Origin of the sequence: Psychrosphaera saromensis (genome assembly GCF_002954545.1) — a bacterium.
Classification (GTDB): Bacteria; Pseudomonadota; Gammaproteobacteria; order Enterobacterales; family Alteromonadaceae; genus Psychrosphaera; species Psychrosphaera saromensis.
Map to the genome: position 1 here is coordinate 1,768,553 of NZ_MSCH01000003.1, position 57,671 is coordinate 1,826,223.

General features: G+C 38.0%; 54 protein-coding genes and 1 tRNA gene (1 of these 55 cut by a window edge). 45 read left to right on the forward strand and 10 right to left on the reverse strand.

What is annotated here, in order from left to right; genetic code table 11:
• Positions 1-47: 47 nt before the first annotated feature.
• Positions 48-686, forward strand: a complete 639-nt coding sequence (locus BTO11_RS08030) for a FecR family protein (RefSeq protein WP_105052118.1) — start codon at positions 48-50, stop codon at positions 684-686.
• 114 nt (positions 687-800) lie between these two features.
• Here BTO11_RS08030 and BTO11_RS08035 read toward each other — a convergent pair whose 3' ends face one another.
• A complete protein-coding gene (locus BTO11_RS08035) occupies positions 801-1,886 on the reverse strand; it encodes a cysteine synthase A (protein ID WP_105052119.1) in 1,086 nt (361 codons plus the stop codon).
• 330 nt (positions 1,887-2,216) lie between these two features.
• On the opposite strand from BTO11_RS08035, the gene BTO11_RS08040 reads away from it, so the two are divergent.
• From BTO11_RS08040 to BTO11_RS08080, 9 genes are all read left to right on the forward strand, one after another.
• A tRNA-Met gene (locus BTO11_RS08040) sits at positions 2,217-2,293 on the forward strand.
• A 215-nt stretch (positions 2,294-2,508) separates the two neighbouring features.
• Positions 2,509-2,967 (forward strand): ribosome maturation factor RimP, encoded by a 459-nt coding sequence (gene rimP, locus BTO11_RS08045; RefSeq protein ID WP_105052120.1) that lies wholly within the window; start codon positions 2,509-2,511, stop codon positions 2,965-2,967.
• A gap of 22 nt (positions 2,968-2,989) precedes the next feature.
• Positions 2,990-4,486 carry a transcription termination factor NusA gene (gene nusA / locus BTO11_RS08050; protein WP_105052121.1) on the forward strand — a complete coding sequence of 499 codons (1,497 nt, stop codon included), beginning with the start codon at positions 2,990-2,992 and terminating at the stop codon, positions 4,484-4,486.
• Between the two features lie 26 nt (positions 4,487-4,512).
• Positions 4,513-7,149, forward strand: a complete 2,637-nt coding sequence (infB, locus tag BTO11_RS08055; protein ID WP_105052122.1) for a translation initiation factor IF-2 — start codon at positions 4,513-4,515, stop codon at positions 7,147-7,149.
• A 128-nt stretch (positions 7,150-7,277) separates the two neighbouring features.
• Positions 7,278-7,706, forward strand: coding sequence for a 30S ribosome-binding factor RbfA (gene rbfA / locus BTO11_RS08060; protein ID WP_105052123.1), 429 nt, complete (start codon positions 7,278-7,280; stop codon positions 7,704-7,706).
• A gap of 2 nt (positions 7,707-7,708) precedes the next feature.
• Positions 7,709-8,659: a tRNA pseudouridine(55) synthase TruB gene (truB, locus tag BTO11_RS08065; RefSeq protein ID WP_105052124.1), complete on the forward strand. Its 951-nt coding sequence runs from the start codon at positions 7,709-7,711 to the stop codon at positions 8,657-8,659.
• A gap of 166 nt (positions 8,660-8,825) precedes the next feature.
• A complete protein-coding gene (gene rpsO / locus BTO11_RS08070; RefSeq protein WP_105052125.1) occupies positions 8,826-9,095 on the forward strand; it encodes a 30S ribosomal protein S15 in 270 nt (89 codons plus the stop codon).
• Positions 9,096-9,392: 297 nt separating this feature from the next.
• The gene (pnp, locus tag BTO11_RS08075; protein WP_105052126.1) at positions 9,393-11,501 is read left to right on the forward strand and encodes a polyribonucleotide nucleotidyltransferase; all 2,109 of its coding nucleotides are present in this window, start codon (positions 9,393-9,395) and stop codon (positions 11,499-11,501) included.
• Positions 11,502-11,818: 317 nt separating this feature from the next.
• Positions 11,819-12,094 carry a DUF4282 domain-containing protein gene (locus tag BTO11_RS08080; protein ID WP_105052127.1) on the forward strand — a complete coding sequence of 92 codons (276 nt, stop codon included), beginning with the start codon at positions 11,819-11,821 and terminating at the stop codon, positions 12,092-12,094.
• A gap of 108 nt (positions 12,095-12,202) precedes the next feature.
• Here BTO11_RS08080 and bfr (BTO11_RS08085) read toward each other — a convergent pair whose 3' ends face one another.
• The 3 genes from bfr (BTO11_RS08085) to BTO11_RS08095 all read right to left on the reverse strand — a co-directional run bounded on the left by bfr (BTO11_RS08085) (position 12,203) and on the right by BTO11_RS08095 (position 13,522).
• Positions 12,203-12,670, reverse strand: coding sequence for a bacterioferritin (gene bfr, locus BTO11_RS08085; RefSeq protein ID WP_105052128.1), 468 nt, complete (start codon positions 12,668-12,670; stop codon positions 12,203-12,205).
• A gap of 21 nt (positions 12,671-12,691) precedes the next feature.
• Positions 12,692-13,156 (reverse strand): bacterioferritin, encoded by a 465-nt coding sequence (gene bfr, locus BTO11_RS08090; RefSeq protein WP_105052129.1) that lies wholly within the window; start codon positions 13,154-13,156, stop codon positions 12,692-12,694.
• Positions 13,157-13,327: 171 nt separating this feature from the next.
• Positions 13,328-13,522 carry a (2Fe-2S)-binding protein gene (locus tag BTO11_RS08095; protein WP_105052130.1) on the reverse strand — a complete coding sequence of 65 codons (195 nt, stop codon included), beginning with the start codon at positions 13,520-13,522 and terminating at the stop codon, positions 13,328-13,330.
• A 243-nt stretch (positions 13,523-13,765) separates the two neighbouring features.
• Here BTO11_RS08095 and BTO11_RS08100 point away from each other — a divergent pair, with 243 nt between their 5' ends.
• From BTO11_RS08100 to BTO11_RS08190, 19 genes are all read left to right on the forward strand, one after another.
• Positions 13,766-14,371 (forward strand): peroxiredoxin, encoded by a 606-nt coding sequence (locus BTO11_RS08100; protein ID WP_105052131.1) that lies wholly within the window; start codon positions 13,766-13,768, stop codon positions 14,369-14,371.
• Positions 14,372-14,560: 189 nt separating this feature from the next.
• Entirely contained in the window at positions 14,561-15,787 is a 1,227-nt protein-coding gene (locus BTO11_RS08105; protein ID WP_105052132.1) for an NADH:flavin oxidoreductase/NADH oxidase family protein, read from the forward strand.
• A 48-nt stretch (positions 15,788-15,835) separates the two neighbouring features.
• Complete coding sequence (locus BTO11_RS08110) at positions 15,836-16,432, forward strand: DNA-3-methyladenine glycosylase I (RefSeq protein WP_105052133.1); 597 nt, start codon at positions 15,836-15,838, stop codon at positions 16,430-16,432.
• 11 nt (positions 16,433-16,443) lie between these two features.
• Entirely contained in the window at positions 16,444-18,369 is a 1,926-nt protein-coding gene (gene yoaA / locus BTO11_RS08115; RefSeq protein ID WP_229793318.1) for a DNA repair helicase YoaA, read from the forward strand.
• Between the two features lies 1 nt (position 18,370).
• Entirely contained in the window at positions 18,371-19,054 is a 684-nt protein-coding gene (tsaB, locus tag BTO11_RS08120) for a tRNA (adenosine(37)-N6)-threonylcarbamoyltransferase complex dimerization subunit type 1 TsaB (protein ID WP_105052134.1), read from the forward strand.
• A 137-nt stretch (positions 19,055-19,191) separates the two neighbouring features.
• On the forward strand, positions 19,192-19,791 hold the full coding sequence (locus BTO11_RS08125; protein ID WP_105052135.1) for a TetR/AcrR family transcriptional regulator: 600 nt from the start codon (positions 19,192-19,194) through the stop codon (positions 19,789-19,791).
• A gap of 45 nt (positions 19,792-19,836) precedes the next feature.
• Positions 19,837-20,421: a Slp family lipoprotein gene (locus BTO11_RS08130; RefSeq protein WP_105052136.1), complete on the forward strand. Its 585-nt coding sequence runs from the start codon at positions 19,837-19,839 to the stop codon at positions 20,419-20,421.
• A gap of 60 nt (positions 20,422-20,481) precedes the next feature.
• Complete coding sequence (locus BTO11_RS08135) at positions 20,482-21,300, forward strand: class I SAM-dependent methyltransferase (protein ID WP_105052137.1); 819 nt, start codon at positions 20,482-20,484, stop codon at positions 21,298-21,300.
• Between the two features lies 1 nt (position 21,301).
• Positions 21,302-22,144, forward strand: coding sequence for an alpha/beta fold hydrolase (locus BTO11_RS08140; protein ID WP_181135870.1), 843 nt, complete (start codon positions 21,302-21,304; stop codon positions 22,142-22,144).
• A gap of 87 nt (positions 22,145-22,231) precedes the next feature.
• Entirely contained in the window at positions 22,232-23,884 is a 1,653-nt protein-coding gene (gene fadD, locus BTO11_RS08145; RefSeq protein WP_105052139.1) for a long-chain-fatty-acid--CoA ligase FadD, read from the forward strand.
• A 77-nt stretch (positions 23,885-23,961) separates the two neighbouring features.
• A complete protein-coding gene (gene rnd, locus BTO11_RS08150) occupies positions 23,962-25,113 on the forward strand; it encodes a ribonuclease D (protein WP_181135871.1) in 1,152 nt (383 codons plus the stop codon).
• A gap of 22 nt (positions 25,114-25,135) precedes the next feature.
• The gene (locus BTO11_RS08155) at positions 25,136-25,417 is read left to right on the forward strand and encodes a YcgL domain-containing protein (RefSeq protein ID WP_105052141.1); all 282 of its coding nucleotides are present in this window, start codon (positions 25,136-25,138) and stop codon (positions 25,415-25,417) included.
• 45 nt (positions 25,418-25,462) lie between these two features.
• Positions 25,463-26,491: a lytic murein transglycosylase gene (locus BTO11_RS08160; protein WP_105052142.1), complete on the forward strand. Its 1,029-nt coding sequence runs from the start codon at positions 25,463-25,465 to the stop codon at positions 26,489-26,491.
• Positions 26,492-26,515: 24 nt separating this feature from the next.
• A complete protein-coding gene (locus BTO11_RS08165; RefSeq protein WP_219846462.1) occupies positions 26,516-27,193 on the forward strand; it encodes a fumarylacetoacetate hydrolase family protein in 678 nt (225 codons plus the stop codon).
• Between the two features lie 28 nt (positions 27,194-27,221).
• Positions 27,222-27,713 carry a YcgN family cysteine cluster protein gene (locus BTO11_RS08170; protein WP_105052143.1) on the forward strand — a complete coding sequence of 164 codons (492 nt, stop codon included), beginning with the start codon at positions 27,222-27,224 and terminating at the stop codon, positions 27,711-27,713.
• A gap of 55 nt (positions 27,714-27,768) precedes the next feature.
• On the forward strand, positions 27,769-28,134 hold the full coding sequence (locus BTO11_RS08175) for a Fis family transcriptional regulator (RefSeq protein ID WP_105052144.1): 366 nt from the start codon (positions 27,769-27,771) through the stop codon (positions 28,132-28,134).
• A gap of 43 nt (positions 28,135-28,177) precedes the next feature.
• Complete coding sequence (locus tag BTO11_RS08180; RefSeq protein ID WP_105052145.1) at positions 28,178-28,708, forward strand: DUF3750 domain-containing protein; 531 nt, start codon at positions 28,178-28,180, stop codon at positions 28,706-28,708.
• Positions 28,709-28,844: 136 nt separating this feature from the next.
• Positions 28,845-29,762: a lipoprotein NlpI gene (gene nlpI / locus BTO11_RS08185; RefSeq protein WP_105052146.1), complete on the forward strand. Its 918-nt coding sequence runs from the start codon at positions 28,845-28,847 to the stop codon at positions 29,760-29,762.
• Positions 29,763-30,049: 287 nt separating this feature from the next.
• On the forward strand, positions 30,050-31,744 hold the full coding sequence (locus BTO11_RS08190) for a tetratricopeptide repeat protein (RefSeq protein WP_105052147.1): 1,695 nt from the start codon (positions 30,050-30,052) through the stop codon (positions 31,742-31,744).
• 18 nt (positions 31,745-31,762) lie between these two features.
• On the opposite strand, the gene BTO11_RS08195 is transcribed toward BTO11_RS08190, so the two are convergent.
• The 6 genes from BTO11_RS08195 to map form a co-directional block, all read right to left on the reverse strand.
• Positions 31,763-31,981: a DUF3820 family protein gene (locus tag BTO11_RS08195; protein ID WP_105052148.1), complete on the reverse strand. Its 219-nt coding sequence runs from the start codon at positions 31,979-31,981 to the stop codon at positions 31,763-31,765.
• Between the two features lie 371 nt (positions 31,982-32,352).
• On the reverse strand, positions 32,353-32,862 hold the full coding sequence (locus BTO11_RS08200) for a tetratricopeptide repeat protein (RefSeq protein ID WP_105052149.1): 510 nt from the start codon (positions 32,860-32,862) through the stop codon (positions 32,353-32,355).
• A 210-nt stretch (positions 32,863-33,072) separates the two neighbouring features.
• Entirely contained in the window at positions 33,073-33,951 is an 879-nt protein-coding gene (locus BTO11_RS08205) for a LysR substrate-binding domain-containing protein (RefSeq protein WP_105052150.1), read from the reverse strand.
• 1,306 nt (positions 33,952-35,257) lie between these two features.
• The gene (gene dapD, locus BTO11_RS08210) at positions 35,258-36,103 is read right to left on the reverse strand and encodes a 2,3,4,5-tetrahydropyridine-2,6-dicarboxylate N-succinyltransferase (protein ID WP_105052151.1); all 846 of its coding nucleotides are present in this window, start codon (positions 36,101-36,103) and stop codon (positions 35,258-35,260) included.
• A 26-nt stretch (positions 36,104-36,129) separates the two neighbouring features.
• On the reverse strand, positions 36,130-38,748 hold the full coding sequence (gene glnD / locus BTO11_RS08215; protein ID WP_105052152.1) for a [protein-PII] uridylyltransferase: 2,619 nt from the start codon (positions 38,746-38,748) through the stop codon (positions 36,130-36,132).
• 84 nt (positions 38,749-38,832) lie between these two features.
• Positions 38,833-39,624, reverse strand: coding sequence for a type I methionyl aminopeptidase (gene map, locus BTO11_RS08220; protein WP_105052153.1), 792 nt, complete (start codon positions 39,622-39,624; stop codon positions 38,833-38,835).
• A 327-nt stretch (positions 39,625-39,951) separates the two neighbouring features.
• Between map and rpsB the strand changes: the two genes are divergently transcribed.
• The 16 genes from rpsB to dnaE all read left to right on the forward strand — a co-directional run.
• Positions 39,952-40,671: a 30S ribosomal protein S2 gene (gene rpsB, locus BTO11_RS08225; protein WP_105052154.1), complete on the forward strand. Its 720-nt coding sequence runs from the start codon at positions 39,952-39,954 to the stop codon at positions 40,669-40,671.
• A gap of 126 nt (positions 40,672-40,797) precedes the next feature.
• The gene (gene tsf / locus BTO11_RS08230) at positions 40,798-41,649 is read left to right on the forward strand and encodes a translation elongation factor Ts (RefSeq protein ID WP_105052155.1); all 852 of its coding nucleotides are present in this window, start codon (positions 40,798-40,800) and stop codon (positions 41,647-41,649) included.
• Between the two features lie 160 nt (positions 41,650-41,809).
• Complete coding sequence (gene pyrH, locus BTO11_RS08235) at positions 41,810-42,544, forward strand: UMP kinase (protein WP_105052156.1); 735 nt, start codon at positions 41,810-41,812, stop codon at positions 42,542-42,544.
• A 21-nt stretch (positions 42,545-42,565) separates the two neighbouring features.
• Entirely contained in the window at positions 42,566-43,123 is a 558-nt protein-coding gene (gene frr, locus BTO11_RS08240) for a ribosome recycling factor (protein WP_105052157.1), read from the forward strand.
• Positions 43,124-43,208: 85 nt separating this feature from the next.
• Positions 43,209-43,970: a polyprenyl diphosphate synthase gene (uppS, locus tag BTO11_RS08245; protein ID WP_105052158.1), complete on the forward strand. Its 762-nt coding sequence runs from the start codon at positions 43,209-43,211 to the stop codon at positions 43,968-43,970.
• 26 nt (positions 43,971-43,996) lie between these two features.
• Positions 43,997-44,863, forward strand: a complete 867-nt coding sequence (locus BTO11_RS08250; protein ID WP_105052159.1) for a phosphatidate cytidylyltransferase — start codon at positions 43,997-43,999, stop codon at positions 44,861-44,863.
• 13 nt (positions 44,864-44,876) lie between these two features.
• Positions 44,877-46,058, forward strand: a complete 1,182-nt coding sequence (gene ispC / locus BTO11_RS08255; RefSeq protein ID WP_105052160.1) for a 1-deoxy-D-xylulose-5-phosphate reductoisomerase — start codon at positions 44,877-44,879, stop codon at positions 46,056-46,058.
• Positions 46,059-46,067: 9 nt separating this feature from the next.
• Positions 46,068-47,411 (forward strand): sigma E protease regulator RseP, encoded by a 1,344-nt coding sequence (gene rseP, locus BTO11_RS08260; RefSeq protein WP_105052161.1) that lies wholly within the window; start codon positions 46,068-46,070, stop codon positions 47,409-47,411.
• 51 nt (positions 47,412-47,462) lie between these two features.
• Positions 47,463-49,931: an outer membrane protein assembly factor BamA gene (bamA, locus tag BTO11_RS08265; RefSeq protein WP_105052162.1), complete on the forward strand. Its 2,469-nt coding sequence runs from the start codon at positions 47,463-47,465 to the stop codon at positions 49,929-49,931.
• 32 nt (positions 49,932-49,963) lie between these two features.
• Positions 49,964-50,470 carry an OmpH/Skp family outer membrane protein gene (locus BTO11_RS08270; protein ID WP_181135872.1) on the forward strand — a complete coding sequence of 169 codons (507 nt, stop codon included), beginning with the start codon at positions 49,964-49,966 and terminating at the stop codon, positions 50,468-50,470.
• A 126-nt stretch (positions 50,471-50,596) separates the two neighbouring features.
• A complete protein-coding gene (lpxD, locus tag BTO11_RS08275; protein ID WP_105052164.1) occupies positions 50,597-51,634 on the forward strand; it encodes a UDP-3-O-(3-hydroxymyristoyl)glucosamine N-acyltransferase in 1,038 nt (345 codons plus the stop codon).
• 40 nt (positions 51,635-51,674) lie between these two features.
• On the forward strand, positions 51,675-52,139 hold the full coding sequence (fabZ, locus tag BTO11_RS08280; protein ID WP_105052165.1) for a 3-hydroxyacyl-ACP dehydratase FabZ: 465 nt from the start codon (positions 51,675-51,677) through the stop codon (positions 52,137-52,139).
• A gap of 146 nt (positions 52,140-52,285) precedes the next feature.
• Positions 52,286-53,047 (forward strand): acyl-ACP--UDP-N-acetylglucosamine O-acyltransferase, encoded by a 762-nt coding sequence (lpxA, locus tag BTO11_RS08285; RefSeq protein WP_105052166.1) that lies wholly within the window; start codon positions 52,286-52,288, stop codon positions 53,045-53,047.
• 42 nt (positions 53,048-53,089) lie between these two features.
• Positions 53,090-54,271, forward strand: a complete 1,182-nt coding sequence (gene lpxB / locus BTO11_RS08290; RefSeq protein ID WP_105052167.1) for a lipid-A-disaccharide synthase — start codon at positions 53,090-53,092, stop codon at positions 54,269-54,271.
• Positions 54,272-54,296: 25 nt separating this feature from the next.
• Complete coding sequence (gene rnhB, locus BTO11_RS08295) at positions 54,297-54,950, forward strand: ribonuclease HII (RefSeq protein WP_229793330.1); 654 nt, start codon at positions 54,297-54,299, stop codon at positions 54,948-54,950.
• A 168-nt stretch (positions 54,951-55,118) separates the two neighbouring features.
• Positions 55,119-57,671, forward strand: partial view of a DNA polymerase III subunit alpha gene (gene dnaE / locus BTO11_RS08300; protein ID WP_105052169.1) — the 5' portion only. The gene runs 969 nt beyond the window's last position; only the first 2,553 of its 3,522 coding nucleotides appear in the window; it begins with the start codon at positions 55,119-55,121; the stop codon falls past the right edge of the window.

Here is a 57,671-nt window from a genome sequence, read left to right on the forward strand (position 1 = left end):
ATCAAACAGATCACAAGACAAAAAAATAACAATAAAAGGTCAAAATTATGAAGCGTAAAATAAGCCAGGTAGTCGTGTTATTCACGTTGGGTATGTTTATATCAGGTCAAGTGTATTCACAAAACATAGATACCGTAGCGACTGTGTTAGCTAAAAAGGGCGATGTAAATATCATTAGTGCTACCGGGACAGTTGCCGCTAAAAGAAAATCGCTATTAATAGAAAAAGATATTGTAGTTACAGGTCTGGACGCTAGAACATCACTTAAGTTTAATGATGGCACTATTACAACGCTTGGTAGCGATAGTGAAATGTTGATCAAACAATATAAGTGGAGTGCAGATGACAAAGCGCCAGCGGCAGAATTTGAATTAGTTAAAGGCGTATTTCGTACCGTAACTGGGCTGATCACTAAAGTAAAAACACCTAGCTATACAGTAAAAACACTAATGGGCAGTATAGGTATTCGCGGTACTGATTTTTGGGGCGGATATTTAGATAAAGACGCTATCGATGTTTTGTTTGTTGAAGGTGAACATGAGATTGTGATCACTAATGAGTTTGGTACAACGGTACTGACAAAGCCAGGTCAAGGTACAACCATTAAAGCGGGTAAAGCGCCAACCGCTGCCAAGTTTTGGCCACAAAAGAAAGTAGACCGAGCGGTTAATTCAACTCGCTTTTAAAGTCGTTCTTAATAGCCGGTAAAATATGGCATTAAAAAAGCGAAGTATGAATGAGGTTCATACTTCGCTTTTTTGTTTAAGGGGTTTTAATTCCCAATTCTATTACCAGATGAGTTAAGCAGAGAAATCGACTTTTTTAAGTGACTCAGTATTGGCTAAATACTTCTGTTTTAACTGTTCGATGTTTTGCTCAGCCACATTTATGTTCTTAGTCGCTAAAAATTCATCATTATAAAGTTTCGATATGGAGCGTTCACCAAGGTCACAGGCTATCGTCACAATAGTGTGCTTTTGTCCACTGTGCTTCTCATTACTGCCTAAAGGACCAAACTTCAATGCGCTAAAGAAAGCCGCTGTTACGTTCAATGCACTAGAGCTGCCTAAAACTAACGCGTCATGTTTTCTAACGTAATTCGCGACAGTGACAATATCTTTGTCTGGTAAATTAACCGCATAATCAATTTTTGCTTGTTTGAAGTTTTCAACCAAACGCATAATGCCAATGCCTTCAGTGAATGAACCACCTTCCGTTGCGATATGTTTACCTTGTGCAAGGTAATTTAAAATACCTGAGCCGTCTGGGTCGACAGCCACAGTTTTAATCTCTGGGTTTTGTGATTTTAAGTAATCGGAAATACCACCTAAGGTGCCACCAGTGCCAGCGACTGAAACAAAGACATCAATTTCTTTATCCGTTTGTTGATAAATCTCAGGGCCTGTTTGTTCAAAATGAGCTTTAGCGTTACTGAGGTTCTCAAATTGATTTGCCCACCAATACTTAGGATTGTTCTCAGCCATTGTTCTGGCGGTATGATAAAAGTGCGCTGGATTTGAAAATGGTACGGCATCAACAAGATGTAATTTAGCGCCGTGCAGCTCAATCATTTGTTCTTTTTCTTTGGTCTGTCCTTTTGGCATTACTACCTCAAGATCATAACCTAACGATTTAGCAACGATAGCCAGTCCAATACCGGTATTCCCTGCAGTACCTTCGACTATAGACATTCCTGGTTTAAGTTCACCACTTGCTATTGCATCAGTTACCATTTGCAAAGCCGCTCTGTCTTTCACTGAGCCGCCTGGGTTCAAAAACTCACATTTAACATAGATATCACAGCCTGTTAGTTGGCTTAAGCTAGCTACTTTAACTAATGGCGTATCGCCGATTAGTTCAGCTAAGTTATTTGCAGTTTTGTTCATTGTGGCAATACCTTTCGTTTATTGTGTTTTAATTCAGATCATAAGGGCGTTAGTTATGTGGCTTATGGAAATTGACCTTAATTCACTAATCACGCTTTGGATGCAAAGTGTAAGTTAAAATTTACTTTTGTTGAAATAAAAACAAGGACATTCAACTATATTTTGCAAATAGACAGCTATTAACTTGAATCTACTGAGATAGCAAGTATAATGCCCCGCAATAACGCTAGGTAAAGCTCTTTGTTGTATTCAATAAATACTACGAAGTTAAGTGACCTAGCTCGAGTCCTTGGAATTAGACTATAAACAATTAGCCAAGTAATTTACGGACGCGGGATGGAGCAGTCTGGTAGCTCGTCGGGCTCATAACCCGAAGGTCGTTGGTTCAAATCCAGCTCCCGCAACCAATTAGTTTGAATTGGTTATTTTAATTAGGAAGTTATGAGCTTAATTAATGCGTAAATTATAAAGGTAGATACACGCCTCGTAACGTCGGGGCGTTTTGGTTTTTTAAGCCTGCTACTTTAACAGTTTGTATTGTGGGTTCAATATAAGTTGAGCTCATGGAACTGGGGCTTTAGGCCCTTTTTTTGTACTTATTTTTAGCAATAGGAGTGGTAATTTGACCAATCTAGAACTGCGTTTAACTGAAATGTTGAGCCCTGCAGTAGATGCTTTAGGTTTTGACTTATTAGGCATTGAATATTTACGCGCGGGTAGTCATTCTACTTTACGTTTATTTATCGACCATGAAGATGGAATTACTGTAGACAACTGCGCAGACGTTAGTCGTCAGGCTAGTGCGATCTTGGATGTAGAAGATCCTATTGCAAATGAGTACAGCTTAGAAGTTTCATCTCCGGGTGTAGACCGCCCACTGTTCACCCTTGCGCATTTTGCAGCAGTGGTATCAGAAGAGGTGAGTGTTAAATTAAACGTACCACAAGATGGACGTAGAAATTTCAAAGGCACATTGGTTTCGATTGACGAAGACATGATAAATGTTGAAGTTGATAACCAGGTGTTCTCTTTATTAATAGATAATGTCTCGAAAGCAAATTTAATTGCTAAATTTGGCTGATCATACTTAAAGGAGCGAGATAATGGCAAAAGAACTATTACTAGTGGCAGAAGCGGTATCGAATGAAAAAGCCGTTCCACGTGAAAAAATATTTGAAGCGCTAGAGTTTGCTCTAGCAGCGGCAACAAAAAAGAAAAGTGCAATTGATATCGAAGTAAGAGTTAAAATTGACCAAGAAACTGGTGAATATGACACTTTCCGTCGTTGGTTAGTTGTACCTGATGATCATCAAATGGAAAACCCTGTAGCTGAAATGAGTATTTCTGCAGCTCAGTATGATGAACCAGAACTTCAACTAGGCGACTACGTTGAAGAACAAATTGATTCAATTAAATTTGACCGTATTACTACACAAATGGCTAAACAAGTTATTGTGCAAAAAGTACGTGAAGCGGAACGTGGCCAGATTGCTGACGCTTACCGTGGACAAATTGGTGAACTAATCACAGGTATCGTTAAAAAAGTTAATCGTGACAATGTTACGTTAGACCTTGGTAACAATGCTGAAGCGGTTTTATATCGTGAAGATATGATCCAACGTGAAACGTTCCGTCCAGGCGACAGAGTTCGTGCATATTTATATGCTGTTAGACCAGAAGTTCGTGGTCCTCAATTGTTTGTGAGCCGTACTAAATCAGAAATGCTGATTGAATTATTCCGCATTGAAGTGCCAGAGATTGGCGAAGAAATGTTAGATATCGTTGCTGCCGCTCGTGATCCAGGCTCTCGTGCCAAAATCGCAGTAAAATCAAACGACCGTCGTATTGACCCAGTTGGTGCGTGTGTTGGTATGCGTGGTGCTCGAGTTCAAGCTGTTTCTGGTGAACTTAATGGCGAACGTGTCGATATCGTATTGTTTGATGGTAACGATGCACAGTTTGTTATCAATGCTATGGCTCCTGCGGAAGTTGCATCAATTATTGTTGATGAAGACCGCAAATCAATGGACATAGCAGTTGCTGCCGATAACTTGGCAATGGCAATTGGCCGTAGTGGTCAAAATGTACGTTTAGCAAGTCAGTTAACTGGCTGGGACTTAAACGTGATGACTGAAGCTGATATGGCTGAAAAACATCAAGCAGAAAACAGCAAAACAATTGAAGTGTTCATGAAAGGCCTAGAGCTTGATGAAGACTTTGCCACTATGTTAGTGGACGAAGGATTCTCTTCATTAGAAGAAATTGCTTATGTACCAGTAGCTGAACTATTAGAAATTGATGGTTTAGACGAAGACATAATTGAAGAATTACGAACTCGTGCAAAAGCAGTGTTAACGACTCAAGCGTTAGCAAATGAAGAATCATTAGAAAAATCAGAACCTACTGAAGAGCTATTAAATCTAGAAGGCGTTGACCGTCATTTAGCGTTTGTATTAGCTAGCAGGGGTGTAACAAATTTAGAAGAATTAGCTGAGCAAGGCACTGACGATTTAGCAGATATTGAAGAACTAGGCGAGAAGAAAGCCGGTGAATTAATTATGGCAGCTCGTAATATTGTTTGGTTTAGTGACGAAGCTTAAAGCTCAATGTGGAGGTAGTAAAGAATATGACAGAAGTGAGTTTAGATAAACTAGCACAAGATGTAGGTACTCCAATCGAGAAATTGGTTTCTCAGTTCGCAGACGCAGGTATTACTAAAAATATCGGTGACATGGTTAATGAAAGCGAAAAGAAACAGCTTTTGGAACATCTGAGCAAAGCCCATGGCGGCGAGAGCTCTGAACCAAAGAAAATGACCTTGCAACGTAAAACAAAATCGACGTTAAGTGTTAACAGTGGTTCAGGTAAATCAAAAGACGTTCAAGTTGAAGTTCGTAAGAAACGTACATTTGTTAAACGCAGTGATGCTGAAATAGCAGAAATGGCGGCAGCAGAAGAAAAAGCGAAACTTGAAGCAGAAGCTGAAGCTAAAAAAGCAGCAGAAGAACGTGCTAAACGTGAAGCTGAAGCGAAAGCTAAAAAAGAAGAAGCAGCAGCAGCTAAGAAAGCGGTTGATGCTAAGCGTAAAGCGGATAATGCAACTAAAGCTTCACCTAAAAAGGCGAAAAAGCCTGGTGAAACAGACGAAGAGCAAAAACTTCGTTTAGCGGTAGAACAAGAAGCGCTTAAGAAAGCTGAAGAAGAAGCTGAACGTCTAGGCGAAGAAGCGAAAGCGATGGCATTAGCCAACGAAAAAGCTTGGGCTGAAGAAGAAGAGAAACGTAAATACAAATTAGAGCATGAAAATGAAGATGACCTTCATGTTCACTCTTCTGTTTACGCTCAGTTAGCTGAAGATGACCAAGATAAACGCGAAGAGAAAAATCGTCGTAAAGGTAAGAAATCCGGTAAAGCTACCGCTGATGAACTTGCTCAATTAACGGGTCGTCGTCGTAAGAATAAACCACAAAACCAACATGCATTCCAAAAACCAACTGCTCCAGTAGAGCAAGTAGTTAGCATAGGTGAAACTATATCTGTATCTGAATTGGCATCTCGTATGTCTATCAAAGGTACTGAAGTAGTAAGAACTATGATGAAAATGGGTGAAATGGTTACGATTAATCAAGTTCTAGACCAAGAAACTGCTGTTTTAGTTGTTGAAGAATTAGGTCATAAATTTATATTAACTAAATCAAATGAACTTGAAGTAAAAGTATTAGCAGAGCGTGACTCAGGTCAAGGCGATGCAGTTCCACGTGCTCCAGTTGTTACTGTAATGGGTCATGTTGACCATGGTAAAACATCGCTTCTAGATTATATCCGTAAAGCAAATATTGCTGACGGCGAAGCAGGTGGTATTACTCAGCACATAGGTGCTTACCATGTAGAAACTGAAAACGGTATGATCACTTTCCTAGATACTCCTGGTCACGCGGCGTTTACGTCAATGCGTGCTCGTGGTGCTAAATCTACGGATATCGTTGTTCTTGCTGTTGCTGCAGATGATGGCGTTATGCCACAAACTAAAGAAGCGGTACAACATGCTAAAGCAGCAGGTGTACCTCTAATAGTTGCAGTTAACAAAATGGATAAAGAGGGTGCTGATCCGGATCGTGTTAAAAACGAATTAGCTCAACTAGACGTTATCCCTGAAGATTGGGGCGGCGAAACTCAGTTTGTTCATGTATCAGCTAAAACTGGCGAAGGCATTCCAGAATTATTGGAAGCAATTAACCTAACAGCAGAAGTACTAGAATTAACAGCGGTAGATCACGGTGCAGCACATGGTGTTGTAATCGAATCTCGTCTAGATAAAGGTCGTGGTCCAGTAGCGACTGTCCTTGTTCAAGAAGGTGAGTTGAAGAAAGGCGATATCGTATTATGTGGCTTTGAATATGGCCGTGTAAAAGCAATGAAAGATGAAAATGGTAAAGAAATATTATCAGCTGGACCTTCAATTCCAGTAGAAATCTTAGGTCTTTCTGGTGTTCCTGCGGCAGGTGATGAAGCGACAGTTGTACGTGATGAACGTAAAGCGCGTGAAGTTGCTAACTCTCGCCAAGGTAAATTCCGTGAAGTTAAACTTGCTCGTCAACAAAAAGCGAAACTTGAAAACATGTTTGCTAACATGGAAGACGGTGACGTTTCTGAACTTAACATCGTTCTTAAAACAGATGTACAAGGTTCATTAGAAGCTATTACTGATGCGCTAGTTGGTCTTTCGACTGACGAAGTTAAAGTTATTATTGTTGGTAGCGGTGTTGGTGGATTAACAGAAACTGACGCTTCATTAGCTCAAGCATCAAATGCAATTGTTGTTGGTTTTAACGTTCGTGCCGATGCATCAGCACGTCGTTTAATAGAACAAGAAGATATTGACTTACGTTACTACAGTGTAATCTATTCGGTTATCGATGAAGTTAAACAAGCAATGTCTGGTCTATTAGCTCCAGAATTTAGACAAGAAATTATTGGTCTTGCTGAAGTTCGTGATGTATTCAAATCGCCTAAGATTGGTGCAATTGCTGGTTGTATGGTTACCGAAGGTACCATTAAACGTAGCGCTCCAATCCGTGTATTACGTGATAACGTTGTTATCTACGAAGGTGAACTTGAGTCGTTACGTCGCTTTAAAGACGATGTTCAAGACGTTAGAAACGGTATGGAATGTGGTATCGGCGTTAAGAACTATAATGACGTTAAAGTTGGTGACCAAATTGAAGTATTTGAAGTAGTAGAAGTTAAACGTACTATTTCTTAAACAGCAATTAGCTAGTGAAAAAGGGGAGCGATTGCTCCCTTTTTTAGCTTTATAACTCGTGTTTGACTAAGCCAGCAAAACGAATGCCGTTGGCCTTAGTGAAACCACAAATTGATTAGGAGAGAAAAGTGCAAACAAACTTTTCTAGAACAGATAGAGTTGCTCAACAAGTACAGCAAGAAATTGCTATGTTGTTACAACGTGACTTTAAAGATCCTCGTGTTGGTTGGGTTACCGTTTCTTCAGTAGAAGTAACCCGAGATCTTGCTTACGTAACTGTGTTTGTAACATTGTTAGGTCAAGAAGAAGACGAAGATAAAATTAAACAAACTATTGAGATTTTAAACAACGCTCAAGGTTTCTTCCGTTCAGCAATTGGCAAACGTATGCGTTTAAGAATTGTTCCTGAGATTAAGTTTAGTTACGACGACAGCTTAGTAACAGGTATTACAATGGCTCGTAAAGTTGATGAAGCAATTGCTAAAGATAACAACTTACGTGCAGAAAGCGGCGAAAACCCTGCTGATATAGATACAGATAGCGCGGAAAAAGAGTAAAGATGGCACGACGTAAAAAAGGCCGGGCTATTTCCGGTATCGTTTTGGTTGATAAGTCGCAAGGCTCTTCTTCAAACCATATATTACAAAGAGTTCGAGCTATTTACGGTGCTGAAAAAGCTGGGCATACAGGGGCATTAGACCCTTTGGCAACGGGTATGTTGCCAGTATGTTTAGGTGAGGCAACTAAGTTTAGTCAGTATTTATTAAATTCTGATAAAACCTATGTGGTAACGGCTAAGTTTGGCCAGCGTACTGACACCAGTGATGCAGATGGTGAGGTTGTTGAAACTCATGATGTAAACATCACAGAGCAACAAATTCTTGAGTTTAAGAAAACCTTAACCGGTCCAATTAAACAAATCCCAACCATGTTTTCTGCTTTAAAACATAATGGCCAGCCGTTATACAAATTAGCAAGACAAGGCATCACAGTTGAACGTGAAGCTCGTCCAATTACCGTTTACAGCTTTGAGTTGTTGCGCTTTGAAGGCGATGAAGCTGACTTTGAAATACATTGTTCAAAAGGGACTTATATAAGAACCTTAGTGGATGATTTAGGCCAAATGTTAGGTTGTGGCGCTCATGTTCAAGCATTACGCCGCACTAAAGTCGCAGATTACCCAATTGAGAAAATGTTAACGGTTGATCAAATTCAACAGCTTAAAGACGACAACTTTATTGACGGTGACGAAAGTAATGGTGTTGACTGTACGGCGCTTGATAGCCATTTATTACCAATGGATACCGCATTGGAAGGGCTAACTCGAATAGAAGTAACCGCAGATGAAGTTAAAACCTTACGTCATGGTCAATTTCCAGCTAGGCAAATGCCAGATGAAGAAGATTTAAAAGCCTATCAAATAGAAACCGGTGAGTTTATCGGCGTTGTTTCTATTAGAGGCGGAGAGATCAGGACTAAGCGATTGGTGGTAACCGAAAACTTTATTTAAATAAAGTTAGGTTTAAGAAAAAGGTCATTTATATTTTCCATATATATGACTTGCAAAATAGCGTTAAACGCGTAGTATGCGCGTTCCTCTTTTGTATAGAGGGTTCCTTTGTTGGCTGAGTTAGTGATCGGCTGGCATAACAATTAATTATTTTCTGGAGAGACTTATGTCACTAAGCGTTGAAGAAAAAGCAGCAATCCTAGCTGAACACAGCACTGGCGAAAACGATACTGGTTCTACACAAGTTCAAGTTGCGTTATTAACAGCTGATATCAACAAATTACAAGGCCACTTTAAAGAGCATAAAAAAGACAACCATTCACGTCGTGGTCTTTTACGTAAAGTTAGCCAACGTCGTAAATTGTTAGATTACTTCAAAGGTAAAAACCTTGAAGCTTATAAAGATTTGATCCAAAAATTAGGTCTACGTCGTTAATCGATGTTTTCATAATTAGAAAGAAGGAGCATTTATGCTCCTTTTTTTATGCCTAAAATTTAGTGAATATGAACGAACTCCTTCGCTTTCAGATTAAATAGTAAAATAACCATAAAAATTCCTCATTCGCTTTTGATAAAAACTAGCAAATCATCAAATCCCACGTATAATATGCCTCGAATTTAAAACGATAAAAACAAGATTCAGCAGGTTTAGTTATATTTCAGATGAAATATATTTGTCATTAAGACAGCCTATGATAAAGCTGGATCCAAATGAAAATTAAAGGAAAAATACGTGACTCCAATTATAAAGAAATTTCAGTATGGTCAACACGAGGTCACTCTTGAAACGGGCGTAATCGCACGTCAAGCAAGTGCTGCTGTTATGGCAAGCATTGGCGACACAACTGTATTTGTTGCAGTTGTTGGTAAAAAACAAGCTAGTCCTGGGCAAGATTTCTTCCCACTTACAATCAATTATCAAGAAAAAGCTTATGCTGGCGGTAAGATCCCTGGTGGATTCTTCAAACGTGAAGGTCGTCCTGCAGAAGAAGAAACGTTAATTGCACGTCTTATTGACCGTCCATTACGTCCTTTATTCCCAGATGCATTCAAAAATGAAGTACAAGTTGTTTGTACAGTAATGTCAGTAAACCCTGAAATTGCTCCAGATATCGTTGCGCTAATCGGTGCATCAGCAGCTATCTCAATCTCTGGGATTCCATTTAACGGTCCAATCGGTGCCGCTCGTGTTGGTTTCTTAGATGGTCAATACATCTTGAATCCTTCACAAACAGAATTAAAAGCAAGTGACTTAGACTTAGTTGTTGCTGGTACTGAAAACGCAGTATTAATGGTTGAATCAGAAGCTGCAGTGTTATCTGAAGAAACTATGCTTGGTGCCGTTATGTACGGACACGAGCAAATGCAAGCTGTTGTTACAGCGATTACAGAATTTGCTGCTGAAGTTGCTACTCCTGCATGGGAATGGTCTGCGCCAGTAGAAAACACTGAACTTAAAAACAAAGTTAAAGCGCTTGCTGAAGACGGTATCGCTGCAGCTTACTCAATTGCTGACAAAATGGAGCGTTATGCTGCAGTTGGTGTTGTTAAAGCTGAAACAATTGCTAAATTAACAGAAGAAGCTGGTGATGAAGCATTTGATCCAAAAGAAGCATCTGAATTAGTTCATGACTTAGAAAAAGACGTTGTACGTTCACGCATCTTAGCGGGTGAAAAACGTATCGATGGTCGCGAACCAGACATGATCCGTGCTCTTGACGTTAAGACTGGTATTTTACCACGTACTCACGGTTCTTCTTTGTTCACTCGTGGTGAAACTCAAGCAATCGTTACTTGTACGTTAGGTACTGAACGTGATTCTCAAATCATTGATTCATTGTTAGGTGAAAGACGTGACCCGTTCATGCTTCATTATAACTTCCCTCCGTACTGTGTTGGTGAAACTGGATTTATCGGTTCTCCTAAACGTCGTGAGATTGGTCACGGTCGTCTAGCGAAACGTGGTGTATTAGCGGTAATGCCTTCACAAGCTGAATTCCCGTATACAGTTCGTCTAGTATCGGAAATTACTGAATCTAACGGTTCATCTTCAATGGCTTCTGTTTGTGGTTCATCTCTAGCATTAATGGATGCTGGTGTTCCAATTAAAGCTTCTGTTGCTGGTATCGCGATGGGTCTAGTTAAAGATGATAAGAGCTTTGTTGTTCTTTCTGACATCTTAGGTGATGAAGATCACTTAGGCGATATGGACTTTAAAGTTGCGGGTACTACTGAAGGTATCACTGCTTTACAAATGGATATCAAAATTGAAGGTATTACTAAAGAGATCATGGACAAAGCCTTAGTTCAAGCTAAAGCGGCTCGTTTACATATCTTAACAGTAATGGATGAAGCAATTGGCGGACACCGTGAAGAGATGTCTGAATTTGCACCACGTATCTACACAGTTAAAATTCCTCAGAAGAAAATTGCTGACGTTATCGGTAAAGGTGGCGCAACAATCCGTGCTCTTACTGAAGAAACGGGTACAACAATTGAAATCGATGATGACGGTACTGTTAAAATTGCAGCGACAGACGGCGCAAGCGCACAAGCTTGTATCGAACGTGTTAAGCAATTAACTACTGACTTAGAAGTTGGTCGTGTTTACCAAGGTAAAGTTGCTCGTATCGTAGATTTTGGTGCGTTTGTTAACGTTCTTCCTGGTAAAGATGGTTTAGTTCATATTTCACAAATCTCTAACGAGCGTGTTGAAAATGTAACTGACGTATTATCTGAAGGCCAAGAAGTTGCTGTTAAAGTACTAGAAATTGACCGTCAAGGTCGTGTACGTTTAAGCATGAAAGAAGCAACTGAAGAAAACGCTCCAGCTGCTGAATAAACCTAACGGTTAGTTCTTAGTTCTCAATAACGAACTTAGAATTAGGAAATAAAAAGAGAGCCTAGGCTCTCTTTTTTTGTGCCTAAAATTTAGGTTGTACTGAATAGATATAAGTGTATTTAACTAAAGCAGGGTTTTTACGTATTGAAAAATAAAACAGTGATGCGTAACTTACACCTAACATTATAATTCGTAAGAGAATTTTATACTTTTTTGATTTTGTTGTAATACGTTAGGGGTTTTTACAACTCGGCTCCTAACGTAAATTTAATTGAGTTGCTTTTAACCTTAATTGGAAAAATAAAAAGGATTTATTGATGAAAAATGTTTTTTTCTTTGACTCTATGCTAACACCTAAAATTATTACAGTTGTTTATTGGATACTGTTAATTAGTGTTGTTGTTTCTAGTGTGACAATGATGTTCGCAGGCTACAATGGTGGACTATTTAAGGGATTAGGGGTATTAGTTGGTGGCGCTATCGGTGTCAGAATTTGGTGTGAGCTATTAATTGTATTATTTAAAATCAATGGTAATTTACAAAAAATAGCTGATAAAGCAGATACAAGTGTAAAAGCTGACTCCGCAGAATAAGTGTTAACTATGCAATAGTTATTACATAGTGAAAAATACAAAAAAAGTGAAATTAGCATGCGCTAATTTCACTTTTTATTTTATAAGGTTAAATTAAAAACTAGGCTGTTACATTTGAGATTGTAAGTAGTTTTCAAGGCCAATTGTTTTAATTAAGCGTAATTGTTGCTCTAGCCAGAAGGCGTGGTCGACTTCAGTGTCGTCAATTAAAACTTGTAACATGTTCTTAGTTACATAGTCGTTGTGCTTCTCACACAATGCCATGGTGTCTTTTAGACCCTGGTCAACGGCATATTCTACGCGTAAGTCACTTGCAAGCATTTCTGGTACAGTTTTGCCTATCTGTAAACCATCACGAGTCACCATATCTGGTGTGCCTTCTAAAAATAGAATGCGTTCAATTAGCTTAGATGCATGGCCTTTTTCATCGTCAAATTCATGATCGATACGGACAAATAACTTATTAAAACCCCAATCTTCGTACATGCGAGAATGAATGAAGTATTGATCCATCGCGGCTAATTCGTAAGCGAGTAAGCCGTTAAGGGCATTAATTATGTCTTGATTACCTTTCATTTTAATCTCCAATAATTAAGGTTAAAGTTGAGCTTGTAAGTATTTATCAATACCCATGCTTTGTATTTGATAGTCTTGGGTTTCTAACCAATCTAAATGTTCTTCTTCGTGCTCTAAGATTTCAGTGAGTAATTCACGAGTCACGTAATCTTTTTCATTTTCACAAAGGGCAATGGCTGCTTTCATTTGTTCGATTTGAGTGTGTTGTACACCAGTATCACATTTGATCATTTCAACGGTATGCTCACCAATGGATAATGCGCCTAATCTTTGTAGGTTAGGTAATCCTTCAAGGAACAAAATACGTTCAATTAGCTTATCGGCTTGTTTCATATCCATTATGGATTTTTTATAACATTTGTCGTTAAGAGTGTTGAATCCCCAATTTTTATACATGCGTGCATGTAAAAAATATTGGTTGATTGACGTTAGTTCGGTTGTTAACACTTCGTTTAACATAGTCAATATTGTTGAAGTACTTTGCATCATAATGCCTCAGCCATTTAATAATGCGCTAAGTATAATGATTGAATTGAAATACACAAAGAAAAAACAGAAATAAGTAGAAAAAATTCAATTAAAACAATAGTTTAATAATAACAATGATTTGTAGTTAGATTTGAATTGACTCAGAAGGGGATGTTGGTAAGGGGAAAATTAACCAACATCTTTGAATAATGTTTCATCCATAATTGTATTATCAATGACCATTTGAGCAACTTTAGTGCAGCTACCACATTCACTACCTAAGGCAACATGTTGTTTTAATTCACGAATAGACCCAACTCCGTGCTCAAGCACTAGTTGTTGTATATCGGAATCTGTAATGCCTTTACATAGACAAACGAACATATTAATTACCTTCTATTATTGATACGAGTGATAATAATTCTCATTTGGTGTTTATGCAAGTGCTTTTTGTTTATTTTTACTCCGTTTAGCTAATTATTTTTCCTTATCGCTGAATTCGATAATACTAATCGAAAAATCATATAGAAATGCCCTTGGTTTAATCAATTTAATCTATATATAATCTAGAGGTTACAAACTTGTGGATTACACAATTCACACTAAATAAATAATACGGAGAATTTCATGGGCGTTTTAGTTGGCCGTCAGGCACCAGACTTCACTGCAGCAGCTGTTTTAGGTAATGGCGAAATCGTTGATAATTTCAACTTTGCAGAAGCAACAAAAGGTAAAAAAGCAGTAGTATTTTTCTACCCTCTAGATTTCACTTTTGTATGTCCTTCTGAGTTGATCGCATTTGATCACAGATTAGAAGATTTCAAAAAGCGCGGCGTTGAAGTAATTGGTGTTTCTATCGACTCACAATTTAGCCACAATGCATGGCGTAACACAGCTGTAGCTGACGGTGGTATTGGCCAAGTTGGTTACCCACTAGTTGCAGATGTTAAACATGAAATCGTTCAAGCATATGATGCTGAACATCCAGAAGCGGGTGTTGCTTTTCGTGCATCATTCTTAATTGACGAAGAAGGTGTTGTTCGTCATCAAGTTGTTAATGATTTACCTTTAGGTCGTAATATTGATGAAATGTTACGTATGGTAGATGCATTAAACTTCCACACAGAGCACGGTGAAGTTTGTCCTGCTGGTTGGGAAGAAGGCAAGAAAGGTATGGTTGATTCACCTGCTGGTGTAGCAGCGTACTTATCTGAGAATGCTGACCAACTTTAATATTTTTTGCTTTAACGGCATAAATTAAAAGTCATAAAAAAGCCTTTGGAAACAAAGGCTTTTTTGTTTCTGGATAAATAATACTTAGATATATACATCCCCTCACTTAGATATCTTGTATACTAGCGACAATTCAGCTCGTTAAATTTTAATTCATTAAATTGAATCATATTAGGAAGCACCTCTGTAATGTCTCTTGTCTTTAATTCATTTACTTTTCCAAACTCTACTTCTATTAAAAATCGCATTGTTAAAGCCGCGATGGAAGAAAATATGTCTGATGAAAACTTATTACCTAGTGATGAGTTAATTAATTTGTATGGTATGTGGGCTAAAGGTGGCAGTGGGTTATTAATTACCGGCAATGTCATGGTAGACAAAGAAGCAATGACGGGACCCGGTGGCGTTGTATTAGACAAAGACAGTGAATTAACTCGATTCAAGTTATGGGCTGATACGGCAAAACAAAATAAAACCAAAGTCTGGATGCAAATTAGTCATCCAGGACGCCAGGTTTATAAAAAAATGGGGGGTAAAGTTTACTCTCCATCAGACATTGCTTTAAATATGGGTAAGTTATCAGATATGTTTGGTCACCCAACTGCGATGACTGAAGCACAAATAAGCGATGTGATCAGTCGTTTTACTGATACCGCAAAGCAAGCTGAGTTGGCTGGTTTTGATGGTGTTGAAGTACACGCAGCCCACGGTTATTTGTTGGCTCAGTTCTTATCACCATTAGTTAATCAGCGTGATGATCAGTGGGGTGGTTCGTTAGACAATCGCTCTCGTTTATTGTTAGAAGTTATTAAAGCCATTAAATCTAACGTATCAGAGTCATTTTCTATATCGGTTAAGTTAAATTCAGCTGACTTCCAACGTGGCGGGTTTGATGAAGAAGACGCCTTGGCCGTCGTTAAGTCTTTAGAAGCGTTAAATATAGACATGATTGAGCTGTCTGGCGGAAGTTATGAAGCGCCAGCTATGCAAGGTGTGACGGCTGACGGGCGAACTTTAGCCAGAGAAGCTTACTTTTTATCTTTTGCTGCTTCAATTGCTAAAAACACTTCGATTCCGATTATGACAACCGGTGGAATTTATAAATTTGGTACGGCAAAAACCGTATTAGCTCAAGGCGTTGATTTAGTCGGAATTGCAACGGCATTAGCGTTACAGCCAGACTTACCAAATGGATGGCTGCTAGGTAAAAATGCTGAGATTGCTATCCCTAAAGTAAATTGGAAAAATAAAACGTTCAGAAGTTTAGCCATTATGGCATTAGTAAAACGTAACTTACGACGAGTTGGAGCGGGTAAAAAAGCCAGTGCAAAATTATCACCTTTGTTTACGTTAATACTTGACCAAATCAGAACGGCAAAACTGGTTAAACGTTATCAAAAGTTAATGAGCCAGTAATTTGTTTCATGATATAAATGGGCCGTTAATAATAAGTTGAGAGTTTCAATGTCTGATGTTTCAAAAGAAATAAGCCGATGTGCTTGGTGCAACAACGACCCGATATATATTGCATATCATGATAATGTTTGGGGGAAACCTGAATTTGACTCTCAACAGTTATTTGAAAAATTATGTTTAGATGGACAGCAAGCAGGATTAAGCTGGATAACTATTTTAAAAAAGTTGCAAGGTTATCGAGACGCTTTTGCTAATTTTGACGCTATGTTAATCAGTCAATATGATGCCGATAAAGTTGAAGAATTAATGTTGAATCCCAACATAATACGTAATCGTCTCAAAGTGAATTCGATTATAAAAAATGCCAAAGCATATTTAGCCTACGAAGAGCAAAATGGTGTTGGTAGTTTTAGTTCATTTTTATGGGAATTTGTTGGTGGCAAACCTATTGTTAATCAGTGGCAAGATAAGTCTCAAGTACCAACAGAAACCGAACAATCCATACTAATGTCCAAAACGTTAAAAAAACTAGGCTTTAATTTTGTTGGCCCAACAATCTGTTATGCCTTTATGCAAGCTGTTGGAATGGTGAATGATCATTTAACAAGCTGTATCTCATACCACGGCGCTAATAAGCCAAAGTAAGCAATAGATAAGTGAATATTGAATTGAGTGACTCTATATCAAAGTGTTTTTCTGAAAACGGTGCATTAGCACAAGCAATTCCAGGTTTTAAAGCCAGACAAGCACAATTGGACATGGCTACGGCTGTGCGTGGGGCAATTAAAGATAAAGCTCAATTGGTTGTTGAAGCTGGCACAGGAACAGGGAAAACCTTTGCTTATTTAGCACCGGCCTTGCTTGCGGGTAAAAAGGTGATTGTTTCTACCGGAACTAAAGCGCTGCAAGAACAGTTGTTTCATCGAGATTTACCTTTAGTTAAAAAAGCCTTAAGACCTATGATGAAAACGGCTTTGTTAAAAGGTCGTAGTAACTATCTTTGTATCAACCGTTTAGAAGTTAACGGTGAACATCCTCCGTATGATGATCCTAGTTTCCTTAGCGATATTTCTAATGTACGCAAATGGTCATCGGAAACCAGTGACGGTGATATTGGTGAGTTAACGTCAATTGAAGAAAATAGTCGAGTTCTGCCTTTTGTAACGAGTACAGTTGATAATTGTTTAAGTAAAGACTGCCCAAACATTGCAGACTGCCACGTGATGAATGCAAGAAAAAAAGCATTGGAAGCCGATTTGATTGTAGTGAACCATCATTTATTTTTTGCTGACTTGGCGTTAAAAGACACGGGCTTTGGTGAGCTAATTCCAGATACCGATGTGATTATTTTCGACGAAGCACATCAAATTCCAGATATCGCTTCTGAGTACTTTGGCGAGCATTTCTCCTCTCGTCAGGTGTTCGAGTTATGTAAAGATATTCAAGCCGAATACCAAGCTCAATTGCGTGATATGCCGCAGTTAAATAAAGCGGCAATGACATTAGAAAAAAATATTTTAGATATGCGTTTGGTTTTCGCTGAAGATCCTGAACGTGGGAATTGGCGAGACAAATCAAAATCTGATGACATAGTTAATGCGATTCAATATGTATTAAAAGCATTTAACTTTTTATACGACGTGACAAAATTAGCGATTTCTCGTACCGAAACTATAGATAATTGTTTTGAACGTTTAGTGCAGCTAAAAGGTAAGTTTGAAAAAGTAAATCAAACCCAAGAAAATGGTTACAGTTATTGGTTCGACACCACGAAACGTCACTTCACATTACACATAACGCCTCTATCTATTGCCGATAAGTTTGGTGCGATCGTTGATGAATCAAATTCATCTTGGATCTTTACGTCAGCGACTGTATCTGTGGATGATAACTTTGATCATTACACTTCTTTATTAGGTATTCCAGACGCTAGAACTCAAATGCTAGGTAGCCCGTTTGATTATCAAAACCAAGCTATGTTTTGTGTACCTAGATACTTTCCTGAACCAAATGACAAAGCCGCAGTAAGAGCATTCTCTGAGCTTGCTTTAGAATTAGTGGAAGCCAGTAGAGGCCGTGCATTCTTATTGTTTACCAGCCATAGAGTGATGACACTTGTGGCTAAAATGATTGAAGACGAAATTAAATATCCCGTTCTAGTACAAGGCACAACAAGTAAACGTTTATTATTGGAACAATTTACCAAATTGAAACATGCCGTCTTGTTAGGCACAGGATCATTTTGGGAAGGCGTTGATGTACGTGGAGATATGTTGTCATTAGTGATGATAGATAAACTGCCTTTTGCTTCGCCAGATGAGCCTCTATTACAAGCTAGAATAGAAGATTGTAAATTGAAAGGGTTAGAGCCGTTTCAAAATGTACAAATTCCCCAAGCGGTTATATCGCTAAAGCAAGGCGTTGGTCGTTTAATCCGAGATGTCACCGATAAAGGTGTGCTGGTTATTTGTGACCCAAGGCTGGTTACTCGCCAATATGGTGAAGTATTTATGCGTAGCTTACCGAATATGAAACGTACCCGAGATTTAGATACAGTAAAAACATTTTTAAAAGGTTTATAACATGAAGATACTAGCCGTTGATGCAGCAACTGAAGCATGCTCAGTTGCGTTATATAATGATGGGGAAATTAGTTCGATATTTGAAATTTGTCCACAACAGCATTCACAAAAGTTATTGCCTTTTATTGAAAAGATATTATCTGACTCTGGGATCAAATTAGATCAGCTAGATGGCATTGCATATGGGCAAGGGCCGGGCAGTTTTACGGGCGTTAGAATTGGCGTTTCCGTAACGCAAGGTTTAGCATTTGGTGCTGACTTGCCTGTCGTTGGAGTGTCCAATTTAGCCATCATGGCGCAACAAGCGATAGAGCAGCATGATGCTGAGTCTATTGTGGCTGCAATTGATGCTCGTATGTCAGAAATCTATTTAGGTTGTTATAAAAATGTTAATGGGTTTGCGCAATTAATTAACAACGAAATTGCTATTAAACCTGAATTATTACGAAAAGAAGACTTTGACCTTAATAACAGTGTTAGTGTTGGAACCGGATGGACGAGTTATAATCAACTATTAACATCGAGTTTTGATGTTAAGGTAACGGACATAGAACTGCCGAATGCCAAGTATATGTTACCGCTAGCACTCGATGCGTTTAATAAAGGCTTGAGTGTAACTGCTGAGTTTGCGCAACCTAATTACGTGCGTGATGAAGTGAGTTGGAAAAAATTACCGGGACGTTAACTGAACTTTAGTTACATTTGTCTGTCACATATAAATGGTTAACTACAGAATGTATGTTGTATAAAGGTTCAAGCATTATATAATCAAGGCAGATTTATAAACCTTAGTAATCAGTTTATTTATAGAAAGAGAGTTAAATGGCATTAAGAGATCCTGACAAAACAAGAACCAATATTATGGAAGTGGCCGCGGCTATTTTCCATCAAAAAGGGTTTAAAGGCACCAGTTTGTCGGATATTTTGAGTGAAGCTCAAATCTCTAAAGGTGCTTTGTATCATCACTTTTCTAATAAACAAGAACTGCTTTATGCTGTTTTTGATGAAGTTTACCAGGCCAAATTTTTAGAACGTTGGATTAACATTACAACGGCACAAAACCCGATTGATGAAATAATAAATATAGTCGATGCCTTATCTTTAGAAGGCTCCGACGAAGAGATGTGTTGTGGCTGTCCAGTGCATAATATTTCTTCAGAACTTGCCTCAGTCGATGAAAATATACGTCACAGAGTTGATGGCCTTTTTTGTCAAATTCAGAAAATAATTAGTCAGGGTATTGATAAAGCCAAGTTAAACGGTGATGTCGGCTCATCAGTAGATAGTAAACAAATTTCGTTATTTTTTATGTGTATTATGAGTGGCATTCCGCAAATGGTTAAAAGCTGCCAAGATAGAGAAGTTTATACTCAACTAACGTCAGCGTTATCGGACTATGTTAAACAGTTGAAAAATAAGTAATATCCCATTGGATATTCAACTAAAAATAATTCTTAAGGATTCACAATGAAAAAAATCTTACTCGCTAGTTTAGCCTTAGTTTTATCAGGTTGTGCATCATATCCTGATAACGTATCTGTTGCCGATGGAACTGAATTAACCAGTTTCGAAGAGGTATCTAAATCAGACTCGGCTCTTATCGGTAAAACGGTTCGCTGGAGCGGCATAATCGCTAAAGTTTCGAATGAAAAGAAAGTCACTAAATTCGATGTACTTTATTATCCGGCAAGTACAAATGGTCGTCCAAAAACCAGTGACCAACCTCTAGGGCGTTTTCGTGTTGTTATGGAAGGTTTTATCGACCCAGCTATCTATAAACAAGGCAAAGCTATTACGGCTTTAGGACAATTGAAAGCGTCTGAAACTGCAAAGATTGGTGAGTATGAATATGAATACCCAACGTTAATAAGTAAAAACATTCATTTATGGGGGCCATTGCAAAAAGCTCCACAAGTACAATTTAATTACGGTTGGCATGGCGTTCAACCAAATTGGTATTGGCGAGGCGGCGTTAGACACGTCTATATTATTGGACAAGGGAAAACTAAAAGCCCTGCAGCTCAAGCAAAACCTAAGTTATCTCACGATTAATTCTGTTGATGAAGGTGAGTTGTATATTAGTTAAATGTAGTTAAGTGGAAAATTGAAACAATGAAATCAATATTGATTGTACTATTATTTGGCATTAACGTATTCGTTAGCCCAGCCTCTGCTGATGAACTGACTGAAATATTATCATCATCACATAGAAGTGATGAGAACAAATCTCGTGACCAGGCAAGACACCCAAAAGAGACAATAGATTTTTTTGGTACTAAACCAACTGATCATGTTTTAGAAATGTGGCCTGGTGATGGTTGGTACAGTGAAATATTAGCACCTTATGTAAAAGATAAAGGCCATTTCTCAGCGGTAACATTTGCCACAGGTAATCTAAATTCTAGCAATAAAAGAGATGCGTTTTGGAGTAAGAATGCATTGATATACCAAGAGAAAATGTCAGATAAGAGTCTATATGGAAATGTTGATTTTTTTGAATTTGAACCGCCTAAATCGTTTGATTTAACAGGGATTAAACCTGTTGATGTTGTTTACGTAATTAGAAATTTACATGTTTGGGATGAATATGGTGCTTTAAACGATGCTATCCAAGCGATATATGCGGTATTAAAGCCGGGTGGCGTGTTAGCGATTGTACAACACAGAGGCGATTCGATATCACAAAACGCATCATCTGCCGCCGAAGGTTACTTAGGTGAACGTTATGTCATTGAAGCTATAGAGAATAATGGTTTTAAATTAGCTTCAAGCAGTGACGTTAACTTAAATGAAAACGACACTAAAGATTACCCTAAAGGGGTCTATGCACTGCCTCCTGTATTAGCTATGGGTGGGACAGATAGAGATAAGTATGTCGCTATTGGTGAAAGTGATCGTATGACATTAAAGTTTATAAAAACGGTTAATTAACTTGTTCAAAGAACAAAGTATCCCGCTATCAAGCGGTGTAATCGCAGCATTAGAAAATACACATCAAGCTAATCAAACGCCTATCTTAGCTATCCATGGTTGGTTAGATAATGCTGCAAGTTTCATCCCTCTTATGAGCGAATTGCCTGAGTTCAATTGGACCGCCATAGACCTTCCTGGTCATGGTAATAGTTATCATAGACCTGAGCATTGCCATTATCATTTTATTGACTGGATCTCTGATTTAATCAGTATCATAAAAGTTAAATATAATAATGAGCCTGTGGTTATTGTAGGCCATTCACTTGGTGGCATGTTGGCGACGGTTTTAGCTGGGGTATACCCAGAATTAGTGAAAAAATTAATAGTGATAGATGCGGTAGGTCTAGTGACGCAAAGTGAAGATGCTACCGATATTAGAAAAGCATTAGATAGTCGAGTTGAGCAAGCAAAAAAACAAAAAACAAAACATATCTCACTGAAAGCCGCAGTGAAAGCAAGAACCTATGCCGGTGATATAAAACCTAGCTCAGCAGAATTATTAGTGAAACGAAATATTAGTGAGAGTGAAACTGGTTTTCAATGGAAAACCGATCAACGACTGAGAACAAGTTCCCCAGTTCGCTTAAGTGAACAACAATCAATTTCAATTATCCAACATATTAAAGCGCCGACTTTGTTATGCGTAGCAAAAAATGGTTATGAAATGGTTAAAGTTGGCTATAAAAAATACAAAACCTACTATCCTAATTTAATCAAAAAAGACGTTTCAGGCTCGCATCATTGTCATATGGATGAGCCAATTGATACCGCAATTGAAATAAAACGCTTTATTGGTCATTAAAAATACAATATAAGTGAAAAATATTTGTCTGATCCGATCAGTTGAAGTAAGGTAACTGGCTGAAAATTAATTCGTTAGGAGATTGTTTTGGAAAAAACGTGGTTAAATAATTATCCAAGTGGTGTACCAGCAGATATAAATCCTGAGCATTATCATTCTTTGTTAGATATTTATCAGCAAAGTATCGTTAAATTTGCCGATAAGCCAGCTTATATCAACATGGGAAAAAGTATAACTTTTACCGAGCTAGATGAATATGCTGATGACTTTGCTGCGTATCTTCAGAACAACCTAGGTATAAAAAAGGGCGACGCTGTTGCCGTTATGATGCCTAATTTACTACAATATCCTGTTGCTTTGTTAGGTATTCACAGAGCGGGTGCTGTCGTAGTAAATGTTAACCCGTTATATACTCCTCGCGAACTAGAACACCAGTTGATCGATAGTAATGCTAAAGCAATTGTTATCGTTAGCAACTTTGCTGATACGTTAGAAGAAGTATTAGATAAAACCCCAATTGAACACGTGATCTTAACTAAAATGGGTGACATGTTAGGTGCTAAAGGTCATGTCGTTGACTTTGTTGTTAAATATGTGAAGAAAATGGTTCCATCATTTTCATTACCAACAGCAATTGCATTTAAGCAAGTCTTAAAACAAGGCAGAAGCCTAACCTTGAAACCAGTTGAAGTAACTGGTGAAGACCTTGCATTTTTACAATATACCGGTGGTACAACAGGCGTTTCAAAAGGAGCGATGTTAACCCACAGAAATATGGTTGCTAACTTAGAACAAGTTTCTGCATTGTTAGGCCCATGTTTGGATGAAGGTGAAGACACAATAGTAACCGCGTTACCTCTGTACCATATCTTCGCTTTAACCGCTAATTGCCTACTGTTTTTAAAATTCGGTGGAACTAACCTATTGATCACTAACCCAAGAGATATGCCTGGGTTCGTTAAAGAATTAGGTAAATATAAGTTCACGGCAATCAGTGGCGTTAATACCTTATTTAATGGTTTATTAAACACTCCTGGATTTTCTGAACTAGACTTCACTTCAGTGAAGTTAAGCATTGGCGGCGGAATGGCTGTACAACGTGCGGTAGCTGAGCGCTGGTTAGCGACAACTAAATGCGATTTGCTAGAAGGTTACGGTTTAACAGAATGTGCACCAGTGGTTTCTTTTGTTCCTTATACTATTGGTAAGTACACTGGCAGTATTGGTGTACCTGCACCGTCTACAGATATACGTTTAGTGTCTGATGAAGGTGAAGACGTAGCTGCTGGCGAAGCCGGTGAGTTGTGGGTAAAAGGCCCTCAAGTGATGAAAGGCTATTTAGGCCGTCCAGAAGACACTGCTGATGTTATGCATGGCGAGTGGTTTGCAACGGGCGACATCGCTAAGCTAGACGAACAAGGTTTGTTATATATTGTCGATCGTAAGAAAGACATGATCTTAGTTTCTGGTTTTAACGTATATCCAAATGAAATCGAAGACGAGGCAGCTACTCATGAAGGCATTTTAGAATGTGCTGCGATTGGTGTACCAAATGATGCTTCAGGTGAAATGGTTAAATTGTTTGTTGTTAAAAAAGACCAATCACTTACTGAGCAAGATGTAATTGCCTATTGTCGTGAAAGATTAACGGGATATAAAGTACCTAAAGTGATAGAATTCCGAGACGATTTGCCAAAATCAAACGTTGGCAAAATATTACGCCGAATGCTAAAAGATTGATAACTCAGTAAACTCTGAGTTCAATTTTTATATAAAGCTGGCTTATGCCAGCTTTTTTGTACCCAGATGGAAATAGTGTGAACAAGTTGAATAGTGAATATTTGTATATAGAGAAACAAGAACAGTTAAATACATACTGTCAGTTAGCTAAACAAGCAGACGTATTAGCTTTGGACACCGAGTTTGTTCGTACTAGAACATTACGCTCTCATTTAGGGCTAATTCAAGTTTTTGATGGCAGAGAAGTTGCGTTAATCGACCCATTATGTGGTTTAGATTTAGAACCTTTCTGGCAATTATTATCCGATCCCTCAATCGTAAAAGTTTTGCATTCCTGCCACGAAGATTTAGAAGTTTTTAAATATTACGCTAATCGTTTGCCTATGCCGTTATTTGACTCGCAAATTGCAGGACAATTCCTTTTTCAAGGAAAAGTACTTGGCTTTGGTGCCATGGTATCTCAAGAGCTAGGTATTGATTTAGATAAAGGTGAAGCCAGAACTAATTGGCTGAAGCGTCCGTTATCGGATAGTCAAATGCATTACGCTATGAACGACGTAAAGTATTTGTTGCCTCTGTATCATAAGTTAAATGAACAGCTACAAGATGCAGGGTTACAGCAATATAATTTAGATGAAGCTAAACTAAAAGTAACGCAAAAAAGTGTGGATAAAAATACAGATCGTTTATATCTAGACTTTGGTAATGCGTGGCAGTTAAGTTCAAGAGAATTAGCCGTTTTACAAGAACTTGCTACATGGCGTTTATCGGTTGCTCAAGAGAAAGATTCGGCGCTTGGTTTTGTCGTCAAAGACGCGACTTTATTTTCAATAGCTCAACGCAGACCTACCGACTTAAATAGCTTACGAAGTATTCCAGATATTAATCCACACGAAGTTCGCATTCATGGTAAAGCGCTTCTTGAGCATGTCGCCAAAGGTAAACAAATCCCTGATGATTTATGTCCAGTTAAAGTCCCACGCTTAACCGACTATCCAACGTATAAACAAAGCTTTAAGGCATTGAAGCAGGCCGCCACAGTACGTTCAGTAGAGTTAGGCGTTCCAATGGAATTACTGGCGACTAAAAAGCAGTTAAATCAATGGATAAAATGGGTATGGAAAGTAGCGTATGCTGAACCGTCAGACTTTGAGTTGTCGTGGCGTTACGAGTTACTTGAACCTGTTTTGCTAAAATGGAATGATGAGTTTTCATTAGAAACTAATTAACTAATAAATATAGGCTGAGTTAATGCAACTTTGTACAATTTATAAATGCTCAAAAAAAGCAGATGCTTTTTTGTTTATCGAAAAAACAGATGATTTTTCCAAAGTCCCTGACGCTTTAAAAAAGATGATAGGTACTCCAAAGTTATTTATGACGTTAGATTTAGATGGTAGAAAAAAGCTAGGAGTGGCAAACTTAGCAAAAGTAAAAAGTGAATTGGTCGATAAAGGATTTTATTTCCAATTACCACCACCTGAAAAAAACTTATTAGATCAACACAAAGAATTGAACGGATCTTCACAATAGTAGTCATAGAGTGAATCTTATACATTATAAAAATAGAGATTAATTATGAAAATAAAATTTTGGTTAGCTGGTTTATTCCTTTCTGTATCAGCTACAACTGCAACAAACAGCTTTGCTGCTGAAGTCAGTTTTGAACAATATGTAGAAAATTTAAAAAAAGAAGCCATTGCAAAAGGCTTTGAATCTGAATTTGTAAACGATCACTTAAAGGGATTAACTTACCTAAATAGAATCGTGGCCGCTGATAAGAATCAGCCTGAGTTTAAAGAAACGTTAGATACTTATCTGCCTAAACGTGTGCCTGAGTGGAAAGTAAAAAAAGCGCGTGATGCGTATAAAGAAAATTTACCGTTATTAACTCGTATTAGTAAAGAGTTTGGCGTGCAGCCGCGCTTTATTGTGTCGTTATGGGCGTTGGAAACAAACTTTGGGCGCATTCAAGGTAAGCATCCAATTATCGACTCTTTGGTTACCTTAAGTTATGACGGACGCAGAGAAGCATTCTTCAAAAATCAGCTTTGGGCATCATTAACTATTTTAAAAGAAGGCCATATTAGCCAAGAGAAATTTTTAGGTTCTTGGGCTGGCGCTATGGGCCAATGTCAATTTATCCCAACTTCATTTATTGCGTATGCGGCAGATGGTGATGGCGATGGTAAAAAAGATATCTGGAATAATAAAGCCGACGTATTTGCATCAATTGCTAATTATTTAAAATCTGAAGGTTGGTCTAATCGCCAAACGTGGGGACGCCAAGTTAAATTACCTGTTGGATTTGATAAATCTTTGATCATGTCAAAAGGCAGCAAAGGTCGTAGACAATGGTTAAATAATTGGAACGATGCAGAGAAGTCATTAGCTGATTGGAGCAAGTTAGGCGTCACCAGAATGAACGGCGCTGTATTACCAAAAGTAAGCCTTAACGCTGTATTAATCACGCCTGATGATGCGAAAGGTCGAATCTACTTAGCTTATGATAACTATAAATCATTAATGCACTGGAATCGTTCATATTACTTTGTAACGTCTGTTGGCTCACTTGCTGACAGAATTGGTTACCCAAAAATAAAGTAGACTAAATCAGCTCGGATACTTGTTATGCAACAGATTTACTCTCATCAAGATATAAACGGTCAATTTCTACCTTTCCCTGCGGGGAAGGTAGTTTGTATTGGCCAGAATTACGCCGACCATATTGCTGAACTTAACAGTGTTAAACGTCCAGAAGCTCTATTTTTTATAAAGCCTAACAGTGCCTTATGTCCAGTCCAATCTAGTTTTGAAATTCCTAAAAACTCAGGCGCTTGCCATAATGAGTTGGAATTAGCTGTGTTGATCGCTAAACCTTTAAAAAAGGTAACAGAAGATCAAGTTGAAGAGGCTATTTGGGGTTATGGATTAGCGTTGGATTTAACGTTAAGAGATATGCAGTCTGAGTTAAAACAACAAGGTCGTCCTTGGGAATTAGCTAAAGGATTTGATGGGGCTTGTCCAATCTCACCATTTATCAACAAATCTGAAATAGAACATCCGCAAAATATCAATTTACGCTTAGCTGTGAATCAACAAATTCGCCAAGATGGTAATAGCGTAGACATGATACGACCAATAAATACCTTGATTGCTCAAATGAGTCAGCATTTTACTTTAATGCCTGGTGACGTGATCCTGACAGGAACGCCTGCTGGTGTTGGCCCATTAAAATGTGGCGATAAATTAGAACTTTCTTTGTCATCAGCAAAATCAAATTGGCAATTTAATAGCACAGTTCGTTAGTCTTAATTTTTGTATAGAAAGAGAAAAAATGGAACCGTTTTGGAAAACCAAATCATTGCAACAAATGTCTCGCCCAGAATGGGAGTCGTTATGTGATGGATGTGCCAAATGTTGTTTACATAAGCTGATAGACGATGATGAACAAGAAGACATGGTTGTTACCACAGAAATGGCCGACACTGAGCAACTGCATTTTACCTCTGTTGCTTGTCAGTATCTGAATGATAAAAAATGTGAATGTTCCGTTTACCTAGAACGTACAAAATTAGTCCCAAGCTGCGTGCAATTAACTCAAGATAATCTTGACCAAGTATTTTATATGCCGAGCAGTTGTAGCTATCGCCGTTTACAAGAAGGGCGTGGATTACCAAGTTGGCATCCGCTATTAAATAAAGGCAAAAAGTCTAAAATGCACCAAGCTGGCATGTCGGTTAGGGGCAAAGTCGTTTTCGATAATATGATTGCAGAAGAGCTTTACGAAGACTTTATTGTCGTTTGGCCATTAAATGATCTTGATTAGATGATTTTTATTAACAATGATGGTTTAAACCGCAGGATTACGCAGACGTTGTGTTATGCGTAAAACCGATAAAAAAATCGATAATCAAATTAGACAGATACTCACAGAATTATGTGAAGATTATTTTGAGAGTGTCTCCGGCTTTAAATGGTTAACTCATCTTGTTGATTATTCTAATTTTCCAAGCAGTTTAAAAGTGATTTGTATTTTTGAGCAGCAAAGTGATATTGACCAATTTTTATCTTTTCCAACAACCGCCAACATAAACCAAATTCAGCTGTTATCTGTTTTAAATAAGAAGTTGACGGACGTGGCAATAAAAATAAAAAAACTCGATAAGTTAATGCAGTTCGACAACGAAATGAGCTGTTTAACTGAGCATAATGGTAATTGGGCAAATCGCTTAAAAACTAGTTATTAACCAGACGTTTGTTGTAAAACGTCAGCCATAAATATGAGGCAAGATGTCTAAATTTATTCTAATTATATTACTGATGAACCTTATTGTTGGTTGTACTAATACCGACTGGCGCACTGCTAGTAGAGAGTCATCTGGTTTAGCTCCTAACCCTATAATAGAGAAACAAGCTGTTATTGAATTCTATGGGGCTGATGCGTTTAGTTGGCGCGGATGGTTTGCTGTTCATACTTGGGTAGCAATAAAACCAAAGGATGCGTCTGAATATACGGTTTATGAAGTAACTGGCTGGAGAGTAAAAAGAGGCTTGCCAGCATTACGTGAATATAAAACGGCAACCCCAGATACATATTGGTATGGTGCAAAACCAGAAAAAATATTATCGATAACGGGTGACAAGGCAAGCGAGTTAATCCCGCAAATTGTTGCAGCGGTACAGCGTTACCCTTGGGCCAATGAGTACACATTATTTCCAGGGCCTAATAGCAATACATTTCCAACTTGGCTTGGATTACAAGTTCCAGAGTTAGAACTTAATATGCCATTTAGAGCTATTGGTAGCGGTTTTGCCGATTGATGACTAAGGTTATTCACCTTATGTCATTAAAATAGAAAGAATAATCCACAACTCGATATAGACATATATGAGTTATTAGCACTTATTACCTAAGTAATTTTATGCTATTAATAGGTATCTACAGGTAGGAGAGAATATGAAACCTTTTTTGTTGGTTGTAATTATTGCAACTAGTTTGTTAGCTGGATGTGCAACCAAACCGAATATATCAGGTAATAGCGAACCTCATGTTGTAAATAGAGTCGTTATTACAGAACCACTTGCTATTGATTATAAGAGTGAACTTGCGATTGCAAAGTTAACCCAGATAATCAATCACGTTAAATTAGACCAAGATAAATTAGCTCAAATCTTATATGACCGAGGCGTAATTTATGACAGCTTAGGTTTACGTTCTTTAGCGCAATTAGATTTTCGCAGAACGCTAGAGCTTAAGCCTGATCATGCAGATGCTTATAATTTTATTGGTATTCACATGACTTTGATTGGTCAATACACTCAAGCATCTGAAGCATTTGACTCTGCATTAGAAATTGAACCGGATCATAATTACGCACATTTAAACCGCGGTATTGCATCGTATTATTTCGGGCGTAACGGTTTAGCTATTGATGACTTAGAGCTGTTTTTCATTAATGATCAAGCCGACCCATATCGTGCTATTTGGTTATATTTAGCAGAATACAAAAACAACCCAGAAGAAGCGAAATTACGTTTGGCTGGCAATGCCATTATGTTAGATAAGTCCAAATGGGCAAATCAAATAGTTGCGTTATATTTGGGTAAACTCGATGAGCAAGACTTCATTGATAATATGGGTAAAAACGTACAAGATAGCCGCCAGTTAGTTGATAGGTTATGTGAAGGGTATTTTTACCTAGCCAAGCTTAAGTTGATCAACAATGAAGTTGAAGCGGCTAAAAATTACTTTAGACTTGTTTTATCTACTAATGTGCATGAATTTGTAGAGCATAAATATGCACGTTTAGAATTGAATGAATTGTACCGAGAAGATAAACAAAAGTATTTAGAGATGTTATCTACTAAACCATAATGGCCGCCCTCATATTTTTTGGTCGATTAGGGGCTGTTTATCTTTCATTTTACGCAACGTTGAGTGGAAAATGATTCCCAATCAAGGCGTAAACATCGAGGTTTAATGGGTTAAATAAGTATGTTTATAACAAAGAGTGGGGATTATTTAACCTCAACCCGAAGGGCTGGGTCTATTTGTCATCCCAACTTCGTTCTTGTTACTTTAGCCAGACACTTAAATAGAACCACTATTTGCGAGTCTTCTGCCTCGCTGGATGCAACAAATAGCCGCCAGCGTTGCAAAAAATGAAAGATAAACAGCCCCTAATATTTAGTTTATTATTTTTGCTGTTGGCACAAGCCGACAGCATTATTTTTTCTAAATCATTAGTCGACTATTATTTTAAACAATCACAACATTATGTTTATCCCGCCGCACTTCTTGGCAACAATGAAGCAAATTACCAAATATACTTAGCAACCCAAGATCAATCATGGCTAAAAAAAGCAGCCAGATTAAATCATGTTAAATCAGTGTTTCAGTGGTATTTAATTCAAAAAGAAAATCAGCATATAAGTCAAACTGTCTGGTTACAACAAGCCATTAATTTAAAACATCCACAAGCCACATTAATTAAACTACAGAACTTAACAACGAACGAACATTGGCATAAAGCCAGTGAGTTTGAGCATTCACATAATGAAATATTAACTAATCTACAAGGAAAGTTAGGTGAACAATACTCCCAGATAAAGTCGCTTTTAGCCGCTGTGGTAGAAAGTAACAAGTCAGTTCATATCTCACCTTCCATTACTCCCCCTAATGCCGTAAATAATGTTTTATTCAATCAGCCACCGTCATTATTAAAGTGCGCTATTAGTATTCAAGCTGTGGTTAGTACAACGTCATTATTAGCCAATGCTAAACGGTTTAGTCAGGCTTTTACAGACTCAAAATTGAATGGTTTGTCGATATGCTTTTTGCCTCCGAAGGTAATGTTAGCCTTACCAGCGATTTGCAAACAAGACCAACACAGCAGAATTGAATGTTCACTTGATAAACTAGCCCAGAGTTTATTGGAAAATACCCAAGTGGACCCACGTAGTTACAATCATTTAATGGTGATAGTGGAAAAAGGCGATGCTAATACTCGTGGTGGTTTGATGTACTTGGACAAGGACGATACCGACCAAGTTTTTATTCATGAATTAGCGCATTGGTTAGGCTATACCGACGAATACCAAATTAAAGCCAAACAACAGCAACAGTTATGCGTAGTTAACTCTGCCAAATGGATAAGCAGTAATCTCTTTGTAGCGTCAAATAAGACAAGCCAGGAACACGCTGAATATCTCGCAGGGCGAAAATTATACAAAGCAAATACCTGTAAAAATACCGAATTTACTGCTTATAAATTATTTCCAGATTTAAGTTTCATGGAATATTTAGACTTACCTTTGTCACAACAATACGCAGATCATATTACCGACAATCAGGATTATAAAAAGATAACGCCAGTGGCAATGAATTTTTGGAGCTATTATTTAGCTAAGAAAAACCGGGCATCAATAAATAGCACTGATAAACAATATTATAATGATAAGTATCTAGCTTGGATAAAAGTGGCAGCGGAGCAAAATTCCCCTCCAGCGATGACATTACTCGCCCAGAGTTACCTTGAATTACAGGAGCACAGTGCGGCATTTTCGTTGTTATACGATGCGGCACAACTTAATAATGCAAACGCACAATTATTACTTGGTCATGGCTATATTGAAGGGCGCTGGTTACCACAAAATACAGTTAAGTCAGCCTATTGGTATAAACAAGCAGCTGATCAGAATGACCCTTATGGTCTTTACTTTTTAGCTAAGTGTCATGAAATGGGCTGGGGCTGTGAACTCTCGTTTGAAAAAGCGATTGGGTATTATAAACAAGCTAAGTCATTAGGTAATGAACTAGCAGCAAAGCGTCTAGAAAGATTGTCACCTAGTTTATAACTGACAACCACTCCGTGATTAACCTTTGGTGATCAATGGCTTTAGCATGCCCTCTAAGCCGTTTAATTTAATCTCATATAATAACGCTAATTGTTGCCCCAACTTGCCTTGTGGAAACCCTTTCTGATGAAACCAAACTAAATATGGTTCAGGTAGTTCAATTAATTTACGACCTGCATATTTGCCAAACGGCATAGTTGTGTTAATCGCTTCTTTGATAACTTGAGGGTCAAACATTTAATAGCTTCGCTTTGATTTTTACAGTCCAAATTATAGCTATTAATTATATTAATATCTGGCATTTGGAGTGCTTCGCTTCTCAATACTAAAATTAGTATGTGGAATTGATGGGTTAATTAATGCTGTCGGTATGATTGATAAACTATCAACAAAAAGCAACGATTATTAACACAAAGGTGTTCTAATTTATCAGTTCTTTGTATGGGAGTGTTAATAGGTTGTGGCTAGAATGAATAGGTTATGAATAGAATGTTGAGCAAGGGGGTAAGGTGTGAATCTCAAAGTGTGCTGAGAATATTATTCTTTAGAAGTAGCCGGGAGCTATAATCAGCCCCCGCTTCATATTACTTATCAAAATAGTGTCCTTATTATGCTTGTGTAACCTGCACCGTTTTAAACTGAATGTTATCTGCTTGCTGGTGAATAAGCTTTAATAAGTTATCTTCAACAATTGAAGTGTTGTTAACTTGAGCGGCTTCCATTAAATCTTGTAATGCACCATCAAAGTCTTGGATTTTTGTCTTGTAAATGGCTCTGTTGTTTAACGCAAAGGCGACAAACTTGGTAGCCGTGTTATCCAATTCAACAAAGGTTTTAGATAAGGTTATGGCTTGATCACAGGCTTTATTAGCTAGTGCAAACTGACTTGAGTTAGCGTAAGCAACACACAAGTTCATTTGCATTGCGAGCTGTTCATTGGCTTCCATTGCCTTAGTGTCTGTAACAATACTGTCAATTCCTTTTTCATAATTACCTTTGCGGATATCGGATGCTCCATTAGTTCCTTGTACTACAGCCATTTTAAAAGTAGCTGGTGCTTCTGCAAATGCACTTGATGCAAATAAAGAAGCTAGTGTTAATGTAAGTAGTTTTTTCATGACTTTCTCCTAGAGTTTGGGGTAACGAATGTTTTCGTTACGTTCAATGTAGAGAAAGGAGCCGAGACTGACAAAGGAGATAAATCAACGTAATAGTGAAATAAAATTCACGTATGGTTTAAGCAAATATTTAGGCAAAAAAAAGAACTGGTTTTTATAGGGTTAAGTATAAAAAAGCAGTTCTGTTGTTATAACTTTTAGGAAAAAGTGTTACATACTAAATTCTGACAATAACCATTGTACAAAAATGTCTAAGTCTTCACGAGATGCATGCCAGTCGTGTTGAATTAAATAATACTTATCACGAGTTTTTAGCTGTTGATCAAATAATGGATATATCACGCCTTCATCAAACCAGTTTTGGCTTAAAGGTAATGGTATTAACGCAACCCCAATTCCCTGTTGAGCCGCTCTGGCTACGGAGAACATACTGTCCACTTGTACTATACGTTTAGGCGAAAACTCTTCAATGTCATTTTCTTCGGCCCATTGGTGCCAAGCCCAAGGACGAGATTGATGAACAATTAAAGGTGCCTGATTTAATGCATCTTTACCAAAAGGCTTAAGTTTTTTAAACAAATCAGGGCTACATGCTGGCATGTAACTGATAGGGAATAGCTCATACACGATTGCATCTGCAGGCTTAGTGCTAGCCAATACGATAGATAGGTTTGTTTCTTTTGAAGCTTGGGTTCTATTTTTTACCGTTTCTAATTGCAGGTTAATGTTTGGGTGTTTATCCGACCATTCATTAAGTCTAGGTACAAAGACTTCACTCGAGAAGAATTCAGGTAGCGTAATACTAATGGTAGAAAGCGAACCTGAGTTAGTAAATTCAGTAATGGTGGTTTCTAATTGCTCAATAATAGGGGCAACTTTTTTATAGAATAATTTACCATCTTCCGTTAATTCTATCGCCCGAGTTTGTCGTAAGAATAATTGCTTATCTATTTGCTGCTCTAATAATCTGATCTGATGACTAATTGCAGAAGGGGTTAGGTATAGTTGTGCTGCTGCATGTTTGAAGCTTAAGCACTTCGCCGCAACACAAAAAGACCTTAAGCCTCGAATTGGCGTTTGAACAGCCATATAACACCCATTGTTATAAATATTAAAAGTATAGATTAATTAGCAATGCTTAAGCCAACTTTCAACTACCTGATATTAAAGGGATTATATATTTTAAGGATTTTTATTGCACCAATTTGGTGTGAAGTGTTCAAAAAATAAAACAAAGGCACCTAAATAGGGTGCTCAAAAATACTGATTTATGGTGTTTTAGTTGTTGTTCAAACTTATAAGTTAATGATCACTCTATTTGTACATATAAAAATATAAGACACCAATGAAGAAACGTAGGGACTAGCTTATATGAAAGGGATGCAGAGGTGATTAATGAATTTTAGACAAAAAAAAGGGCATCCAAATTGGATGCCCAAAAGACTTTAAGTATTTAACATCCACAACAAGATATTAAATAAAATCAATCAACAGGGTTGATTCGAGCTTGAGGAGCAACGAACTGGGATTAGAGTAAAGTATCTAAAAACCAGAGACAAACGATTGCAATTCACTCGATGAGTGAATTTTTCTCACTCATAAATGTAGCAGTAAAACGATAATCAACAAGTCATTAATAAAAATCAGATGTTAGTAAAAACAAATAAATCGCAATTTAATATTTTAAATATGTATTTTGGAATACAAGTCTAGTTAAAATTTATTGCTAAAAAATCAGATGAAAAGTGGTAAGTGAAGTGGTCAATAATAAGTAAAAAAAAGGGCATCCAAATTGGATGCCCAAAAATACTACTATATATAATATCCACAACAAGATATTAAATAAAATCAATCAACAGGGTAGTTCGAGCTTGAGGAGCAACGAACTGGGATTAGAATAAAGTACTTATATATCAGTAGCAAACGATAGGAATTCACTCAATAAGTTAATTTTATTCACTCATTGATTATGATCTTTTTTTAGAGTGTTAACTATACATACCAATAATAATATTAGCTGATTATGTTATTTAATAGGTGGAAGTAATACCTAGGGCGAATGTTAAATTTTAGGCGAAAAAAAAGGGCATCCAAATTGGATGCCCAAAAGACTTTAAGTATTTAACGTCCACAACAAGACACTAAATAAAATCAATCAACAGGGTTAATTCGAGCTTGAGGAGCAACGAATTGAGATTAGAGTAAAGTATCTAATCCTAAGTAACAAATGATAGGAATTCACTCAATAGGTGAATTAAATTAACCTATAAGGGGTGCATAATAATGGGGCATGAGTAACGAGTGTAAAATTAACACAAAAAAAAAGGCGCATTAATTAAATGCACCTCTATTCTTTTGAGCTACGAGCTACGAGCTACGAGCTACGAGCTACGAGTTATTCGTCAATGCTACGTAATAACGCGTTAACGCCAACTTTTGCACGAGTTTGTGCATCAACTTTTTTAACGATAATTGCAGCATAAAGAGAATGCGTACCATCTTTTGACGGTAATGAACCAGGAACAACAACCGCGCCTGCAGGTATACGACCATAGGTTATCTCACCAGTTTCACGGTCAAAAATACGTGTAGATTGGCTGATGTAAACACCCATAGAAAGCACAGCACCTTCTTCAACAATCACGCCTTCAACGACTTCAGAGCGAGCACCAATGAAACAGTTGTCTTCGATAATCGTTGGATTAGCTTGTAAAGGCTCTAAAACGCCACCTATACCAACACCGCCAGATAAATGTACATTCTTACCTATTTGCGCACACGAGCCTACAGTCGCCCATGTATCAACCATAGTGCCGTCGTCTACATAAGCACCAATGTTTGTGTAAGAAGGCATTAAAACAACATTCTTACCGATATAAGACCCTTTACGTGCAGCTGCAGGAGGAACAACACGCATGCCGCCTTGTTTGAAATCAGCTTCAGTATAAGACGCGAATTTATTGTCTACTTTGTCATAGAACTTAGTTTCGCCGCCGTCCATAACTTCATTGTCACGAATACGGAATGATAATAAAACGGCTTTTTTCAACCATTGGTGAACAACCCATTCGCCAGCAATTTTTTCAGCAACACGTGCTTTACCGCTATCAAGTAATTCTAATGCCTGTTCCACAGAAGATTTTACTTCAGCAGTCACTGTCGCTGGTGTAATCGCATCGCGGTTTTCAAATGCTTGTTCAATAGTCTCTTGTAGAGACGTTAGGTTTTGTAACTCAGTCATGACTTTCCTAAATTTATTTAATTGTTTTAATCTAATTCTAATTCTAGTTTTAATGCTTCAACTAATGAGGCTTTTTGCTCATCATTTAGTTTGGTTCTTTCTATTGTCGATACTCTGAAAATATCTTCGGCTTTTTCACCTATGGTCGATATCTTGGCAGAATACAACATGATATTGTTTTGTTTAAATACTTTTGAGATCTTAGCTAAAACTCCTGGTGTATCCAACGCGGTTAATTCCATCATGTTACTGTATTTATTTGAATCTTCTTTAAAGTTAACCGTAACAGGAATTTTAAACTGCTTAATTTGCCTAGGAATACGTTTTGAGAATGTTGAGCTGCATTTGCCAGTTAAGATCACGTTTTCAACTAGTACTCTTATGTCTTCTCTGCGTTCTGCGGTTGAAATCAAAGAGCCATCTTGTTCCAAAATGATAAACGTATCAATAACGTAACCATCTTTGGTATTCAGTATATGGGCATCAACTACGTTAGCATTTTTAGTATCAAAGGTTGTTACTATATCGGCAAATAACCCCGGTTGGTCTTTTGCATAGACAAAGACTTGTGTACCACCACGTACGGCGGTTTCACTAATTAATACCAAAGGTCGTTTAGAGCGATTAGAGTGAGCTAATAACTTCTCAGTGTGCCATTCAATATGTTTTGGAGCATGGCGTGCAAAGTACAAGGTTCTTATTTGCTTCCATATTTTTTGAACGTGGTCAGCGTAATGACCGTTCTTTTCTAATAATACCAAAGCCTGTTCTTTATTGGCTTTTGCTGTTTCTCGCATGTCTTTAGCATTTTCTAAGCCTTGACGTAATGCGCGTTGCGTTACAAGGTAAAGATCAGCTAACAAGGTGCTTTTCCAGTCATTCCAAAGGTTTGTATTGGTTGCTCTAACATCAGCTACTGTTAAGCAATACAATAAGTCGAGGCGGTTTTCATCTTTTACAATTTTTGCAAATTTAGCAATAACATCGGGATTGTATATATCACTTTTTTGAGCGGTTACAGACATTAATAAATGATTATCAACTAGCCAACTGATGATCTTAGTGTCAGATTTAGGAAGCTTGTGTAATTCACCAAAACTGGTTGCGTCTATCGCGCCTAATTTAGAGTGATCACCACCGCGTCCTTTACCAATATCGTGGAATATCCCTGCCATATAAAGTAATTCTGGTTTGTCTAAACGTTTCATAATACCGCTACAAAGCGGAAACTCAGATTTGTATTCTGGAATTGTGAATCTATGCAGATTTTGGATCAATCTATGAGTATGTTCATCCACGGTATACGCGTGGAATAAATCAAACTGCATTTGCCCAACGATATGTCGCCAATTAGGCATGTAATAAGCCAAAACACTGTGACGTAGCATGAGTGTAAATGCTTTTCCCATTGAATTAGGGTGGCGGAAAAATTCAAGCAAGGCTTCTCGGCAATACGCCAAATCTTGCAAGTCACCCATTAAACGACGACGCACTTGGCGCAATAACCTGATGGTGGAAGAATGTAACTTTTCAATTTCGTCGTGTTCAGCAATATGTGTGAACATCTTAATCATATTCGCGCGGTTAAAAAATACATCGTCGTGTTTAGCTAACAAAGAACGTCCATGAATTGCAAAGTCATTATCAATGTCCGTCACTTCTCGTGTAATACCGAGTATGGCGGAGTTAAAAACTTGTAATAACATAGTATTTAGCTCAACAACACGTCTAGCAACACGGAAAAAACGTTTCATCATACGTTCTACCGCGGCTTTACCATCATCACCAAATCCCATCATTTCAGCGACTTCTGGCTGATAGTCAAATAACAAACGGTTTTCACTACGTTTTGCAACTACATGCAGGGCAAATCGCATTTGCCATAAATAATCTTGGCACTCTTCCATTTCTTGATATTCATCTTGCTGCAAATAGCCATGTTTCACTAACTCGGCCACACTTTGGGTATCAAAATGTTTTTTTGCAACCCAAGAAATAGTTTGTAAGTCACGTAAACAACCTGGGTTAGCTTTTAAATTTGGCTCCAAATTGTAAGAGGTGGAATGGTATCTATTGTGCCTTTGTACTTGCTCTTCACGTTTAGCTAAATAAAATTCTTTGGAGGTTATAAACTTTGAATTGGTTAGCTCATCACATAAAACTTTAAAAATGTCGTTGTTGCCAGCAAGAGGGCGTCGTTCCATTAAGTTTGTCGCAATAGTAATATCATCCTTTGCGATACTTAGTGTTTCTTTTATGGTGCGAACAGAGTGGCCAACATCAAATTTTAAATCCCACAACGTGGTAATGAATAAGCTAATTTTTTCAGTCGAACTGGATGAAATTGATTTTTTTGAAAGTAACAATAAATCAACGTCCGACTGAGGATGTAATTCCTTTCGTCCGTAACCACCAACCGCAACCAAACTTAGATTGTTATCTTCATCTAAGCCTGTATAAGTCCAAACATTTCGTAAGATAAAATCAACAAACTCAGCACGAGCTTTAACCAAATAACGGACAGGGATGGAATTGAAGTTTTGTTCACTCCAATCTGAAAACTGCTTGATACGTTCTTTGTATTCCACCAAATTAAATGGTTTTGGTAGTGGTGTTAACATAGGTGCTGGTATTTCAAATATCATCTTTTTCTCTTTGTTAAACAATAGATAGTTTCGATTGATGTTTTACTTTTTTGACACTGTGGTTAGTGGTTTATAGACTCACTTCTAATGTGATATCACTCTTGGGAAGTCTTCATCATTACGTAAAGTAAGTACTTCTACCCCGTTTTCAGTAACTAACAGAGTATGCTCCCACTGAGCCGATAATTTTCTGTCTTTAGTCACGGCAGTCCATTGATCTTTTAATACTTTTAAACGGTAAGTTCCCGCATTGATCATAGGCTCGATAGTAAAACACATACCGGCTTTTAATTCTTCACCAGTCCCCGCTTTTCCGTAATGAACAATTTGCGGTTCTTCATGGAAACCTTCGCCAATACCATGGCCACAAAAGTCACGAACAACAGAGTAAGATGCGGCTTCTGCATGTTTTTGTATTACTTCACCAATGTCACCTAAACGACAACCTGGTTTTACAATTTCAATGGCTTTATAAAGACACTCTTGTGTCACTTTAGCTAAACGTTTAGCTTGGATATTTGGTTCTCCAACAAAAAACATTTTTGACGTATCGCCATGAACACCATCTTTGATAACGGTAACATCAATATTCACTGAGTCGCCATTTTTTAACGGTTTATCATCTGGAATGCCATGACAAATCACATGGTTAACTGATGTACAAACTGACTTTGGAAATGGCGGGTAGCCATAATTTAATGGTGCGGGAATGCAACCTTGAACATCAACAATATAATTATGACAAAGGGTATTTAATTCATCGGTAGTTACACCGACTTTCACATGCTCACCAATCATCTCTAATACTTGTGCGGCCAACTTTCCGGCAATGCGCATTTTTTCAATGAGTTCTGGTGTCTTAATAATTGCTGACATAAATATTCTCTCGGTTACGACACAACTTTAAAGGAAAAAGCCTAAAATGTTAAAAAATGAACGATTTTATTGGCAATTAGTTGTGTTTGCTAAGCCTCTTATGGTATAAAGCGCGCCTTATTTTTACAAAGGTTTTTTAAGTATTTACTTAAATCATTTTTAAAAAAGTAAGTAAGCTAAGTTATTAGCGTAATAAATAGCACATTAATTTAAATTAAATAACACACATATATCGACACATTCCCCGGGGTGCTGAAGCGTTGCAAAACGCCAAAGTCGGATAGGAATGGGATATATGGAGGCCTAACCCCATTAGAGGAAATTAAAATGGCAAACGTATCAATGCGTGACATGCTACAAGCTGGCGTACACTTCGGTCACCAAACTCGTTATTGGAACCCTAAAATGAAACCTTTCATTTTCGGACCACGTAACAAAGTTCATATCATTAACTTAGAGAAAACAGTTCCAATGTTCAACGAAGCGTTGGATTTTATTAAGACTGTTGCAGCTCGTAAAGGTAAGATCTTGTTTGTTGGCACTAAGCGTGCGGCAAGCGAAGCTATCAAGGAAGCAGCTATCTCTTGTGATCAATACTACGTTAACCATCGCTGGTTAGGTGGTATGTTGACTAACTGGAAAACAGTTCGTCAATCGATCAAACGTCTTAAAGACTTAGAATCACAGTCTGACGACGGCACGTTTGAAAAGCTTACTAAAAAAGAAGCTTTAATGCGTACTCGTGAAATGATTAAGCTTGAAAAAAGCTTAGGTGGTATCAAAAACATGGGCGGGTTACCTGACGCGATCTTCTTGATCGATGCAGATAACGAGCACATCACTATTGCTGAAGCAAATAACTTGGGTATCCCAGTTATTGCTGTTGTTGATACTAACTCTAACCCAGACAATATTGATTATGTTGTTCCAGGTAACGACGATGCGATTCGTGCAATTCAACTTTATACTTCATCAGTTGCTAATACGATTAAAGAAGGTCGTAATAACAATCTTGAAGTTCAAGCTGAAGATTTTGTAGAAGCATAATAATTGTCTTAAATCATTCGTGATTTATCAAGACAATGTATAGGGTCATTAATTTGACCCTATTTTCCAAATTAATAGGTTAGTGCACTTATATAAGTGCGGTAACAACAATGTGAGGATACCCTTATGGCAGTAACTGCTGCATTAGTTAAAGAACTACGTGAACGCACTGGCGCGGGCATGATGGATTGTAAGAAAGCGTTAACTGAAACTGATGGTGACATCGAGTTAGCAATTGAAAATATGCGTAAAAATGGTCAAGCTAAAGCTGCCAAAAAAGCAGGTAACATTGCTGCTGAAGGAACAATCATTATTAAAGAAAATAATGGTGTTGCTGCGCTAGTTGAAATCAACTGTCAAACAGACTTCGTTGCAAAAGACAAAAACTTCTTAGCATTCGCTAATGCAGTTGCTGACGCTGCGATTGCTTCTACAACGACTATTGAAGCTCTTCAAGCTGAATTTGAAGAAGCTCGTGTAACTCTAGTTACAAAAATTGGTGAAAACATCAATGTTCGTCGTCTTCAATACATTGAAGGTACTGCACTAGCATCATACCGTCACGGTGATAAGATTGGTGTTGTTGTAGCTGGTGAAGCTGACGCTGAAACACTTAAGCACATTGCAATGCACGTAGCTGCAAGCAAGCCTGAGTTTGTTAACCCAAGCGACGTTCCTGCTGAAGTTGTTGAAAAAGAAAAACAAATCCAAATCGAAATCGCGATGAATGAAGGCAAGCCTGCTGAAATCGCTGAAAAAATGGTTATTGGTCGCATGAAGAAATTTACTGGTGAGGTTTCTCTTACTGGTCAAGCATTCATCATGGAACCTAAGAAAACTGTTGGCGATATCCTTAAAGAAAAAGGCGCTACAGTAACTTCATTTGTTCGTTTAGAAGTTGGTGAAGGTATCGAGAAGAAATCTGAAGATTTCGCTGCTGAAGTAGAAGCTCAAATTGCTGCTGCTAAAAAAGCATAATTTCTAAAAGAAATTGCTCTATTAAAAAAACCGCACTAATGTGCGGTTTTTTATTGACTAAATTTTATAAAATAGAAAACTAGCTTTTGTATTATCTATAAAAATCACCTAGAATACGCGGCAATTTGCACCTCTAGACAATTCATCACTCGGGAGATATATGAGCACAAAACCGGTTTACAGACGTATTTTATTAAAACTAAGTGGTGAGGCATTGTGCGGGGATGACGGTTTTGGTATCGATCCAAAAGTGTTGGACCGTATGGCTCAAGAGATAAAAGAATTAGTTGAAAAAGACGTACAAGTTGGCGTGGTACTCGGTGGTGGTAATATTTTCCGTGGAGCTCCATTGGCTGAAGCAGGAATGAATAGAGTAGTTGGCGACCATATGGGTATGTTAGCAACTGTTATGAATGGACTTGCAATGCGAGACGCGCTGCACAGAGCACATGTTAATGCTCGATTAATGTCAGCTATCCCATTAAAAGGTGTGTGTGACGATTATTCTTGGGCTGAAGGCATAAGCTTATTAAAAAGTGGCCGTGTTGTGATTTTTGCCGCAGGAACCGGTAATCCATTTTTTACAACTGACTCTGCTGCATGTTTACGCGGTATTGAAATAGAAGCTGATGTTATTTTAAAGGCGACTAAAGTTGATGGCATCTACTCAGATGATCCAGTTAAAAATCCTGATGCTGAATTATATCGTCAGCTTTCCTATGACGAAGTTATAGAAAAAGAATTAAAAGTTATGGACTTAGCCGCGTTTACACTAGCGCGCGACCATAACACTCCAATCTGTGTTTTTAATATGAATAAACCTGGTGCACTTAAACGTGTAATTTTAGGTGAAGATGAAGGCACAATTGTTTCAAATAAAGCAAAACCAGAATAAATAATCTTAAGGAATTTACTCGTGTTAAATGAAATTCAAAAAGACGCAACTGTAAGAATGGACAAGAGTATCGAATCTCTTCACTCTCAGTTAAATAAAATCCGTACTGGCCGCGCACATCCAAGTCTTTTAGATGGTATTCAGGTTTCTTATTACGGATCAGATACACCATTAAACCAACTTGCTAATGTGACGATTGAAGACTCTCGTACTTTGGCATTAACGGTTTTTGATAAGTCATTATGTCAAGCCGTAGAAAAAGCAATTATGATGTCTGACTTAGGGTTAAATCCTATGTCTGCAGGCACGGTTATTCGTATCCCATTACCTATGTTAACGGAAGAGCGTCGTCGCGATTTAGTTAAAGTTGTTAAAGGTGAAGTTGAAGGCGGACGTGTTGCAGTACGTAACATTCGTCGTGATGCGAACGGCGATATTAAATCTTTATTAAAAGATAAAGAGATTTCTGAAGATGAAGCGCGTCAATCAGAAGATGAAATTCAAAAAATCACAGATGCTAAAATGAAAGTTATTGATGGTATGTTGGCTGTGAAAGAAAAAGAGTTAATGGAAATATAAATTCATTAACGAGAATTTAAGTTAGAAAGTCAAAACGCCGTGATAATACATAACGCGGCGTTTTGTTATTTATTGAGAGAGTTAAATGGCAAAAGTTGATGTCGCAGACCAAGTGCTAGAATTCTATTCAGAATCAATACCACAACACGTAGGTATTATTATGGATGGAAATGGTCGTTGGGCACAGCAAAAAGGAATGCCAAGAGTCTACGGTCATAAGAAGGGCGTAGATGCGGTAAGAGAGGCGGTTAAATTTTCTCGTAAAGTGGGAATTAAATCGTTAACCTTGTTTGCTTTTTCAAGCGAAAATTGGAAACGACCGGAAGATGAAGTTTCAGGCTTAATGGAACTGTTCATGTTGGTATTAACTCGAGAAGTAAAAACCTTACATAAAAACAATGTTAGGTTGAAAATTGTCGGTGATCTAGATGGGTTTAGTAAATCCATTCAAGATAAAGTAGTATCAGCTCATGAGTTGACAAAAGATAACACTGGATTGATATTAAACGTAGCTGCCAACTATGGTGGACGTTGGGATATAGTTCAGGCTTCTAAGATATTAGCTGAGAAAGTTAAGTCAAATGAACTTAACTCGGGTGATATAACAGAAGAATTATTTGATAGTGTTACCTCGTTCTCAGATCAAGCTCCATTAGATTTAATGATCAGAACGGGTGGGGAAATGAGAATTAGTAACTTTTTACTGTGGCAAGCGGCCTACGCAGAGTTATATTTTACGCCGCTATATTGGCCTGATTTTAAAGATCAAACCTTTGCACAGGCTATAGAATCTTTTGCTGGAACAGAGAGACGATTTGGTCTAACTGGCGAACAAGTAAAAGATTAATTTTAATTTATTAGTAGGGTTTCAGTTTGTTAAAACAACGAATTACCACAGCCATCGTTTTGGGCGTCATCTTATTGGCTATTTTGTTCTATGTGCCAATGGAAGTATTCACTTGGTTAGCTTTAGCAATATTTGGTTATGGCGCTTATGAGTGGAGTAAATTAGCTGAAATAAAAAGTAAAGTTAATCAGCTTGTGTATTCTGCAGGTTTGATGGGCGTCGGTGGTGCTATCTACCTGCTTTATTTAGACTCTAGTTTATGGACACTCACTGGCAGTCTGACAGAAAAAAATTATAACCTGATGTTTATTGCCTGTATTTGGTGGGCGATAAGTTCAGTGCTAGTACTTATTTACCCTAGAGGCAAACGAGTATGGCAACACAATTGTATCGTAAAATCTTCATTTGGTTATTTCACTCTAATTCCAGCCTGGTTAGCGTTAGTCACTCTACGAGAATGGGATCACGCTATTAACTTCAATGCTGGTGCTTGGTTAGCTTTATTTGTTTTTGGTATTGTATGGGCTGCCGACGTAGGCGCTTATTTCTCTGGCAAACGTTTTGGTGCACGTAAGTTGATGCCAAATGTTAGTCCAGGTAAAACCATTGAAGGCTTTATTGGCGGTATTGTTGCTGTTGTGATCTTAACGTTAGTCGTTTTGTGGAACCAAAATGTGTCTTTTGAAAATTGGCCTGTGATGATCATTTGTTGTGTTGTCATTGGTGTTATTTCAGCGTTTGGGGACTTAAGCGAAAGCATGTTGAAACGCGATGCAGGGATAAAAGACAGTGGGAATATTTTCCCAGGCCATGGTGGTTTACTGGATAGAATTGATTCATTAACTGCAGCTATGCCTGTGTTTTTGGTCTTTTTTACTCACTACTACAATTAATCGTTCCTCGTATATGCAAACCATTACGATACTAGGTGCTACTGGCTCAATCGGTTTATCAACACTGGATGTTATAAAAAGACATCCCGATAAATTTGATCTCTATGCCATTACAGGTAATACAAATGTATTAGGCATGATTGAATTGTGTCAGCAATATAAACCTAGTATTGCCGTTATGGCTGATGAAAAAAGCGCTCAGCAATTACATGAACAATTAAAAACGTTAGGCTCTAATGTCGACGTGTTATCTGGAACTGACGGTTTATTACAAGTTTGCTCAGAGCCAAAAGTGACCACCGTAATGGCGGCCATTGTTGGTGGGGCAGGCTTACAGCCTACTTTAACCGCAGCAAAACATTCCAAACGTATATTATTAGCAAACAAAGAAGCTCTGGTAATGAGTGGCGATTTATTTTTATCAGCGGTAGCTGAAAGTAATGCCATCCTGTTGCCAGTAGATAGCGAACATAACGCAATCTTCCAAGCTATGCCGTCAAGTGTTCAATCCGGCGGTGCATTAGTTGATGCTGGTGTTGAGAAGATACTCTTAACTGGCTCAGGTGGACCTTTCTTAACTAAGCAGTTAAACGAATTCTCTCAAATTACACCTGAAATGGCGGTTGCTCACCCTAATTGGAGTATGGGGGCCAAAATCTCAGTTGATTCCGCTACCATGATGAACAAAGGTTTAGAGTTCATTGAAGCTAAGTTATTGTTTAATGCGAGCTTTGAACAGATTGATGTTGTGATACATCCACAAAGTATTATTCATTCAATGGTGAGTTACTCTGATGGTTCTGTGTTGGCGCAAATGGGCCAACCTGATATGCGCATTCCAATTGCCCACACTTTGTCTTTTCCTGAACGAATTGAGTCTGGTGTTAAACCTTTAGATTTTACACAATTGGCTGACTTTAGTTTCTGCGCTCCCGATTTCTCTCGTTTCCCTAATTTAGGATTAGCATTAGAGGCATCAAAAGTCGGACAAGGCGCCACCACGGTTTTAAATGCGAGTAATGAAATAGCAGTCGCACACTTTTTAAATCGAAAAATATCATTTAACAATATCGCAACACTAAATGAATTATGTTTAGAGCAGTTAGGCTCATCTAGCCCGATAACGTTAGACGATATATTAGAATTAGATCAACAAACTAGAGAAGTCGCACTCGGCTTGATCTCCCAATTATAGAGGTTATTTTTGACAGGCTTTATCTGGAATCTATTTAGTTTTATCTTAGCATTAGGTATTTTGGTATTCATTCACGAATATGGCCATTACTGGGTTGCTAAGAAAAACGGCATCAAGGTATTAAAATTTGCAGTTGGATTTGGTAAGCCAATTTATACCTGGCGTAACAAGTCTGGCACTGACTTTGTGGTGGGCATTATTCCATTAGGTGGTTACGTTCGTATGTTAGACGAGCGTATTGATGAAGTATTACCGCAAGATAAGCTAACTGCTTTTAATAATAAAACCGTATTAGAAAGAATCGCTGTTATCGCCGCAGGGCCTATGGCCAATTTCATTTTTGCCATTGTGGTTTTGTTTGCTGTATTTATGATGGGTGGCAAAGCCGTAAAACCTGTTGTTGGCAAAGTTGATGAATCGTCTATTGCTGCAAATTCAGGTGTTATGGCCAATGATGTTATTTTATCGATTGATGGACAAGAGACATCAAGTTGGGAAAGTGCAAATTTCGCATTAATTGAACAAGTTGGAAAAGAGTCGTTTGACTTAATAGTTGAACGAAACAACGACCAGACAAATTTATTAGTTAAAGCTAATGGTTGGGGAATTGAAGATGGACAAGTTCTAAAAGGGCTTGGAATTCAACCTTACAGACCAACACCTTTGCTAACACTTGCTCTTATTGCTGAAGGCTCTCCAGCTCAAGTTGGTGGCTTGCTAGTGCATGATAAATTATTGTCAATCAACGGGATAGCTTTATCAGGATGGCAAGAAGCAACTGAAATAATAGCTAGCAACGCAGAAAAAGCGATGACGGTTATTATTGATAGAAATGGACAAAATTTAACCTTAAGTATTACACCAGAGAATAGACCAACAAAAGATGGATTTAGCCAAGGTTATTTAGGCGTTGCACCTGATGTAGAGAATTGGCCAAAAGGCTATGTATTTGATGTTCAATATGGTATTTTTCCTGCATTGAAAAAATCAGTTGAACAGACTTGGTTATTTATTAGCCTAACTTTTCAAATGGTTGGAAAATTAGTTACTGGTGATATTGGATTAAACAACTTAAGTGGTCCGATTTCAATTGCTCAAGGTGCTGGACAAAGCGCTGAGAGTGGCTTAGTTAACTTTCTTAAATTTCTTGCATTAATTAGTATAAATCTAGGTGTCGTCAATCTTTTACCATTACCTGTATTGGACGGTGGGCACTTAATGTATTTTATTATTGAACTAATTCGCGGTAAACCTGTCTCTGAGAGGGTGCAAGAAATGGGCTTCAAAATCGGAGCATTTATATTAATGATGATAATGGGTATCGCCATTATTAATGATTTTGGTCGGTTGTAAACTTACTTAATTTGGCCTGTTGTAGTCAGTAGTATTGGAATTTATAAAATAATGAAACACATCGTAGTTAGTATTGTCCTTTTTTCTGTGAGTTGGTTTACCTCGGCAAATAGTCAAAATTTTAAAGTTCAAGATATTCAAATAACAGGTTTACAACGCGTTGCCTTAGGTGCCGCGTTAACCAATGTTCCTTTTTCTGTTGGTGATCAAGTTTCTGAATATGTGATTAGTCAATCTATTAAAGCCTTATTTAAGTCAGGTTACTTTTCTGATGTAAAGGTTTTCCGTAATGGTGATACTGTAATTTATCTTGTAACCGAGCGCCCAACGATTAGTGAAATAGAGTTTGAGGGCAATAGCGATATAAAAGATGAGCAACTGCAATCGAGTTTAGATGACAGTAATATTCGCATTGGTGAATCATTAGATAGAACCATAATTAGTAATATTGAAACTGGCCTGACAGACTTTTATCACAGCGTTGGTAAATATAATGCAACAGTTGAAGCTAAAATAACTTACCTACCAAGAAACCGTGTACGTCTTAATTTTGATTTTGAAGAAGGCGACGCTGCAAAAATTAAACAAATTAATATCGTAGGTAATAAAGTATTTACTGACGAAGAGCTGTTAACAAAAATTGAATCTAAATTTAATTTAGATTGGTGGCAGTTCACTTCCAACGACAGGTATCAAAAACAAGCTTTACAAGGTGATATTGAAATCATTCGTGATCATTATTTAGCTCGAGGTTACTTGAAGTTCGATATTGAATCTACACAAGTCTCGGTAGACCCAAATAAAGAAGCGGTTTATATCACATTTAACGTGGACGAAGATGAACCATATACAGTGACTGGTTTTGAGTTTATTGGTGATTTACTTGGGCAGGAAGAGTTTTTAACTAAAATAGTGCCTATTCAAGTTAACGAGTTATATGACGGTGATGTGATCACTTATACCGAAGAAATGATCACTCGATACTTATCTCGTTTTGGCTATGCCAACGCTAAAGTTCAAACTATCCCAGATTTAAATGAAGAAACCAAAGAAGTTGCACTAACTATTTCCGTTGACCCAGGCAAACGTGTTTATGTTAAACGTATAACGTTTGAAGGCAACTTTGGTACATCAGATGAAGTCTTAAGACGTGAACTACGTCAGTTTGAAGGTTCAACCTTATCTAATGATTTACTTGAAGCATCTAAAAGTTACCTACAAAGATTAAAATATATTGAGACTGTTGATTTTATTGTTAACGAAATACCAGGTGTCGATGATGGTGTAAATGTCGTATTTAAGATAAAAGAACAACCATCAGGCTCATTCCAGGCTGGTATATCATATGGTGACTATACTGGACTTGCGTTTAATGCAGCCATACAACAAGATAATTTCTTGGGTATGGGTAACCAAATTGGTCTATCAGTTAATACGTGGACGGCGCAACAAACCATTTCATTAAATTATACAGATAATTACTTTACAGATGATGGTGTGAGTTTAGGTGGTCAAATTTCTTTCAGTAATTATGATGCTTCCAAAGTAAACTTAGTTTCATATTCACAGAAAAAAGTCGTAGTTGGACCAACCTTAAGTTGGCCTGTAATGGAAAATAATCGTATTAATGTCGGATTGTATTATAACAACCTAGAGTTATCCCAATTGCAGCCTTATGACCAAATTAAAACATTCTCTGATTCATTTTTAGACCCGAATAACCCAGATGCTAAATTTAAATTTGAAAATGTAGAAGCAAGTCTTGGTTGGAGCCGCTCTACACTTAACCGTGGCGTATTTCCATCAGATGGTTCAAGTCAATATCTAGGTATGAAAGCGTCTATACCAGGTTCAGATGTTCAATACTATAAAATTAACTTTGACTCTAAATTTTACTTTCCACTCAGTCAAAGCCATAAGTGGACTTTCTTAACGCGTTTAGAAATGAACTATGGTAACGGTTATGGCAAGTTAGATGGTAATGATCAAACACTGCCATTTTGGGAAAATATGCAACAACGTTCAACAGATTTGCGAGGATTTGAAAGTAATACTATTGGCCCTAAAGGTATAATTAGAACCAAAAGTCGTGTTGCTGGCGGACCTGATGCGTTCGGTGGTACAAGTACTGTTGTGCTTGGTGATGATTTTGATACTATAGCTACGACATATCGTGCAACTGGCGGTAATGCCTCATTCTTTGGTGGTTTAGAGCTAATAACTCCAACACCATTTTTGAGTGATGAGTTTTCAAATTCAGTAAGAACGTCATTCTTCGTTGATGCGGGGAATGTATGGGACACTGAGTTCGATTTGGATAATTATTCTAATTTATCTGACTCGCAACAAAATGTATTAACCGATTATTCTGACCCTGGGACTTATAGATCGTCAGCTGGGATGTCAATACAATGGTTATCCCCAATGGGACCTATGGTCTTTACTTGGTCTAAACCAATTAAACAATATGACGGTGATGAACACGAATTTTTCAGCTTTAACATTGGAACCACTTTTTAATTAAAGGTCCTACAATATTTATGGAGTATAAAATGACAATAACAAAAAAAGCTTTATTAGGATTAGTTGCAGGTATTTTCTTTTCGGCCTCAGCGTTCGCTGAAACAATGGCTGTGGTAAATATGCAATTAGTAGCAAGCAAAATTCCACAAACTGCGGCAATGCAACAAACATTGACTAATGAATTTGCTGGTGCGACTGAAGAAATTCAAAAGCTTGAAAGTGATATTAAATTCAACATGGAAAAGTTCCAACGTGAATCTATGACAATGAGTGATGAGCAAAAAACAACTTTACGTACTCAAGTTGAAGAATTACAGAAAGCATATCAAGCTAAAGCACAGCCATTAGAGCAACAAATACGTCGTCGTCAAACGGAAGAACGTAATAAGATTTTCGCTCTAATTCAACAAGCTATCTCTGCTGTTGCAGCAGAAGATAAGATAGATGTTGTATTAAATGCACAAAGCTTAGCATTTGCTAAACCTGAATTAGATATTTCAGAAAAAGTAGCTGCGAAAGTTAGTAAATTAAATTAATCTAACTTTAATTTAAAAAGTACATTTTAAAACCCACTATAGCTCTATAGTGGGTTTTTTTAATTTATACAGCATACTAAATCAATTAGAGTATTATATTGCCCGTTGAGCATTAGAGGAGCGTTTATGTCATATCAGTTACAACAACTCGCAAAAAAAATTACAGAGCTTTCAGGTATTACCGTGGAGATTGTTGGAGACCCAACAACAAACATAGATAAAATCTCGACTATAGATAAAGCGGGTAGCAAAGACATTACATTTTTAGCAAATGCTAAATACAAAAAACACCTAGAGAATTGCTCAGCAGGTGCTGTGATCCTTGCAGAGAGTGAACTCGATGCATGGTCAGGCTCTGCATTAGTTATGTCAAATCCATACGTGGGTTTTGCGGTCGTTGCACAGGTTTTGGATAATACGCCACAACAGCCAATGAATATTCATCCATCCGCGGTGGTTTCTTCTACCGCTAAAGTGTCTAAGAATTGTTCGATTGCAGCTAATGCTGTGGTTGAAGATGATGCGGTTATTGGTGAAAACGTACAGATCGGAGCAGGTTGCTTTGTCGGTCGGGGTACAATGCTCGGCGATAACTCAAGAGTGTGGCCAAATACTACGATTTATCACGGTGTTACATTAGGTAAAAACTGTACCGTACATTCCAATAGTGTAATAGGTGCAGACGGTTTTGGATACGCTCCACAGTCAATTGATGGCGACCAGCATTGGATTAAAATCCCTCAGCTAGGTGGCGTCACTATTGGTGACAATACCGAAATCGGAGCCTCAACAACAATTGACCGTGGTGCAATTGACGATACAGTTATTGGTCAAGGTGTGATCATAGATAACCAAATTCAGATTGGTCACAACGTATCAATTGGTGATTACACCGCAATTGCTGCGGGCACTATGATAGCGGGTAGCACTAAAATTGGTCGTAATGTGACTATAGGTGGCGTTTGCGCTATCAGTGGTCACCTTACCATTGTCGATAAAGCGTTTATCACAGGTAGAAGCTTTGTTATGAAAGATATTAAAGAAGTTGGGGTTTATTCTTCAGGAATGCCGGCAACAACAAATAAAGAATGGCGCAATAATACGGCTCGATACAGAAAACTCACTGAGTTATTTGACCGAGTTAAAAAATTAGAAAATAAGTAATGTGGTCAGAATGCCTGAGCACATATAAAAGGAGATTGCCTTGTCTGAGCAACTAAATTCGTTTGAAATTGAAGAAATAATGTCTTATCTACCACATAGATATCCTATGTTGTTAATAGATAGAGTATTGGATTATAAAGTTGGCGAGACGCTACACGCAATCAAAAATGTAACGGCTAATGAACCTATCTTTACCGGACATTTTCCAGGCAGACCTGTATTTCCAGGTGTTTTAATACTAGAAGCTATGGCTCAAGCAACTGGTTTGTTAGGGTTTAAAACCATTGAAGCTCAAAAAGGTGAAGTTGATCCAAACGAATTGTACTTATTTGCTGCAATCGACAAAGCTCGTTTCAAGCAGCCTGTAGTACCTGGCGACCAAATTCACTTCCACGTGAAGTTTATAAAAGAGCGTCGAGGTATTTGGAAATTCAGCGGGGAAGCGTTTGTTGATGGCAAATTAGCGGCTTGTGCTGAAATCATGTGTGCTCGCAGAGTATTGTAAATAAACGTTCTGTTAAGAAAATTAATAAAATAGGTAAACTCCCAGTTTACCTATGCTAATTTTACGTTAGAATATAACGAATTGATAAAAAATAGTTTTATCAATTGTTTGTGAATAACTAACAGTTGAGAAGTTGAGAGTATAATTTGATCCACGAATCTGCGATTGTATCCCCCAGTGCCAAGTTAGGCAAAAACGTTTCTATTGGACCATGGTCATATATAGGCGATGATGTAGTGATAGGCGATAACACAGTTATCCACTCTCATGTTGTGGTTAAAGGCCCTTCAATCATTGGTAAAAACAACCAAATTTTTCAATTCTCTTCCGTGGGAGAAGATTGTCAGGATAAAAAATATAATGGCGAACCTACTCGATTAGAGATAGGCGACAATAATATTATTCGTGAAAACGTGACTATTCATCGCGGCACTATCCAAGACCAAAGTTTAACTAAAATCGGCAGCAATAACTTGCTCATGGCTTATGTACATATTGCCCATGATTGTATGGTTGGCGATAATACTATTTTTGCTAATAATGCGAGCATTGCCGGACATGTACATGTTGGTGATTGGGCAATATTAGGCGGTATGGTTGGTGTTCATCAATTTTGTCATATAGGTGCTCATAGTTTTTGCGGCTTAAATTCTATGGTAGTTAAAGATGTGCCTCCTTATGTTTTAGCGTCTGGCCAAAGTGCCAAGCCTCACGGAATAAATTCCGAAGGTCTTAAGCGTAGAGGTTTCTCTTCAGAAGATATACTTGCGATTAAACGTGCTTACAAAGAGTTATACCGTAAAGGAAACTCTGTAGATGAAGCATTAGCGAATATACCAGATGCAAGCGAAGCTATTACGGCATTAAAACAATTTATAATCGACTCGCCACGAGGCATCATACGTTAATTAAATAGCCTAGTTATAAACTGGGCCTATCAAAGAGCAAGTATGAAACAAATAAAAATAGCAATTATTGCCGGAGAGCATTCGGGTGATATTTTAGGCGCTGACTTAATGTCGGCGCTTTTGGATCTTGCCAAACAACAAAACCAAGAAACGTCTATTGTATTTAAAGGCGTTGCAGGTCCTAAAATGATGGACTTAGGTTGCGAGACTCTATTCGACATGGAAGAACTTGCCGTTATGGGCATAGTCGAAATATTAAAACGTCTGCCACGATTATTAAAAAAACGTAAACAATTGGTATTAGACTTACTAGATTGGCAGCCTGATGTTGTTATTGGTATCGACGCGCCAGAATTTAATATAGGTTTGGAACTCGCCTTAAAACAGCATGGCATTCCAACAGTGCATTATGTTAGCCCATCAGTTTGGGCATGGCGTCAATCGCGAATCCATAAAATCAAAAAAGCCTGCGACAAAGTATTAGCTTTATTGCCATTTGAAAAACAGTTTTACGATGATCATAATATGCCGTGTGACTTTGTTGGTCACACCATGGCAGACCAAGTACCGCTAGAAGATCAACAACAGACATATCGCGAAGAACTCGGGTTATCGGTCGACGATAAAGTACTCGGTGTGTTACCGGGCAGCCGTGGCTCTGAAATCAAACTATTGTTACGTCCGTTTTTAGACGCAGCGCGAGAACTCAAACAACAAATTCCAGCGCTTAAAATATTAGTGCCTGCGGTTAATGAAAACCGTGGCGTGCTTATTGGTAATATCATTAATGCAGAGTACGCAGACTTAAACGTAACCCTGTCCATTGCTAACGCAAGAGCGGTAATGGCTGCATCCGATGCCGTGTTATTAGCATCTGGAACTGCAACGCTTGAAACCATGTTAATGAAAACACCTATGGTGGCAGGTTATAAAGTAGGTTGGTTAAGTTACCAAATATTCAGTCGAATGATAAAAACGCCGTACTTCACATTACCTAATTTATTAGCACAAAAGATGATAGTGCCTGAGTTAATTCAAAATGACTTAACCACAGACAATATTATAAAACACATAAAACCTATGTTGTGGGAACCTCAAACGACATTAAAACAAACGTTTACCGACATTCATCAATCTATCAAACGAGATGCCAGTAAACGAGCTGCAGATTCTATATGGCAGTTAATCGATCATAAGAAGCCAGTTAATGACTCAAGCAAATAAAGGGGCTGAAGCATTGGTTAAAACAATGGATAAAACAGCGGCTAAAGCTGTAACTAAAACAACGACAAAAAAAGCAGAGAAAATATTTCCTGAATATATTTACCCAGACTACCAATTAATTGCAGGCGTTGATGAGGTTGGTCGAGGTCCTTTAGTTGGAGCCGTTGTTACTGCTGCTGTGATATTAGATCCCAATAACCCTATCGAAGGATTAACGGACTCGAAAAAATTAACTGAGAAAAAGCGTGAGTCTTTGTCGATAGAGATTAAAGAAAAGGCGCTAGCTTGGTCTATCGCTAGAGCTGATGCACACGAAGTTGACGAACTTAATATCCTACACGCTACTATGCTAGCTATGACTCGTGCGATAGCGCGTTTACCGATTCAACCTGAGTTTGTATTAATCGATGGTAATCGTTGTCCTGAATTACCTATGCCGTCTGAAGCTCTGGTAAAAGGCGACTTACGAGTTGCTGAAATTAGCGCCGCGTCTATTTTAGCTAAGGTGCACAGAGATAACGAGATGAAAGAACTCGATTTAGTTTACCCAGAATTTGGTTTTGCCAAACATAAAGGTTATCCAACAAAATTACATTTTGAAATGCTTGCTAAATACGGTCCAACCCCTCAACATAGACAATCATTTAAACCTGTTAAAGATGCACTTGGTTTAAAATAATTATTGCAGCACTATTACAGTGTCAGCGCCGTACTATTGCAGTATGGAGCAGTGCTAGCGGCGTTAATATCAGCTACATAGAGTCTAAATAGCACTTAGAACAGCAGCTAAATTTAAGTAATACCGTCACTAAATTGTGACCAATAACAGTGATAACTATTAATAAATATGTCAGAAATCAAAGCTTCCAATACTGATCCCAGTAATGATCCTAAATTCATACATCTTAGAGTTCACAGCGATTACTCTATGATGGATGGTGTCACTAAGGTTAAAAAAATCTTAGCGAATGCCGCCGATTTAAAAATGCCAGCGATTGCATTAACCGACCAAATGAATTTATGTGGTTTGGTTAAGTTTTACCAAGGTGCACACGGTTTAGGTATCAAACCAATTATTGGTGTTGATGTTTGGGTTCAACGAAAAGACGATGAACCACTATTTAGATTAACCTTGTTAGCCAAAAATAATGCTGGTTATAAGAATATTACCGACCTTATCTCAAATGCCTATTTAAAAGGCTCTGTGCGTGGTAAAGCGATTATTGAAAAAGATTGGCTAATCGCACACAAAGAAGGTGTGATCATCTTATCTGGTGCAGACCAAGGCGATATAGCCTTTGGTTTAGCCAAAAACAATGTCAAGTTACTACAAGAAATTATCGAGCCTTATCAAACTCATTTTCAAGACCATTTTTTTATTGAAGTGAATCGTACAGGGCGTCCTGAAGAACGCATTTATAATGATCAAGTATTAGACTTTGCTGAGCAAACTGGCTTTCCAATTGTTGCCACCAACCACGTGGTATTTATGTCGGCAGAGGATTTTGACGCTCATGAAATTCGAGTCTGTATCCATCAAAAGTACACGTTAGATGATAAGAAGCGTCCCAAAAACTACAGCCCACAACAATACCTTAAAACTGAAGAAGAAATGTGTGAGCTATTTGCCGACATTCCTTCTGCGCTACAAAACTCAGTAGAAATTGCAAAGCGTTGTAATGTCACGGTTAAGCTTGGTGAGTACTTCCTACCAGCTTGTCCTACCGATGGCATGTCTGAAGCTGACTTCTTAATAAAAATCTCCAGAGAAGGGCTAGAAGAGCGCTTAGTCTTTTTATTCCCAGATGAAGAAGACCGTAAAGTAAAACGTGTTGAATACGACGAGCGATTAGAGATTGAACTTGGCGTAATCAACGAAATGGGCTTCCCTGGTTACTTCCTCATCGTTGCTGAGTTTATTCAGTGGAGTAAAGATAACAATATTCCAGTTGGACCTGGCCGTGGGTCAGGTGCTGGGTCTTTGGTTGCTTATGTATTAAAGATCACCGACTTAGATCCGCTTGAATTTGCACTTTTATTCGAACGATTCTTAAATCCTGAACGTGTATCTATGCCGGATTTCGACATCGACTTTTGCATGGAACGCCGTGAAGAAGTAATCGATCACGTGGCAGAATTGTATGGCCGTGATGCGGTATCGCAAATTATCACCTTTGGTACGCTAGCGGCAAAAGCCGTTATATTAGGCGTTGGTCGTGTACTTGGTCATCCTTATGGATTTGTTGACCGTATTTCAAAACTCATTCCAACGATACCAGGCACTGACTTAAAAAAAGCCTTTGAACTAGAACCTCAACTAAACGAACTATATAACAGCGACTCTGATGTAAAAGAGCTGATTGATATGGCTCGTAAGTTAGAAGGCGTGACTTCTAATGCCGGTAAACATGCCGGAGGTGTGGTAATCGCGCCAACTAAAATTACCGACTTTGCGCCTTTGTATTGTGATGATGAAGGTAATAACCCAGTCACTCAGTTTGATAAGAATGACGTTGAAACAGCAGGTCTGGTTAAATTCGATTTCTTGGGTTTACGTACTTTAACTATCTTGCAGTGGGCCATAGAAATGGCCGATGCAAAATTAGCTAAAGCAGGCAGAAAACCTATTGATATAGCGTCAATAGATGTGGCTGATCCAGCTTGTTTTAGAATGTTGAAAAACGCAGAAACTACCGCGGTATTCCAGTTGGAATCCTCTGGTATGAAAAGTTTAATCAAACGACTAGAACCTGATAACTTTGAAGAAATAATCGCACTTGTTGCCTTGTTCCGTCCGGGGCCGTTGGACTCTGGCATGGTAGATAACTTTATCTTACGTAAAAAAGGTGAAGAAGAAGTTGCTTACCCAGATCACGAATATCAGCATGAGTGCCTTAAAGAAGTATTAGAGCCAACCTACGGCATCATTGTTTATCAAGAACAAGTAATGCAGATAGCACAGGAAATGTCAGGTTACTCACTTGGTGGCGCCGACATGTTACGTCGTGCTATGGGTAAGAAAAAACCTGAAGAAATGGAAAAGCAACGTGCAACGTTTGCCGAAGGTGCCAAAAATAACAACATAGATCCAGAGCTAGCCACCAAGATATTTGATCTGGTAGAAAAATTTGCGGGTTACGGTTTTAATAAATCTCACTCAGCCGCTTATGCGTTAGTGTCTTATCAAACGTTATGGATGAAAACCCATTTTCCGTCTGAATTTATGGCTGCGGTAATGTCTGCGGATATGGATAACACAGACAAGATTGTGACCTTAGTTGATGAATGCGACCGCATGAAACTAGTGATTGAGCCACCAGACGTTAACTCTGGTTCATACAAGTTCACAGTCAACGAACAAGAACATATTATTTACGGCATTGGCGCAATTAAAGGCGTG

Excerpts from the sequence above, each read along its gene's own strand:
- BTO11_RS08030 (WP_105052118.1), top strand. The coding sequence starts at position 48 with ATGAAGCGTAAAATAAGCCAGGTAGTCGTGTTATTCACGTTGGGTATG.
- BTO11_RS08035 (WP_105052119.1), bottom strand. The coding sequence starts at position 1,886 with ATGAACAAAACTGCAAATAACTTAGCTGAACTAATCGGCGATACGCCA.
- nusA (WP_105052121.1), top strand. The coding sequence starts at position 2,990 with ATGGCAAAAGAACTATTACTAGTGGCAGAAGCGGTATCGAATGAAAAA.
- infB (WP_105052122.1), top strand. The coding sequence starts at position 4,513 with ATGACAGAAGTGAGTTTAGATAAACTAGCACAAGATGTAGGTACTCCA.
- truB (WP_105052124.1), top strand. The coding sequence starts at position 7,709 with ATGGCACGACGTAAAAAAGGCCGGGCTATTTCCGGTATCGTTTTGGTT.
- rpsO (WP_105052125.1), top strand. The coding sequence starts at position 8,826 with ATGTCACTAAGCGTTGAAGAAAAAGCAGCAATCCTAGCTGAACACAGC.
- BTO11_RS08080 (WP_105052127.1), top strand. The coding sequence starts at position 11,819 with ATGAAAAATGTTTTTTTCTTTGACTCTATGCTAACACCTAAAATTATT.
- bfr (WP_105052128.1), bottom strand. The coding sequence starts at position 12,670 with ATGAAAGGTAATCAAGACATAATTAATGCCCTTAACGGCTTACTCGCT.
- bfr (WP_105052129.1), bottom strand. The coding sequence starts at position 13,156 with ATGCAAAGTACTTCAACAATATTGACTATGTTAAACGAAGTGTTAACA.
- BTO11_RS08095 (WP_105052130.1), bottom strand. The coding sequence starts at position 13,522 with ATGTTCGTTTGTCTATGTAAAGGCATTACAGATTCCGATATACAACAA.
- BTO11_RS08100 (WP_105052131.1), top strand. The coding sequence starts at position 13,766 with ATGGGCGTTTTAGTTGGCCGTCAGGCACCAGACTTCACTGCAGCAGCT.
- BTO11_RS08105 (WP_105052132.1), top strand. The coding sequence starts at position 14,561 with ATGTCTCTTGTCTTTAATTCATTTACTTTTCCAAACTCTACTTCTATT.
- BTO11_RS08110 (WP_105052133.1), top strand. The coding sequence starts at position 15,836 with ATGTCTGATGTTTCAAAAGAAATAAGCCGATGTGCTTGGTGCAACAAC.
- tsaB (WP_105052134.1), top strand. The coding sequence starts at position 18,371 with ATGAAGATACTAGCCGTTGATGCAGCAACTGAAGCATGCTCAGTTGCG.
- BTO11_RS08125 (WP_105052135.1), top strand. The coding sequence starts at position 19,192 with ATGGCATTAAGAGATCCTGACAAAACAAGAACCAATATTATGGAAGTG.
- BTO11_RS08130 (WP_105052136.1), top strand. The coding sequence starts at position 19,837 with ATGAAAAAAATCTTACTCGCTAGTTTAGCCTTAGTTTTATCAGGTTGT.
- BTO11_RS08135 (WP_105052137.1), top strand. The coding sequence starts at position 20,482 with ATGAAATCAATATTGATTGTACTATTATTTGGCATTAACGTATTCGTT.
- BTO11_RS08155 (WP_105052141.1), top strand. The coding sequence starts at position 25,136 with ATGCAACTTTGTACAATTTATAAATGCTCAAAAAAAGCAGATGCTTTT.
- BTO11_RS08160 (WP_105052142.1), top strand. The coding sequence starts at position 25,463 with ATGAAAATAAAATTTTGGTTAGCTGGTTTATTCCTTTCTGTATCAGCT.
- BTO11_RS08165 (WP_219846462.1), top strand. The coding sequence starts at position 26,516 with ATGCAACAGATTTACTCTCATCAAGATATAAACGGTCAATTTCTACCT.
- BTO11_RS08170 (WP_105052143.1), top strand. The coding sequence starts at position 27,222 with ATGGAACCGTTTTGGAAAACCAAATCATTGCAACAAATGTCTCGCCCA.
- BTO11_RS08175 (WP_105052144.1), top strand. The coding sequence starts at position 27,769 with ATGCGTAAAACCGATAAAAAAATCGATAATCAAATTAGACAGATACTC.
- BTO11_RS08180 (WP_105052145.1), top strand. The coding sequence starts at position 28,178 with ATGTCTAAATTTATTCTAATTATATTACTGATGAACCTTATTGTTGGT.
- nlpI (WP_105052146.1), top strand. The coding sequence starts at position 28,845 with ATGAAACCTTTTTTGTTGGTTGTAATTATTGCAACTAGTTTGTTAGCT.
- BTO11_RS08190 (WP_105052147.1), top strand. The coding sequence starts at position 30,050 with ATGAAAGATAAACAGCCCCTAATATTTAGTTTATTATTTTTGCTGTTG.
- BTO11_RS08195 (WP_105052148.1), bottom strand. The coding sequence starts at position 31,981 with ATGTTTGACCCTCAAGTTATCAAAGAAGCGATTAACACAACTATGCCG.
- BTO11_RS08200 (WP_105052149.1), bottom strand. The coding sequence starts at position 32,862 with ATGAAAAAACTACTTACATTAACACTAGCTTCTTTATTTGCATCAAGT.
- BTO11_RS08205 (WP_105052150.1), bottom strand. The coding sequence starts at position 33,951 with ATGGCTGTTCAAACGCCAATTCGAGGCTTAAGGTCTTTTTGTGTTGCG.
- dapD (WP_105052151.1), bottom strand. The coding sequence starts at position 36,103 with ATGACTGAGTTACAAAACCTAACGTCTCTACAAGAGACTATTGAACAA.
- glnD (WP_105052152.1), bottom strand. The coding sequence starts at position 38,748 with ATGATATTTGAAATACCAGCACCTATGTTAACACCACTACCAAAACCA.
- map (WP_105052153.1), bottom strand. The coding sequence starts at position 39,624 with ATGTCAGCAATTATTAAGACACCAGAACTCATTGAAAAAATGCGCATT.
- rpsB (WP_105052154.1), top strand. The coding sequence starts at position 39,952 with ATGGCAAACGTATCAATGCGTGACATGCTACAAGCTGGCGTACACTTC.
- tsf (WP_105052155.1), top strand. The coding sequence starts at position 40,798 with ATGGCAGTAACTGCTGCATTAGTTAAAGAACTACGTGAACGCACTGGC.
- pyrH (WP_105052156.1), top strand. The coding sequence starts at position 41,810 with ATGAGCACAAAACCGGTTTACAGACGTATTTTATTAAAACTAAGTGGT.
- uppS (WP_105052158.1), top strand. The coding sequence starts at position 43,209 with ATGGCAAAAGTTGATGTCGCAGACCAAGTGCTAGAATTCTATTCAGAA.
- ispC (WP_105052160.1), top strand. The coding sequence starts at position 44,877 with ATGCAAACCATTACGATACTAGGTGCTACTGGCTCAATCGGTTTATCA.
- bamA (WP_105052162.1), top strand. The coding sequence starts at position 47,463 with ATGAAACACATCGTAGTTAGTATTGTCCTTTTTTCTGTGAGTTGGTTT.
- BTO11_RS08270 (WP_181135872.1), top strand. The coding sequence starts at position 49,964 with ATGACAATAACAAAAAAAGCTTTATTAGGATTAGTTGCAGGTATTTTC.
- lpxD (WP_105052164.1), top strand. The coding sequence starts at position 50,597 with ATGTCATATCAGTTACAACAACTCGCAAAAAAAATTACAGAGCTTTCA.
- lpxB (WP_105052167.1), top strand. The coding sequence starts at position 53,090 with ATGAAACAAATAAAAATAGCAATTATTGCCGGAGAGCATTCGGGTGAT.
- rnhB (WP_229793330.1), top strand. The coding sequence starts at position 54,297 with ATGGATAAAACAGCGGCTAAAGCTGTAACTAAAACAACGACAAAAAAA.